52 protein-coding genes, 1 tRNA gene and 1 pseudogene are annotated in these 56576 nt (G+C 76.3%); 23 read left to right on the top strand and 31 right to left on the bottom strand.

Going from position 1 to position 56576, the window contains the following annotated elements; all coding sequences use genetic code 11:
• The first annotated feature begins 138 nt into the window (after positions 1 to 138).
• Positions 139 to 600 carry a DUF5946 family protein gene (locus ACI8AK_RS03830; RefSeq protein WP_456955138.1) on the top strand — a complete coding sequence of 154 codons (462 nt, stop codon included), beginning with the start codon at positions 139 to 141 and terminating at the stop codon, positions 598 to 600.
• A 52-nt stretch (positions 601 to 652) separates the two neighbouring features.
• On the top strand, positions 653 to 1339 hold the full coding sequence (locus tag ACI8AK_RS03825) for a TetR/AcrR family transcriptional regulator (RefSeq protein WP_387988558.1): 687 nt from the start codon (positions 653 to 655) through the stop codon (positions 1337 to 1339).
• A gap of 31 nt (positions 1340 to 1370) precedes the next feature.
• Here ACI8AK_RS03825 and ACI8AK_RS03820 read toward each other — a convergent pair whose 3' ends face one another.
• From ACI8AK_RS03820 to ACI8AK_RS03805, 4 genes are all read right to left on the bottom strand, one after another.
• The gene (locus ACI8AK_RS03820) at positions 1371 to 1967 is read right to left on the bottom strand and encodes a TetR-like C-terminal domain-containing protein (RefSeq protein WP_387988559.1); all 597 of its coding nucleotides are present in this window, start codon (positions 1965 to 1967) and stop codon (positions 1371 to 1373) included.
• 116 nt (positions 1968 to 2083) lie between these two features.
• Positions 2084 to 2416 carry a hypothetical protein gene (locus ACI8AK_RS03815; protein ID WP_456901540.1) on the bottom strand — a complete coding sequence of 111 codons (333 nt, stop codon included), beginning with the start codon at positions 2414 to 2416 and terminating at the stop codon, positions 2084 to 2086.
• An 11-nt stretch (positions 2417 to 2427) separates the two neighbouring features.
• The gene (locus tag ACI8AK_RS03810) at positions 2428 to 3318 is read right to left on the bottom strand and encodes a 1,4-dihydroxy-2-naphthoyl-CoA synthase (protein ID WP_387988561.1); all 891 of its coding nucleotides are present in this window, start codon (positions 3316 to 3318) and stop codon (positions 2428 to 2430) included.
• 34 nt (positions 3319 to 3352) lie between these two features.
• Positions 3353 to 4123: a hypothetical protein gene (locus ACI8AK_RS03805; RefSeq protein ID WP_456955137.1), complete on the bottom strand. Its 771-nt coding sequence runs from the start codon at positions 4121 to 4123 to the stop codon at positions 3353 to 3355.
• Between the two features lie 164 nt (positions 4124 to 4287).
• Here ACI8AK_RS03805 and ACI8AK_RS03800 point away from each other — a divergent pair, with 164 nt between their 5' ends.
• Complete coding sequence (locus ACI8AK_RS03800; RefSeq protein ID WP_456955136.1) at positions 4288 to 5091, top strand: endonuclease/exonuclease/phosphatase family protein; 804 nt, start codon at positions 4288 to 4290, stop codon at positions 5089 to 5091.
• A 2-nt stretch (positions 5092 to 5093) separates the two neighbouring features.
• On the opposite strand, the gene ACI8AK_RS03795 is transcribed toward ACI8AK_RS03800, so the two are convergent.
• A complete protein-coding gene (locus ACI8AK_RS03795; RefSeq protein ID WP_456955135.1) occupies positions 5094 to 5573 on the bottom strand; it encodes an NUDIX domain-containing protein in 480 nt (159 codons plus the stop codon).
• Positions 5574 to 5666: 93 nt separating this feature from the next.
• On the opposite strand from ACI8AK_RS03795, the gene ACI8AK_RS03790 reads away from it, so the two are divergent.
• Positions 5667 to 6125, top strand: a complete 459-nt coding sequence (locus tag ACI8AK_RS03790; protein WP_387990421.1) for a MaoC family dehydratase — start codon at positions 5667 to 5669, stop codon at positions 6123 to 6125.
• A gap of 10 nt (positions 6126 to 6135) precedes the next feature.
• Entirely contained in the window at positions 6136 to 6705 is a 570-nt protein-coding gene (locus ACI8AK_RS03785) for an LOG family protein (protein ID WP_456951073.1), read from the top strand.
• On the opposite strand, the gene ACI8AK_RS03780 is transcribed toward ACI8AK_RS03785, so the two are convergent.
• Together ACI8AK_RS03780 and ACI8AK_RS03775 are read right to left on the bottom strand one after the other, a co-directional pair.
• Positions 6702 to 6869: a mycothiol transferase gene (locus ACI8AK_RS03780; protein WP_456955260.1), complete on the bottom strand. Its 168-nt coding sequence runs from the start codon at positions 6867 to 6869 to the stop codon at positions 6702 to 6704. The two genes, ACI8AK_RS03785 and ACI8AK_RS03780, sit on opposite strands and share 4 nt — an antisense overlap.
• 29 nt (positions 6870 to 6898) lie before the next feature.
• Positions 6899 to 7249: pseudogene (locus tag ACI8AK_RS03775) on the bottom strand (mycothiol transferase); the annotation flags it as partial.
• 80 nt (positions 7250 to 7329) lie between these two features.
• Here ACI8AK_RS03775 and ACI8AK_RS03770 point away from each other — a divergent pair.
• Positions 7330 to 8439 (top strand): NAD(P)/FAD-dependent oxidoreductase, encoded by a 1110-nt coding sequence (locus ACI8AK_RS03770; protein WP_456955134.1) that lies wholly within the window; start codon positions 7330 to 7332, stop codon positions 8437 to 8439.
• A 7-nt stretch (positions 8440 to 8446) separates the two neighbouring features.
• Here ACI8AK_RS03770 and ACI8AK_RS03765 read toward each other — a convergent pair whose 3' ends face one another.
• From ACI8AK_RS03765 to ACI8AK_RS03755, 3 genes are all read right to left on the bottom strand, one after another.
• Complete coding sequence (locus ACI8AK_RS03765) at positions 8447 to 9487, bottom strand: GGDEF domain-containing protein (protein WP_456955133.1); 1041 nt, start codon at positions 9485 to 9487, stop codon at positions 8447 to 8449.
• Between the two features lie 103 nt (positions 9488 to 9590).
• Positions 9591 to 12164 carry an EAL domain-containing protein gene (locus ACI8AK_RS03760; RefSeq protein ID WP_456955132.1) on the bottom strand — a complete coding sequence of 858 codons (2574 nt, stop codon included), beginning with the start codon at positions 12162 to 12164 and terminating at the stop codon, positions 9591 to 9593.
• Positions 12165 to 12256: 92 nt separating this feature from the next.
• Positions 12257 to 12343 (bottom strand) — tRNA-Ser (locus tag ACI8AK_RS03755).
• 214 nt (positions 12344 to 12557) lie between these two features.
• Here ACI8AK_RS03755 and ACI8AK_RS03750 point away from each other — a divergent pair.
• Positions 12558 to 14321, top strand: a complete 1764-nt coding sequence (locus ACI8AK_RS03750; protein ID WP_387990437.1) for a helicase-related protein — start codon at positions 12558 to 12560, stop codon at positions 14319 to 14321.
• A 4-nt stretch (positions 14322 to 14325) separates the two neighbouring features.
• Here ACI8AK_RS03750 and ACI8AK_RS03745 read toward each other — a convergent pair whose 3' ends face one another.
• The 6 genes from ACI8AK_RS03745 to ACI8AK_RS03720 form a co-directional block, all read right to left on the bottom strand.
• A complete protein-coding gene (locus ACI8AK_RS03745) occupies positions 14326 to 15393 on the bottom strand; it encodes an ABC transporter ATP-binding protein (RefSeq protein WP_387990439.1) in 1068 nt (355 codons plus the stop codon).
• Positions 15390 to 16409, bottom strand: coding sequence for an ABC transporter ATP-binding protein (locus ACI8AK_RS03740; RefSeq protein ID WP_387990442.1), 1020 nt, complete (start codon positions 16407 to 16409; stop codon positions 15390 to 15392). The genes ACI8AK_RS03745 and ACI8AK_RS03740 overlap by 4 nt, the downstream gene beginning before the upstream one ends.
• Entirely contained in the window at positions 16406 to 17344 is a 939-nt protein-coding gene (locus tag ACI8AK_RS03735; protein WP_387990445.1) for an ABC transporter permease, read from the bottom strand. Before ACI8AK_RS03735 ends, ACI8AK_RS03740 begins: the two co-directional genes overlap by 4 nt.
• Positions 17341 to 18273, bottom strand: coding sequence for an ABC transporter permease (locus ACI8AK_RS03730; RefSeq protein ID WP_456951107.1), 933 nt, complete (start codon positions 18271 to 18273; stop codon positions 17341 to 17343). The genes ACI8AK_RS03735 and ACI8AK_RS03730 overlap by 4 nt, the downstream gene beginning before the upstream one ends.
• An 8-nt stretch (positions 18274 to 18281) precedes the next feature.
• Positions 18282 to 19811, bottom strand: coding sequence for an ABC transporter substrate-binding protein (locus tag ACI8AK_RS03725; RefSeq protein ID WP_387990447.1), 1530 nt, complete (start codon positions 19809 to 19811; stop codon positions 18282 to 18284).
• A gap of 117 nt (positions 19812 to 19928) precedes the next feature.
• A complete protein-coding gene (locus ACI8AK_RS03720; RefSeq protein ID WP_387990450.1) occupies positions 19929 to 21692 on the bottom strand; it encodes a glycoside hydrolase family 2 protein in 1764 nt (587 codons plus the stop codon).
• Positions 21693 to 21878: 186 nt separating this feature from the next.
• Between ACI8AK_RS03720 and nagA the strand changes: the two genes are divergently transcribed.
• Positions 21879 to 23012: an N-acetylglucosamine-6-phosphate deacetylase gene (gene nagA / locus ACI8AK_RS03715; RefSeq protein WP_456955131.1), complete on the top strand. Its 1134-nt coding sequence runs from the start codon at positions 21879 to 21881 to the stop codon at positions 23010 to 23012.
• Here nagA and ACI8AK_RS03710 read toward each other — a convergent pair.
• Genes ACI8AK_RS03710 through ACI8AK_RS03695 form a run of 4 tightly spaced genes read right to left on the bottom strand, consistent with a single transcriptional unit; the run spans position 23009 to position 26464 of the window.
• Positions 23009 to 23830 carry an ABC transporter ATP-binding protein gene (locus ACI8AK_RS03710; RefSeq protein WP_387990456.1) on the bottom strand — a complete coding sequence of 274 codons (822 nt, stop codon included), beginning with the start codon at positions 23828 to 23830 and terminating at the stop codon, positions 23009 to 23011. The two genes, nagA and ACI8AK_RS03710, sit on opposite strands and share 4 nt — an antisense overlap.
• Positions 23831 to 23868: 38 nt before the next feature.
• Positions 23869 to 24642: an ABC transporter permease gene (locus tag ACI8AK_RS03705; protein ID WP_387990458.1), complete on the bottom strand. Its 774-nt coding sequence runs from the start codon at positions 24640 to 24642 to the stop codon at positions 23869 to 23871.
• On the bottom strand, positions 24639 to 25499 hold the full coding sequence (locus tag ACI8AK_RS03700; RefSeq protein ID WP_387990460.1) for an ABC transporter permease: 861 nt from the start codon (positions 25497 to 25499) through the stop codon (positions 24639 to 24641). Before ACI8AK_RS03700 ends, ACI8AK_RS03705 begins: the two co-directional genes overlap by 4 nt.
• Complete coding sequence (locus ACI8AK_RS03695; RefSeq protein ID WP_387990463.1) at positions 25496 to 26464, bottom strand: ABC transporter substrate-binding protein; 969 nt, start codon at positions 26462 to 26464, stop codon at positions 25496 to 25498. The genes ACI8AK_RS03700 and ACI8AK_RS03695 overlap by 4 nt, the downstream gene beginning before the upstream one ends.
• A gap of 208 nt (positions 26465 to 26672) precedes the next feature.
• Here ACI8AK_RS03695 and ACI8AK_RS03690 point away from each other — a divergent pair, with 208 nt between their 5' ends.
• Positions 26673 to 27854: a hydroxymethylglutaryl-CoA reductase gene (locus ACI8AK_RS03690; RefSeq protein ID WP_387990466.1), complete on the top strand. Its 1182-nt coding sequence runs from the start codon at positions 26673 to 26675 to the stop codon at positions 27852 to 27854.
• A gap of 6 nt (positions 27855 to 27860) precedes the next feature.
• Here ACI8AK_RS03690 and ACI8AK_RS03685 read toward each other — a convergent pair whose 3' ends face one another.
• From ACI8AK_RS03685 to ACI8AK_RS03670, 4 genes are read right to left on the bottom strand one after another with little or no spacing between them, the layout of a single operon-like run.
• On the bottom strand, positions 27861 to 29075 hold the full coding sequence (locus tag ACI8AK_RS03685) for an acyl-CoA dehydrogenase family protein (RefSeq protein WP_456955130.1): 1215 nt from the start codon (positions 29073 to 29075) through the stop codon (positions 27861 to 27863).
• Between the two features lie 16 nt (positions 29076 to 29091).
• Positions 29092 to 29943: a MaoC family dehydratase gene (locus ACI8AK_RS03680; RefSeq protein WP_456955129.1), complete on the bottom strand. Its 852-nt coding sequence runs from the start codon at positions 29941 to 29943 to the stop codon at positions 29092 to 29094.
• Positions 29943 to 31283 (bottom strand): 3-oxoacyl-ACP reductase, encoded by a 1341-nt coding sequence (locus tag ACI8AK_RS03675; protein ID WP_456955128.1) that lies wholly within the window; start codon positions 31281 to 31283, stop codon positions 29943 to 29945. The genes ACI8AK_RS03680 and ACI8AK_RS03675 overlap by 1 nt, the downstream gene beginning before the upstream one ends.
• Before the next feature lie 13 nt (positions 31284 to 31296).
• Positions 31297 to 32586, bottom strand: a complete 1290-nt coding sequence (locus tag ACI8AK_RS03670) for an acetyl-CoA C-acetyltransferase (RefSeq protein ID WP_456955127.1) — start codon at positions 32584 to 32586, stop codon at positions 31297 to 31299.
• Positions 32587 to 32676: 90 nt separating this feature from the next.
• Between ACI8AK_RS03670 and ACI8AK_RS03665 the strand changes: the two genes are divergently transcribed.
• Positions 32677 to 33339, top strand: coding sequence for a TetR family transcriptional regulator (locus tag ACI8AK_RS03665; protein ID WP_456955126.1), 663 nt, complete (start codon positions 32677 to 32679; stop codon positions 33337 to 33339).
• On the top strand, positions 33336 to 35396 hold the full coding sequence (locus ACI8AK_RS03660) for an acyl-CoA dehydrogenase family protein (protein WP_456955125.1): 2061 nt from the start codon (positions 33336 to 33338) through the stop codon (positions 35394 to 35396). The genes ACI8AK_RS03665 and ACI8AK_RS03660 overlap by 4 nt, the downstream gene beginning before the upstream one ends.
• A gap of 12 nt (positions 35397 to 35408) precedes the next feature.
• Here ACI8AK_RS03660 and ACI8AK_RS03655 read toward each other — a convergent pair whose 3' ends face one another.
• Positions 35409 to 36314, bottom strand: a complete 906-nt coding sequence (locus ACI8AK_RS03655; protein WP_456901521.1) for an ABC transporter substrate-binding protein — start codon at positions 36312 to 36314, stop codon at positions 35409 to 35411.
• The gene (locus ACI8AK_RS03650; RefSeq protein ID WP_456955124.1) at positions 36311 to 38308 is read right to left on the bottom strand and encodes a putative bifunctional diguanylate cyclase/phosphodiesterase; all 1998 of its coding nucleotides are present in this window, start codon (positions 38306 to 38308) and stop codon (positions 36311 to 36313) included. Before ACI8AK_RS03650 ends, ACI8AK_RS03655 begins: the two co-directional genes overlap by 4 nt.
• Positions 38309 to 38411: 103 nt before the next feature.
• On the opposite strand from ACI8AK_RS03650, the gene ACI8AK_RS03645 reads away from it, so the two are divergent.
• Positions 38412 to 39143, top strand: a complete 732-nt coding sequence (locus ACI8AK_RS03645; protein WP_387990493.1) for a trimeric intracellular cation channel family protein — start codon at positions 38412 to 38414, stop codon at positions 39141 to 39143.
• Positions 39144 to 39171: 28 nt separating this feature from the next.
• Positions 39172 to 40395 carry a saccharopine dehydrogenase family protein gene (locus ACI8AK_RS03640; RefSeq protein ID WP_456901519.1) on the top strand — a complete coding sequence of 408 codons (1224 nt, stop codon included), beginning with the start codon at positions 39172 to 39174 and terminating at the stop codon, positions 40393 to 40395.
• A 73-nt stretch (positions 40396 to 40468) separates the two neighbouring features.
• Here ACI8AK_RS03640 and ACI8AK_RS03635 read toward each other — a convergent pair whose 3' ends face one another.
• Positions 40469 to 43201 carry a SpoIIE family protein phosphatase gene (locus ACI8AK_RS03635; RefSeq protein WP_387990499.1) on the bottom strand — a complete coding sequence of 911 codons (2733 nt, stop codon included), beginning with the start codon at positions 43199 to 43201 and terminating at the stop codon, positions 40469 to 40471.
• A 146-nt stretch (positions 43202 to 43347) separates the two neighbouring features.
• Here ACI8AK_RS03635 and ACI8AK_RS03630 point away from each other — a divergent pair, with 146 nt between their 5' ends.
• The 3 genes from ACI8AK_RS03630 to ACI8AK_RS03620 all read left to right on the top strand — a co-directional run bounded on the left by ACI8AK_RS03630 (position 43348) and on the right by ACI8AK_RS03620 (position 46565).
• Positions 43348 to 44460 carry an EAL domain-containing protein gene (locus tag ACI8AK_RS03630; RefSeq protein WP_456955123.1) on the top strand — a complete coding sequence of 371 codons (1113 nt, stop codon included), beginning with the start codon at positions 43348 to 43350 and terminating at the stop codon, positions 44458 to 44460.
• Between the two features lie 446 nt (positions 44461 to 44906).
• A complete protein-coding gene (locus ACI8AK_RS03625; RefSeq protein ID WP_387990504.1) occupies positions 44907 to 45191 on the top strand; it encodes an HU family DNA-binding protein in 285 nt (94 codons plus the stop codon).
• A 117-nt stretch (positions 45192 to 45308) separates the two neighbouring features.
• Complete coding sequence (locus ACI8AK_RS03620; protein ID WP_387990507.1) at positions 45309 to 46565, top strand: serine hydrolase domain-containing protein; 1257 nt, start codon at positions 45309 to 45311, stop codon at positions 46563 to 46565.
• Between the two features lie 57 nt (positions 46566 to 46622).
• Here ACI8AK_RS03620 and ACI8AK_RS03615 read toward each other — a convergent pair whose 3' ends face one another.
• Positions 46623 to 47084 (bottom strand): MaoC family dehydratase, encoded by a 462-nt coding sequence (locus ACI8AK_RS03615; RefSeq protein WP_456955122.1) that lies wholly within the window; start codon positions 47082 to 47084, stop codon positions 46623 to 46625.
• An 86-nt stretch (positions 47085 to 47170) separates the two neighbouring features.
• Between ACI8AK_RS03615 and folP the strand changes: the two genes are divergently transcribed.
• The 4 genes from folP (at position 47171) to ACI8AK_RS03595 (ending at position 50862) form a co-directional block, all read left to right on the top strand.
• Positions 47171 to 48031, top strand: a complete 861-nt coding sequence (folP, locus tag ACI8AK_RS03610; RefSeq protein ID WP_387990512.1) for a dihydropteroate synthase — start codon at positions 47171 to 47173, stop codon at positions 48029 to 48031.
• Positions 48032 to 48139: 108 nt separating this feature from the next.
• Positions 48140 to 48718, top strand: coding sequence for a universal stress protein (locus ACI8AK_RS03605; RefSeq protein ID WP_387990515.1), 579 nt, complete (start codon positions 48140 to 48142; stop codon positions 48716 to 48718).
• A 43-nt stretch (positions 48719 to 48761) separates the two neighbouring features.
• On the top strand, positions 48762 to 49184 hold the full coding sequence (locus ACI8AK_RS03600; RefSeq protein ID WP_387990519.1) for a PaaI family thioesterase: 423 nt from the start codon (positions 48762 to 48764) through the stop codon (positions 49182 to 49184).
• Positions 49185 to 49263: 79 nt separating this feature from the next.
• A complete protein-coding gene (locus tag ACI8AK_RS03595; protein ID WP_456901514.1) occupies positions 49264 to 50862 on the top strand; it encodes an AMP-binding protein in 1599 nt (532 codons plus the stop codon).
• A gap of 60 nt (positions 50863 to 50922) precedes the next feature.
• Here ACI8AK_RS03595 and ACI8AK_RS03590 read toward each other — a convergent pair whose 3' ends face one another.
• Together ACI8AK_RS03590 and ACI8AK_RS03585 are read right to left on the bottom strand one after the other, a co-directional pair.
• Complete coding sequence (locus ACI8AK_RS03590; RefSeq protein WP_456955121.1) at positions 50923 to 51684, bottom strand: hypothetical protein; 762 nt, start codon at positions 51682 to 51684, stop codon at positions 50923 to 50925.
• A 68-nt stretch (positions 51685 to 51752) separates the two neighbouring features.
• Positions 51753 to 52727, bottom strand: a complete 975-nt coding sequence (locus ACI8AK_RS03585; RefSeq protein ID WP_387990528.1) for an AraC family transcriptional regulator — start codon at positions 52725 to 52727, stop codon at positions 51753 to 51755.
• A 154-nt stretch (positions 52728 to 52881) separates the two neighbouring features.
• Between ACI8AK_RS03585 and ACI8AK_RS03580 the strand changes: the two genes are divergently transcribed.
• Positions 52882 to 53559 (top strand): NAD(P)-dependent oxidoreductase, encoded by a 678-nt coding sequence (locus ACI8AK_RS03580; protein WP_456955120.1) that lies wholly within the window; start codon positions 52882 to 52884, stop codon positions 53557 to 53559.
• A 38-nt stretch (positions 53560 to 53597) separates the two neighbouring features.
• Complete coding sequence (locus ACI8AK_RS03575; protein ID WP_387990533.1) at positions 53598 to 54590, top strand: NAD(P)H-quinone oxidoreductase; 993 nt, start codon at positions 53598 to 53600, stop codon at positions 54588 to 54590.
• A gap of 9 nt (positions 54591 to 54599) precedes the next feature.
• Here ACI8AK_RS03575 and ACI8AK_RS03570 read toward each other — a convergent pair whose 3' ends face one another.
• Complete coding sequence (locus tag ACI8AK_RS03570; protein ID WP_456901510.1) at positions 54600 to 55829, bottom strand: cysteine desulfurase-like protein; 1230 nt, start codon at positions 55827 to 55829, stop codon at positions 54600 to 54602.
• 98 nt (positions 55830 to 55927) lie between these two features.
• Between ACI8AK_RS03570 and ACI8AK_RS03565 the strand changes: the two genes are divergently transcribed.
• Positions 55928 to 56467, top strand: coding sequence for a bacterial proteasome activator family protein (locus ACI8AK_RS03565; RefSeq protein ID WP_456951950.1), 540 nt, complete (start codon positions 55928 to 55930; stop codon positions 56465 to 56467).
• Positions 56468 to 56576: the final 109 nt, after the last annotated feature.

The raw sequence follows: 56576 nt of genomic DNA, 5'->3' as shown, positions 1-56576 counted from the left end.
CGGCACCCGCCCTCGCGGACGCCGTCGTCTCGGCGCCCAGCCAACCCCACGCCGCGGCGGTGCCCCACGCCGGGGTGGCACCCGGTGCCACGTGCGGTTCCGTGCACCGCGCCCGGCCGGGTGCGGCAGGATCGCCGGGTGCCCGCTCCCAGGCCCGCCGCCCCGCCCTCCCCCGGCACCGCGACCGGCGACCCCCGGCCCACCACCCGCTGCCCCGGCTGCGGCTCGGTCCTCGTGCCGCTGCCCGGCGAGCCCGCCGCGCGACCGGGCGCCTCGGCCGCCTGCACCCGGCTGTTCGAGGAGACCGTGCGCGGGCTCCGGGACGATCCGGCGCCCGACGGCACCGCTCCCCCGGCGCTGGCCCTGGCCGAGGCCGCCTACGCCGCGCAGCACCCCGACCCGGCCGATCCGCCCGCGCTGCGCGCGGCCCTGGCGGCCTTCGGGGTCGGGCCGGCCGACCCGCTCCCGGCCCGCCCGCGGGAGTGGACGACGACGATCGCGGACGTCGCCGCCGACCTCGACGTCATCGACCTGACCGTGCTGGTGGAGACGTGGGCGACGGCCGTGGCCGACGACTGGCGGCACGCCCCGACCGGATGATGTCGTTCCGTTTCGACAAGATCGGCAACGCAGCGTTGCTACCCTTCGTACCGTGAGTGATCAGTCCCGTCGGGCCCAGAAGAAGGCCCTCACCCGCGCGCACGTGCGCGAGACGGCGCAGCGACTGTTCGCCGACCGCGGCTTCGACGCCGTGACCATCGCCGACGTGGCGGCCGCGGCGGACGTCGCGGTGCAGACGGTCTTCAACCACTTCACGACCAAGGAGGAGCTCTACTGGGCCGACCGGACGCCGTGGGTCGACGGGCCCGCGGCCGCCGTGCGGGAGCGTCACGCGGGGGTCCCCGCGCTGACCGCGCTGCGCGCGCACCTGGTCGCCTCGGTGGGGCACTACGTCGAGCGGCTGGCCGATCCGACCGGGCGCTGCACCGTCACCGACCTCGACCGCTCCCCGGCGCTGCAGGCCTCCGAGCGGGAGCTGCACCACACCGCCGAGGCCCGGCTGCGCGAGGCCCTCGTCGAGGCCTGGACCGGCCCCTGCCCCGAGCACCCGGTCCCCGCCGACCCGCGGACGACGGCCGCGGTGGTCGCCGCCACGTGGCTGGCGGTCTCGCGGATCCTGGTCACCCAGCCGCGCTCGCCGATGCCCGCGCCCGAGCAGGCGGCGGAGGTGGCCGCGGCCACGCGCGCGCTGGCGGAGCGGCTGCTCTCCGGCTACGAGGCGGGCCTGGTGAGCTCCGCGACGGCGGACGAGTCCGCCCGCGCCCTGCGCGCCGTCTGACCCGGTCCCGGCCACCCGGCCGTGGCCGGCCTCAGCGGCGGGCGGGCTCCGCGGCCGGGACCACGATCGGGAGCAGTACGTCGTCGACGACCTGCTCCACGTGGTCGGCGACCATCCCGCCGTCACCGGCCGCGGTGAGCCGCTGCCACCAGAAGGCCTCGAGCACCGAGCGCAGCAGCGCCAGCCGCTCGGCCGGCACCTCCTCGCCCCGTGCCGCCCAGCGCTCGCCCAGGACCTCGACGGCCTCGGTCAGCGGGCGCACCAGGGCGGCCTCGAGACCGGCGCGCAGGTCCTCGTCGTGCCGGGCGGCACCGACGAGGCTGGCCACGGCCCGCTCCTCGCGGGACAGCGGCCGGCGCCACGAGGCGACCAGCGCGACGAGGTCGGCGTGCAGGGAGCCCTCGTCCTCGGGGACGCGGACCAGCGTGAAGCGGCTGACCGCGGACCTCGCCAGCGCCGCCATCGACGGCCAGCGCCGGTAGATGCCGGCCTTGCCCGCACGCGCCCGGGCCGCGACCCGGTCGCTGTTGAGCCGGCCCCAGCCCTCGTCGGCGAGGATGTCGACGGCGACGGCGACCAGTTGCTCGGACAGCTCGGCGCTCAGCGGGCGGCCGGGAGTGCCGCTCACGAGCCAACTCGTTCGCACGACATCAGGTTGCGCACGGTCTCATCCTGACCTGTCAGTGGAGTGACCACAACGACCGGGGCCGTATCGTCACCCGACCGGACCGTCGGGACCCCGTCTCAGGCGCCCGCCGCGCCCTCGACGTGGACCCGGAGGGTGGCGCCGTCGTCGCTGACCCAGCCCCGGTCGCGGGCCTGCTCGACCATCCGGTCGAAGCGCTCGCCCCAGTCGGCGACGTCGGCGTCGGGCTCGGCGGCGGCCCGCAGCGCGGCGGTGTCGAGCAGGCCGGTCCCGTCGTCCTGCAGCCGTCCGAGGCCCGCCTCGCGCAGCACCTCGTCGGCCTCCTCGTCGGTCACCTGGCCGAGGGCCAGCTGCAGCTTGCTCAGGTCGTCGGTGTCGACCACCCGCACCTCGGGGCGCTCGTCGGCGCCGCCCACCACCTCGACGATCACGGGTCCTCCGTTCACACGTGCCAGGGGAAGCGGGAGAAGTCGGGGTCGCGCTTCTCCAGGAAGGCGTCGCGGCCCTCGACGGCCTCCTCGGCCGCGTAGGCCAGCCGGGTGGTCTCCCCGGCGAACAGCTGCTGACCGACCAGGCCGTCGTCGATCAGGTTGAACGAGTACTTGAGCATCCGCTGCGCGGTCGGGCTCTTGGCGACGATCCGCCGGCCCCAGTCCAGCGCGGTGCGCTCCAGCTCGGCGTGCGGGACGACGCGGTTGACCATGCCCATGTGGTGCGCGTCCTCGGCGGAGTACTCCTCGCCGAGGAAGAAGACCTCGCGGGCGAACTTCTGGCCCACCTGGCGGGCGAGGTAGGCCGAGCCGAAGCCGCCGTCGAAGCTGCCGACGTCGGCGTCGGTCTGCTTGAACCGCGCGTGCTCGGCGCTGGCGAGGGTGAGGTCGCTGACCACGTGCAGGCTGTGCCCGCCGCCGGCCGCCCAGCCGGGGACGACGCAGACGACGACCTTCGGCATGAACCGGATCAGCCGCTGCGCCTCCAGCACGTGCAGCCGGCCGCTGCTGCGGCCCACCTCGTGCTCGTAGCCGTGGCGCCCGCGCACCCGCTGGTCGCCGCCCGAGCAGAACGCCCAGCCGCCGTCCTTCGGGCTCGGGCCGTTGCCGGTGAGCAGCACGCAGCCGACGTCGGTGGCCAGCCGGGCGTGCTCGAGCGCGGTGATGAGCTCGTCGACGGTCTGCGGGCGGAACGCGTTGCGCACCTCGGGCCGGTCGAAGGCGATCCGGACGACGCCGGCGTCGACGGCGCGGTGGTAGGTGACGTCGGCGAAGTCGAACCCGTCGACCGGCTGCCACGCGGCGCTGTCGAAGATTTCCGAGACGTCGTCGCGGGCGCTCATGACGTGAACCTATCCGGGCGTCCGCGACCCCGCCTCAGCCGCCGAGCAGACCGCCCAGTCCGCCGGTGACGCCGCCGGTGACGCCGCCGACGACCCCGCCCACGGTGCCCGTGGCACCGCCGACCAGGCCACCGACCGCCTCGGTGCCACCGCCGACCACGCCGCCCACCGTGTCGGTCAGACCGCCGACCACGCCCCCCACGGCGTCGCCGACGGGGTCCGCCGGGACCGGGGCCGGCGCCGTCGGGACGGGGGCCGGTGCGGCCGGCGCAGGGGGAGCCGGGGCCGCGGGCGCCGTCGTGCCGCCGGACGGGGCCGGGTCGCCCGACGAGCCGGAGCCGGCAGGGGCGCCGCCCGCGGTGCCGGCCGGGGCCGGGGCGGCGGGCGCCGGAGCGGCGGGGACGGCGGGAGCGGGGGCGGCGGGCGCGGCGGCACCGGTCGTCGCGGCCGTGACCGAGCCGGCGATGCCGGTCAGCCCGGCGGAGGGCCCGGTGCCCGCGGTGGCGCGCTGCGACGAGGCCGTGGTGCCGAAGCCCGGGAAGAGGAAGCCGTCGGGCGTGCCGGGGACGCCGAAGGACGGCGTCAGCCGGGCGTAGGTCGGGGGCTGCGCGACCGCGTCGTCGCCGGAGTAGACGCCCGTGCCGCGGTCGCCGGCCACGGCTCCCGAGACGTCCGCGCCGGCCGTGGCCATCAGCGGGGAGACGACGATCCCGGTGACGGCGAAGGACATGAGCACGCGCCACCAGAAGCGCTGCCCCGCGGTCTCGGGAGCCGGCTCGGCGGCGGCCGCCGGGTCCCCTGCCACGACGTCCTCCGTTGCGCGGTGCCGCGCGCCCATGGGTCGACCCCTCTCCGTCGAGGTGGTGAGACTGCCCTCACACGTCCGGTACAACGAAGTACCAGCCCGGTGGTTGCGCTGGCCAGCCGAGTCCCGCGCACGGGCGACCCGCCGCCGCTAGCGTCGGACCCGTGCCCGACGGCGCCGCCCTGCGCGTGGGCACCCTCAACCTCGCCTCCGGTCGCGGCGCCGACGGCCACGCGCTGGCCCCGGCCGCGCTCGCCGCCGCGGTCGCCGGGTTCGACGTCGACGTGCTCGCCGTCCAGGAGGTCGACGTCGGCCAGCCCCGCTCGGGCGGCACCGACCAGGCCGCGGTGCTCGCCGGCGCGCTGGGCGCGGGCGACTGGCGGCACGCGGCCACGCTCACCGGGACGCCGAGCCCGTTCCGCGGCACGTGGTCCGCTGCCGACCCGCCCGGGCTGCGCGGGCCGGAGCGCGCGCCGGACGGCCCCGCGTACGGCGTCGCGCTGCTGGTCCGCCGCCCGGCGCGGGACTGGGCGGTGCTCGGGCTGGGATCCGGCCGCGCCCGGCTGCCGCTGCGGGCGCCGGACCCGGCCACCGGCCGGCCGCGGCTGTGGTGGGTGCCCGACGAGCCGCGGGTCGCCGTCGCCGCCTGCCTGGACGGGCTGACCGTGGTGGCCACCCACCTGTCGTTCTCGCCGCCGACGGCGGTGCGGCAGCTGCGCCGGCTGCGGCGCTGGGTGGCGTCCCTGCCTGGGCCGGTGGTCGTCGCCGGCGACCTCAACCTGCCCGGCGGGCTGCCGGCGCGGCTGCTCGGCGCGACCGCACTCGTGCGGGAGGCGAGCTTCCCGGCGCACGGGCCGCGCCTGCAGCTGGACCACCTGCTCGCGCTGGGCCGGGTGACCGCCCGGGACGCCGCCGCCCACCGGCTGGGCGTGGGCGACCACCGGGCGCTGACCGTGACGGTCGGCTGAGCTCAGGCGGCGAGCAGCGGCCGCAGCCGGTCCATCGAGGCGGCCAGCCCCGGGTGCAGCGCGACCTGGTGCAGCGCGGCCAGCGGCACCCACGCGACGCCGGTGCTCTCGCCGTCGAGCCGCAGCCGCGACGGGTCGAGGTCGCCGACCGGGCGGGCCAGGACGGTCGTGTAGGTCCAGCCGCCGTGGTCGTCGACCGAGCGGGCACCGAGCACGAGGTCGGCGGCGGCCAGCCCGAGCTCCTCCTCGACCTCCCGCAGCGCGCCCTGCTCGGGCGTCTCGTCCTCGTGCAGCGCCCCGCCCGGCGTCCCCCACGTCCCGCCGTGGTGCGACCACAGGGCGCGGTGCTGCAGCAGCAGCTCGGGGCCGTCGCCGCCGTCGCGGTGCACCAGCAGGCCGGCCGCGCCGGCCCGGCCCCAGTGCCGGTGGCCCAGGGAGCAGGTGGTCCAGCCGTCGGTGGGGGTCAGACGGATGGTCGCCACCCGGACAAGTGAACCGCAGCCGGCGCGGGAGCCGGTGAACCGCACTGGCAGGATCCGGGAGGACGACCGGCGACGACGACGGAGGCACCCCGCATGGCGACCACGACGACGATGGCCGAGGTCCCGGGCCTCATCGGGCAGGAGCTGGGCACCAGCGACTGGTTCGAGGTCACGCAGGACCGGGTGGACACCTTCGCCGACGCGACCGGCGACCACCAGTGGATCCACGTCGACGTCGAGCGGGCGAAGGCCGAGAGCCCCTTCGGCGGGCCGATCGCGCACGGCTACCTCACGCTGTCGCTGCTCGTGCCGCTGTTTGCGCAGGTCTTCGCGGTCACCGACACCGCCATGGGCGTCAACTACGGCCTGAACAAGGTGCGCTTCCCCTCGCCGGTGCCGGTCGGCTCCCGCGTGCGGCTGACCGCGACCCTCAAGGACGTCGAGCAGGTCGCCGGCGGGCTGCAGCTGACCTTCTCCGCCGTCGTCGAGCGCGAGGGCAGCGAGAAGCCGGCCTGCACCGCCGAGCCGGTCTACCGCTACTACGGCGGCTAGCCACCAGCGCATGCGGATCGCCGTCTTCACCGGCAGCCGGCCCGGGCCGGAGTCGCACCGGAGGGCCGCCGCGCACCTGGCCACGGGCCTGGCCGAGGCCGGCGTCGGGGTCGTCTACGGCGGCGGGCACGTCGGGCTGATGGGCGTCGTCGCCGACGCCGCCCTGGCCGCCGGTGGCGAGGTGGTCGGGGTGATCCCGCAGCACCTCGTCGACGACGAGCTGGCCCACCCCGGCCTGCCGCGGCTGGAGGTCGTGGCCTCCATGCACGAGCGCAAGGCGCGGATGGCCGAGCTCTCCGACGCCTTCGTCGCGCTGCCCGGGGCCGCCGGCACGCTCGAGGAGCTCTTCGAAGCCTGGACCTGGGGGATGCTCGGCCTGCACGCCAAGCCGGTGGTGCTGCTCGACGTCGACGGGTTCTGGCAGCCGCTGCTCGCCCAGCTGGGCCGCATGGCCGACGACGGCTACCTCGAGCGGCGCCGGCTCGACGCGCTCGGCGTGGTCACCGACGCGGCCGGGCTGCTAGCCTTCGTCGAGGGCTACCAGCACCCGCCGCGGAAGTGGGCGCCCACCCCGCCCTAGGACCAGGTCGGAGCGGCGGTGCCCTGCGCCTCGGCCTCCAGCTGCCAGGCGCCCTTGCCGTCGATCGACTCACGGATGACGTCGGCGTGGCCGGCGTGCCGGGCCTGCTCCTCGATCTGGTGCAGGAGCAACCAGCGGACGGTGGACACGGTGCCCTCGGGCAGCCAGCGCGCGACGCCGTCGGGGACGCGACCACCCGGTCCAGGTCGCGCTCGGCGCGCACGACCTCCTCGGTCTCGCGCGCCACCTCCGCCTGCCGGTGCAGCAGGACGTCCACGGTCTCGCCGGGGACGACGGTGGACCCGGCCATCCACTCGGCCTGCGGATCGCCCTCCACCGCGTGCGGACGGCGCCCGACCCGCCCGGCCAGGTCGGCCCGCTCGCCCTGGGTCACGTGCTCGAGCAGCGCGGACAGCGACAGCTCGCTGGCGCTCGGGGTCGCGCGCGCCTGCTCCTCGGTGAGCCCGTACAGGGCGTTGCGCAGCGCGGTGCGCTGGTCGGCCAGCAGGCGCAGCAGCAGCTCGCGCTCGTCGGGTGCGGTCACCCGGCCACCCTGCGCCGGGACCGGGCGGCGGGACAGCGCCCGGCTGGCCGCCGGCCGCGGCGCTGCCTAGCGTCGCCCCCGTGGAGCGCTGGGACGTCGTCGTGGTCGGGGGCGGCCCGGCGGGCGCGGCGGCGGCGCTGGCCGCGCGGCGCGACGGCGCCTCGGTGCTCGTCCTCGACCGGGCCGACTTCCCGCGCGACAAGGTCTGCGGCGACGGCATCGCCCCCGAGGCACTCGACGTGCTCGCCGGGCTGGGCGCCGACGTCGCCGCGCTGACCGCCGGCTACGCGCCCGCGCCGCGGCTGTCCCTGCGCTCGCCCGGGGGCGCGGCGGTGGAGCGGGCCATGCACCGGCCGTCGTCGGTGGTGCCGCGCGCGGTGTTCGACGCCCGCGTGCTCGCCGCGGCCCTCGACGCGGGGGCGGTGTTCCGGCGGCACGCCGTCCGCCGGGTCACGCCGGGACCGGACGGCGTCGACGTCGACGGCGTGCTCACCGCCGGGGTGCTGGTCGGGGCCGACGGCGCGGAGTCCGTCGTGCGGCGGGCGCTGGGCCTGCCGCGCAACCCCGACGACCGGATGGCTGTGGCGCTGCGCGGCTACGCGCCCGAGCTGCCCGGCCAGGGCGGCACCCAGGTGCTGGTGACCACCGAGCAGCGCTGGCCTGCCTACGCGTGGTCGTTCCCGCTCGGCGACGGGCGGGCCAACGTCGGCTACGGCGAGCTGGTCTCCGGCGGGGCCACCCGGGCGGCGCTGGTGGAGGGGCTGCACCGGCTGCTGCCCGGGGTCGAGCCCGGGGGGCTGCGGGCGCACCGGCTGCCGCTGTCCACCGGCCGGCCGCGGCAGCCCGACGGGCGGGTGCTGCTGGCCGGCGACGCGGCGTCGCTGGTCAACCCGATGACCGGCGAGGGGATCTTCTACGCGGTGCTGTCCGGGGCGCTGGCCGGGGCGGCCGCGTCGGCGGGGGCGGCCGCGGGCGCGGTGCACCGGAGGGCGCTGCGGCGGCGGCTGGGCGCGCACCACCGGTCGGCGTCGGCGGCGTCGTGGGTCAGCCGGTGGCCCCGGGTGATGGACGCGGCGTTCCGCGCGGCGGCGGGCGACCAGCGGGTGTTCGACGACGTCGTGGCGCTGGGCCTGGCCGACGGCCGGCTCACCGCCCGCACGCTGGCGGCCGCGGCCCGGCACCTGCGCTGAGCCGCCGCTACGCGGGGGCGACCTCGACGCGGCCGCGGCCGGCGCGCTTGGCGCGGTACAGGGCCCGGTCGGCGGCGGCGTAGAACTCGCGCATCCCGACCGCGGCGCCGCGGGCGTGCGCCACCCCGACGCTCACCGACATCGCCAGCAGGCTGCCGTCGGGGAGCGCGAGCGGCGTGGACAGCACCGTCCCGAGCACCGACTCGGCGCGGGCGACGGCGACCTCGGCGGTGCACCCGGGCAGCAGGACGGCGAGCTCGTCGCCGCCCAGCCGGGACAGGACGGCGTCGCCGGCGCGGATCTGCCGCCGGATGATCCCGGCGAGGTGGACCAGCGCGTCGTCGCCGACGGGGTGGCCGTGCTGGTCGTTGATCTGCTTGAACGAGTCGACGTCGAGCAGCAGCAGGGCGGTGCCGTCGGCGCCGGCGGGGCCGGTGAGCGCGACGGCGAGCGCGTCGTCGAAGACCCGGCGGTTGACCAGGCCGGTGAGGGTGTCCACGGTGGCCTGCTGCTCCAGGGCCTCGACCAGCCGCTCCTGCACCGCGCCGGCCCGTTCCAGCATCACGGCGACCACGGCGAGCACGGTGCCGAGGAGGAGGGCGTCGCTGACCGCGTTCTCGACCGGCACCAGGTGCAGCAGCACGGTGGCGTTCGCCGCCACGGCCAGGGCCGTGACCAGCGTGACGGCCGCCCGCCGGAGGTGGGCGGCCGCCCACAGCACCGGGAACGCGAGGAAGGCCTGGGCGCCGGCCGACGGGTCCTCGGTCACGACGTTCAGCCCGGCGACCAGCAGGACCCCGGTCACCGCGAGCAGGGGGAACACGCCACAGCGGTCGAGCCGCTCGGGCGCGAGACGACGGCACGCGACGGCGCTCGCGACGAGGACGGCGACGACGATCCAGCACGCCGCCAGGGTCAGCGGCGAGGCGGCGTTCGCACCGAAACCGTTGACCGCGGCGAGGGCGCCCGCGGAGATGCCCAGCACGAGGACCAGCGAGCGGGCGGCGGCGCGCGGCTGCCGGGCTCTCAGTCCCCGGTGGATGGCCACACCCCCTCTTCGGCAGCAGCGGCCCCCGGGATGAGCCGACCCACCCACAGGGGTGAGAGGAACCCCGGCGGGTCCGCGGGACGCGCCGCGCACCTCCGCGGGGTCAGTCGCGCCGGTGCGCCTCGGCGGCCGCCGTCCGCACCACCGCCCGGAGCCGGTCGGCCAGGCCGGGCGGGCAGCAGTCGGGGTCGACGAGGACGTCGTCGGCGCCGGCCGTGAGCAGCCGCGCCCGGGTGGCCCGGTCGGCGTCGTCGCAGAGGACGAGGACGGCGGTCCCCGGCACGGCGCCCAGCTCCGCCACCCGGTCGACGGCGTCCCGGCCCCGGCCGGTCACGAGCAGGACGGCGTCGGCCTCCGGCGCGGCCGCCCCCGGCACGACGACGGGGAGGCCGTCGCGCAGCAGGACGCCGCGCAGCGCCCGGCTGCGGGCGTCGTCGGGCGCGGCGAGCAGCACGACGGGCTCCCGGCCCCGCCCCGCGGACCGGTCCCCGGCGGCCTGCAGGACGGCGCCGGCGGCGGCGACCGCGCCGGCCAGGTCCTCGGGCGGCACCGGACGGGCGAGGTGGTGGCCCTGCAGGTGGTCCACGCCGAGCTCGACCAGCCGGGCCGCCTGCACGCCGGTCTCCACGCCCTCGGCGGTGACCTCCAGGCCCAGGCAGTGCGCGAGCGTGACCATGGCCGTGAGGATCGGCTGGTCGTCGGCGCCGTCGCCGATCTGCTGCACGAACGAGCGGTCGATCTTGATGCCGTCGACGGGCAGGGCCTGCAGCCGGCCCAGGGAGGAGTAGCCGGTCCCGAAGTCGTCGATGGCCACCCGGATGCCCGCCGCCCGCAGCTCGTCGAGCTGGCCGACCACCCGGGGCCCGGCCTCGAGGAACACCGTCTCGGTCACCTCGAGCAGCAGCTGCCCGGGGCGCACGCCGGTGCCGGCCAGGACGCCGAGGACCGTCGTCGCGAAGTCCGGCTCCCGCAGCTGCACCGGCGAGACGTTGACCGACACCGACCGGCGCCGGTCCGCCGCCAGCCAGCCGGACAGCCGCAGGCACGCGGTGCGCAGCACCCGCTGGCCGAGCGCGCGCACGAGCCCGCTGCGCTCGGCGACGGGCAGGAACTCCGCCGGCAGCGCCAGGCCGCCGGGGCGCGGCCAGCGCACCAGCGCCTCGACCCGGGTGGCCGCGCGGGTGCGGACGTCGACCAGCGGCTGCAGGTGGACGACGAACCCGTCGTCCTCGAGCGCCTGCCGGAGGCCGTTCTCGACGTCGGCGCGGGCGAGGACCGCCGTCGACATGGTCGGGTCGAAGACCGCGTGCCGCCCCTTGCCGGCCTGCTTGGCGGCGTACATCGCGATGTCGGCCTGCTGCAGCAGCGCCTCGGCGGGGACGTGCTCGCCGCCGGCGCTGCGGGCCAGGCCGATGCTGCCGCTGGGCACCAGCTGCCGGTCGCCGAACCGGACCGGGGCGTCGAGGGCGGCGCTGATGCGCCGGGCCACCTGCTCGCCGTGGTCGGCCTCGGCCAGGACGACGGCGAACTCGTCCCCGCCGAGGCGGGCGACCGTGTCCTCGGGTCGGACGCACCGCGTGAGCCGCTCGGCGACCTCGACCAGCAGCCGGTCGCCGGCCTGGTGGCCCAGCACGTCGTTGACGTCCTTGAAGTCGTCGAGGTCGATCAGCAGCACGCTCACGCCGGCGGGCGACCGCGCCTCGAGGGCGTGGGCCAGCCGGTCGGCGAACAGCGCCCGGTTGGCCAGGCCGGTGAGCGGGTCGGTGAAGGCCAGCCGGCGCAGCTGCTCGGCCTGCGCGGCCAGCTCCGCGGCGGCCCGGGCGGCCGCCAGCTCGGCCGCCTTGCGCTCGGTGACGTCGGTGGCGGTGCCGTGGACGCGCACCTCCGCGCCGTGTGCGTCCCGCTCGACCGCGGCGCGGCAGGCCACCCAGCCGGTGGTGCCGTCGGCGCGCAGCACCCGGTGCTCGAGGCCGTACTCCTCCCGGCCGGCGCGGACGTCGGCGAGCAGCCGCACCAGCTCGGCCCGGTCCTCGGGGTGCACCCGCGCCAGGTAGCCCTCGACGGTGGGCACCAGCGCGTCCGGCGGCACGCCGAAGATGCGGTACATCTCGTCGGACCAGGTCACCGTGTCGGTGACGACGTCCCAGTCCCACCGGCCCAGCCGCGCCACCCGCTGCGCCTCCAGCAGCCGCCGCTCGCTCTCCTGCAGGCGCGCCTCGATCGCCACCCGCTCGCTGATGTCCTGCGCCGTGCCGACCAGGAGCACGGCGTCGCCCGCCTCGTCCCGGGTGACCGACCCGCGGGCGCGCACCCAGATGAGCGCGCCGTCGCCGCAGACGACCCGGTGGTCGAAGTCGAACACCCCGCCCGCGCCGAGCGCGGAGAGGATGGCCTGCTCGGCGCGGCTCCGGTCGTCGGGGTGCACCATCTGCATGCAGAGCTCGAAGGTCGGCGTCACCACGGCGGGGTCGAGCCGGTAGACGGCGAACAGCTCGTCGCTGAAGGTCACCGCGCCGGTGCGGACGTCCCACTCCCAGCTGCCCATCGCGGCCAGCCGCTGCGCCTCGGCGAGCCAGCGCCGGCTGCGGGCCAGCGCGAGGACCGGGTCCTCGGGCGCGGGGTCCTCGGGCGCGGGGTCCTCCGGCACGGGGTCCTCCGGCGCCACGCCTCCGCTCATGCCACTCCCCGGACCGGTCCGACTCGGATCTCGTGCGGAGGGGCAGGCTAAGGGACGGAGGGGCGCGCAGCACCCCGGTCGGTGCGCGCGAGCGGAGGGCGTGGGATTCGAACCCACGATGGGTTTGACCCCATAGCGGTTTTCAAGACCGCCGCCATCGGCCACTAGGCGAGCCCTCCCGGCAGGTGGAGGCTAACCCGCCCCGCCGGGCGGACCCACCCGGGACGCCCCGCGCTGTGCGCCCCGCCGCGGCCGCGCCGGGCATGATCCGGGACCGGACGGTGTTGTCCCCCCGACCCGGTCCGCGGCTCCGTCGCGTCGACCCCGCCCCGCACGCCGATCGAAGGACACCCCCTGCCCGAGACCGCTCCCCCGCCGTCCACCCGCCGCCGGGTGCGGCGCCCCGCCGTCGAGCGCCCTCCCGTCCCCACGACGGCGGACCGCGCCGCCGAGCGCGATGCCGCCCGCGCCGAGCGGCGCGCCCAGCAGCTGTGGGTCGAGGACGCCGCGCCGGAACTGCCCGTCCGCACGACCCCGCCGCGGCGGGTCGTGTTCCACCTCGGCCCGACCAACTCGGGCAAGACCCACGAGTCGCTGCAGGCGCTGGCCGCCACCGGCTCCGGCGTCTACGCCGCGCCGCTGCGCCAGCTCGCCCACGAGGCCTACGCCAAGCTCGCCGCGGGCCTGCCCGAGGGCGCCGTCGGCCTGTCCACCGGCGAGGAGGAGGTCCACCCGCAGGCGGCGATCCTCTGCTGCACGGTGGAGAAGGCGCCGATGCGCGGCGAGCTGCTCGTCCTCGACGAGTCGCACTGGATCGCCGACCCCGACCGCGGCCACCACTGGGCCCGGCTGCTGCTCACCGGCGAGTACCGCGAGATGCACCTGATCGCGGCCGCCGAGGCCCACCCGCAGCTGGCGCCGCTGGTGTCCGACGCCGGCGACGTCGAGGTCGTCCACCACCGGCGGCTGTCCCGGCTCGACGTCCTGCGCGCGCCGGTGCGCACCCCGCGCGTCCGCCCGCAGACCCTCGTCGTCGCCTTCTCCCGCAAGACCGTCTACGCCGTCGCCGCCGAGCTCGACCGGCACCGGCCCGGGAAGGTGGGCGTCCTCTACGGCGCGCTGCCCCCGGCCACCCGGCGCGAGGTCATCGAGCGGTTCACCACCGGCGAGCTCGACGTCCTCGTCACCACCGACGTGATCGGCCACGGCATCAACGTCCCCGCGACGACCGTGCTGTTCGCCGAGACGACGAAGTTCGACGGCACCGAGCTGCGGCCGCTGCGCAGCTGGGAGGCCGCGCAGATCGCCGGGCGGGCCGGCCGCTACGGCCTGACCGGGCACGGGACGGTCGGCGTCCTGGCCGGCGTGCCCGGGCTGCGGCCGTCGGCGGCGCTCGTGGCCGTCGGCGCCGAGGTGGCCCGCGGCGAGCGGGTCAGCGACCTGCCGGCCCGCGGGGCGCGGCTGCGCCCGGAGCTCGAGGACCTCGGCGCCTTCGAGGCGGCCGACCTGCCCGAGGCGCTGGTCCGCTGGGAGGCCTGGGCGCACACGGCGACCCGCGACCGGGCGATGACCCCGGACGACGTCGGCGAGCTGGTGCTGCGGGTGCGGGCGCTGCTGCCGCTGCTGCGCGGGCCGCTCGGCGCCGTGGGCGACCTGCGCACCGTCTGGCGCCTGGTGCAGCTGCCGATCGACTACGAGCCGCCGCGGCGCACCCGCTGGCTGGTGCTCGCCCGCGCCGCGCTGCGGCACGCCGCGGGCCTGCCGGTGCGGCCGGAGCTGGTGCTGCCCGACGTCCCGGTCGGCGGGAGCGTCGAGGAGTTCGAGCAGGCCGCCGCGGCCGCGCGCGACGCCCAGGCGCTGCTGCGGCAGTTCCCCGGGGTCGCGGACCTGGACGCCGACGACGCCGCCTGGGTCGAGGAGGAGTGCGCCGAGGCGATCAGCGAGCTCCTGCCCGACGCCATCGCGGTCAGCCGGTCCAGCGCCTGCGCCGAGTGCGGCACCGCCATCGCCCCGTGGTTCTCCACCTGCCGCCCGTGCAGCGCGCCGCGCGGGCGGGGCCGGGACGGCCACCCCCGCGCCGGCGGCCGGGACGGGCGGCGGGCTCCCCGCTCGGGCTCCCGCCAGGGCCGGCGCCCCACCCGCAGCGGCCGCGGCTGACGGGTCAGGTCGCCGGGTCGCCCGCGGTGACCGGCTCGTCGGGCCGCTCGCGCTGCACCGGCTTCCCGACGACGCCGTGCAGGTGGCAGGCGGCGACGTGCCCCGGTGCCGAGCCGACCGGCTGCAGCGCCGGGTCGACGTCCGGGCAGGGCTCGAACACGTCGGGACAGCGGGTGCGGAACCGGCAGCCGCTGGGCACCCGCGCCGGTGAGGGGACGTCGCCGCGCAGCACGATCCGCTGCCGGGACCGCTCCAGCGCCGGGTGCGGCAGCGGCACCGCCGACAGCAGCGCCCGCGTGTAGGGCATCTGCGGCTCGGCGGCGACGGCGGCCGCGGGCCCGACCTCGACCACCCGGCCCAGGTACATCACCGCGATCCGGTCGGACACGTGCCGCACCGCCGACAGGTCGTGCGAGACGAACAGCAGCGTGAGGCCGAGCTGCCGCTGCAGCCGCCGCAGCAGGTTGAGCACCTGCGCCTGCACGCTGACGTCGAGGGAGGCGATCGCCTCGTCGCAGACCAGGAAGTCCGGCTCGCCAGCGAGTGCGCGGGCGATGCCGACCCGCTGCCGCTGGCCGCCGGAGAACTCGTGCGGGTAGCGGGCGGCCACCGCCGGGTCCAGGCCGACCAGCTCGAGCAGCTCGCGCACCCGCGCGGCCCGCGCCTGCCGCCCCGGGTGCAGGCCGTGGACCTCCAGCGGCTCGGCCACCGTCTGCGCCACCGTGCGCCGCGGGTCGAGGGAGGCGAACGGGTCCTGGAACACCATCCCGGCCCGGCGCCGCAGCTCGCGCAGCTCCTTCCTGCCCATCGCGGTGACGTCCGTGCCGTCGAAGGTGACCGTGCCGCCGGTCGGCGGGACCAGCCGCAGCAGCGCGTTGCCCAGCGTGGACTTCCCGCAGCCGGACTCCCCCACCAGGCCCAGCGTCTCGCCGCGGTACACGTCGAGGTCCACGCCGTCGACGGCGCGCAGCACGCCGGTGGTGCGGCGCAGCACCCCGCCCGAGCGGACCGGGAAGTGCACCTCCAGGCCCCGCGCGGAGACCAGGACCTCCCGCTTCGTCGTCGACGTCACGACGCCTCCCCTTCCGCACACCAGGTGGCCGCCCGGTGCGGCAGCCCCGCGCGCCCGGACCCGACGACGGCCAGCGGCGGCTGCTCGGTCTCGCAGCGGGCGTCGCCGCGCACGGGGCAGCGCGGCCAGAACACGCAGCCGGCGGGCAGGTCGGTGGGCGCGGGCGGCGTCCCGGGGATGGTGGCCAGGTCACCGCCGTCGTCGGCGGCGAGGTCGGGCAGCGCGCCGAGCAGGCCGCGGGTGTAGGGGTGCACCGGCCGCTCGAGGACGTCGTCGACCGTGCCGTCCTCCACGCAGCGCCCGCCGTACATGACCAGCACCCGGTCGGCGACGCCGGCGACGACGCCGAGGTCGTGGGTGATCCAGATGACGCCGGTGCCGTGGTCGGCCTGCAGCCGCTCGACCAGGTCCAGGATCTGCGCCTGCACGGTGACGTCGAGCGCCGTCGTCGCCTCGTCGGCGATGAGCAGCGACGGCGAGTTGGCCAGCGCGATCGCGATGACCACCCGCTGCCGCATGCCGCCGGACAGCTCGTGGGGGTAGCGGTCCACCGCGCGGTCCGGGTCGGGCAGGCCCACCTCGCCGAGCAGCTCCACCGCGCGCGCCCGGGCCGCGGCCTTCGACACCGCCCCGTGCGCGCGGATGCCCTCGGTGAGTTGGCGGCCCACGGTGAGCACCGGGTTGAGCGAGGTCATCGGGTCCTGGAAGACCATGCCGACGCCGGGCCCGCGAACCTGCCGCAGCCGGTCGGGGGACATGGTGAGCAGGTCCTCGCCCCGCAGCAGCGCCCGGCCGGTCACCGTGGCCGTCCGCGCCGGCAGCAGGCCCATCAGCGCGAGCACCGAGACACTCTTGCCGCTGCCGGACTCCCCGACGACGGCCACCGTCTCACCCGGCCCGACGGTGTAGCTCAGGCCGTTGACGACGTGCGCCGTCCCGCGCGGGGTGCGCAGGTCCACCCGCAGGTCCTCGACCTCCAGGACCGGTTCCACCGCGGGCTCGGGCAGGGCGCTCACCGTCCGCCCCCGGCCATGAGGGTGCGCTGCCGCGGGTCGAGGACGTCGCGCAGCCCGTCGCCGAGCAGGTTGAAGCACAGCACCGTGACGACGATCGCCAGGCCCGGGAAGACCGTGTACCACCAGGCCTGCTCGATGAAGCCGCGGCCGTCGGCGAGCATCAGCCCCCACGACGGGTTGGGCCGGCGCGGGCCCAGGCCGAGAAAGGACAGCGCCGCCTCGGCCAGCACCGCGAAGGCCAGGCTGATCGAGGTCTGCACGATGATCGGCGGCGCGGCGTTCGGCAGCACGTGCCGGGTGATCAGCCGCCAGTCCGAGGCGCCGACCGAGCGCGAGGCCCGCACGTACACCTCCTCGCGCACACCGAGCACGCTGGCGCGGGTGACCCGGGCGAAGATCGGCACGTAGACGATGCCGATCGCGAGGATCGCGTTGGCCGGCCCGGCGCCGCGGATGGCCACGATCGCGATGGCCAGCAGCACCGCCGGGAAGGCGAACAGCACGTCCATCAGCCGCATCAGCGTGTCGTCGACCCACCGGCCGTAGTAGCCGGCGAGCAGGCCGATGAGCGTGCCGACGACCAGGGCGAACGCGACCGACAGGAACCCGACCCGCAGCGACGTCGCCGCGCCCAGGATCACCCGGCTGAGGATGTCGCGGCCGAACTCGTCGGTGCCGAACGGGTGGTCCCAGCTCGGCGGCTGCAGCTGCAGCGACGGGTCCTGCTCGTTGGGACCGTCGGGGGCGAGCGTCTCGTCGAAGACCGCCATCAGCACGATCAGGAGCAGGACCACGGCCGAGACGGCGGCGGTCGGGTTGCGGGCCAGCAGGCCGAGCGTCTCCCGCCAGCGGGGGCGTGGCGGGGCCGCCGTCGGCAGCGGCTCGGCGGGCGGGGGGGCGGCCGGGGTGGCGCCCGGCGTCGGCAGCTGCGTCATCGGCGGGCGATCCTCGGGTCGATGCGGCTGTAGAGCAGGTCCACCAGCAGGTTGATGACGAGGAAGACCAGGGCGAACAGGAGGACGGCGCCCTGCAGCACGGGGAAGTCCCGGTCGCGCACCGCCTGGTAGGCCAGCTGCCCCAGCCCCGGCCAGGAGAAGACGATCTCCACGACGACGACGCCGGACAGCAGGTAGGCCAGCTGCACGCCGGTGACCGTGACCAGGGGCAGGAGGGCGTTGCGCAGCACGTGCCAGGTCAGCACCTGGCGGGTCCCGACGCCCTTGGCCTGCGCCGTCCGCACGTGGTCGGAGCCCAGCGCCTCGAGCATGCTCGACCGGACGAACCGGGTGATCACCGAGCCCGAGACGACGCCGGTGGCGACCGCCGGCAGCACCAGCCGCTGCGCCCAGCCCAGCGGGTCCTCGGTCAGCGGGACGTAACCGCCCGAGGGCAGCCAGCCCAGCGTCCCGGCGAACACCAGGATCAGCATGATCGACAGCCAGAAGTCCGGCACCGAGATGCCGAACTGGCTGACGACGGTGGCCAGCCGGTCGACGAACGACCGCGGGTGCAGCGCCGAGAGCATCCCGAGCGGCAGCGCGATGACCAGCGCGACCAGCAGGGACGCGAAGGCCAGCGTCAGCGTGGCCGGCAGCCGCTCGGCGATCAGCGAGGTGACCGTCTCGCCGCTGCGGAAGCTGACCCCGAGGTCACCGGTGACCGCCCGCCCGGCCCAGGTGAAGTACTGCTGGACCAGGGGGAGGTCCAGCCCGCTGCGCTCCCGCAGGGCGTCGTAGGTCTCCTGGGAGAACCGCGTGCCGAGGGCCAGGCGGATCGGGTCGCCCCGCACGAGGTGGATGAGGGAGAAGACCAGGACGCTCACGCCGGCCAGGACCACGATCGCCTGGCCGGCCCGCCGGAGCAGGTACCCGGTCAGGGCAGCTCCACGTTCTCGAAGTCGATCGCCGCGTCGGCCCGCACCTGGTAGCCGGTCAGCCCCGGCACCCAGGCCTGCACCTCGTCGGGGTTGTAGAGGTACAGGTAGCTGACGTCGTCGACGATGATCCGCGCGGCCTCGTCGTAGAGGCCCTTGCGGGTGGCCTGGTCCGGCTCCGTGGCGGCGCGGGTGAGCAGGTCGTCGACCTGCGGGTTGCTGTAGCCCTGGTAGTTGCTGCCGCCGGTGGACAGGTGCTGGTTCTCGTAGAAGTCGGCCGGGTCGATGTTGCCGATCCAGCTGAGCATGAAGGCGTCGAAGTCGCCCTGGGACTGCCGGTCCAGCCAGGTGGCGAAGTCCTCCTCCTGGATCTCCACCTGGATGCCGATCGGCTCGAGCTCGCTGGCGATCACCTGGGCGGCGGCCACCGTCTCCGGGTACTCGTCGGTGACCATCAGCCCCATCGTCAGCGGCGTCTGCACGCCGGCCTGGGCCAGCAGCTGCCGGGCGGCCTCCTCGTCCGGGGTGAACGGCGCGTAGTCCAGGTACCAGGGGCTGCCCTCGGGGATGGCCGTCTGGTTGGGCTGCGCGGCGCCGAAGCGGGCGGCCTGGGTGATCTCGTCGCGGTCCAGCGCGGTGGCGATCGCCCGGCGCACGTCCCGGTTGTCGAACGGCGGGACGGCGTAGTTCATCGACAGGTAGAAGTACTCGACGCTGGTGACCGAGCCGAGCTCGACCGCCTCGTCGTCCTCGAGGTCCGCCACGTTCTGCGGCGGGACGTTGTCGGTCCACTGGACCTCGCCGTTGCGCAGCGCGGTCAGCGCGGAGCTGGGCTCGGCGATGTAGCGGAACTCGACGCCGTCGATGGCCGGCGCCCCGCCCCAGTGGTCGTCGAAGGTGGTGAGGGTGGTGGCGTTGGCGTCGGAGCTCTCCAGCCGGAACGGGCCGGTGCCGTTGGCCTCGCTCTGCAGGTCGAACTCCTCGGCGGCGTTCTCCGAGACGATCGCCATGCCCTTGAACGACCCGATGAGCTCGAGCAGGTTCGGCGTCGGCCGGGTCAGGGTGATGACGACGGTCCGCGGGTCGGGCGCCTGCACGTCGGCGACCGTGGCGAAGCGGTAGGCGTTGGACAGCTCCTCGTCGATGATCCGCCGGTAGCTGTAGACGACGTCGGCGGAGTCGAACTCGCTGCCGTCGTGGAAGGTGACGCCGTCCCGGAGGGTGAAGGTCCAGGTCAGCCCGTCGGGGCTGGTCGTCCACGACTCGGCCAGGCTCGGCTGCATCGTGAGGTCCTCGGCGCTGGGGACGACGAGGGTGTCGTAGACGTTCTCCAGCACCTGGAAGCTCGCGTAGGCGTTGGTGACGTGCGGGTCGAACTGGTCGGGCTCGGCGCTCACCGCGGCGACCAGGACGTCGTCGCCTCCCCCGCCGCCGCCTCCTCCTCCGGTGTCGACGCTCTCCCCGCCGCCGCAGGCGGAGAGGACGAGGGCCGCCGCGGCGGCGAGGGGCAGGAGCCGGTTCGTGCGCACGGGGACCTCCGCGGGGCTCGGTGTCGTCGCTCGGTGTCGTCTCCGCCCCGACCCTGGCCCTGTCCCGCCGTCCCCGCAGTTCGAGACGGTGATCGTTACGTTTCCTCGACCCGGCCGTCACCCGGCGCCGGTGGTGGCGCGGCGGATCGCCTCGACGTCGCACTTGGGCACCCGGTCCGCGGTCAGCAGCCCGTTGACCTCCTGGTAGGTGTCGGTGAGCTGCGTCCAGCAGGCGCCGGCCAGCGCGGTGCTCGCGTGCACGGCGGCCCACTGGTCGCGGTAGCGGGCGAGCAGGTCCTCCGGGGAGCGGGCGTCGGCGTACCCCCACGGCTCGGTGCGGTCGGCGTCGGAGCGCCCGGCGTTCAGCGCGATCCCGCCGAACTCGGACAGGACGACGGCGCGCCCGGCGACGCCCGCGCGGTCGAGGTCGGTCAGCCGGCCGTCGGGACGCCGTCCGCCGGCCAGGCGCTCGAGGTCGGCGGCGGTGGCGTAGCGGGCGGCGAGCACCGCCGGGTCCTGCTCGTAGTCGTGGACGCCGAGGATCGCCCCGCCGAGGGCCTCCCAGCCGTCGTTCGCCGAGACCGGGCGGGTGCCGTCGAGCGCGTCGGCGGTGGCTGCCAGGGCGGTGACCAGACCGCGCTGGGCGCGGTCGGCGGCCGCCTCCTGCACGCCCCAGGACTCGTTGAGCGGCACCCACGCGACCACGCTCGGGTGCCCGCGGTGGGCGACCACCACGTCGGCCCACTCGCGCAGCAGCCGGGCGGCCGCCGTCGGGCCGGGGCGGTGGGCCGCGGGCATCTCCGCCCAGACGAGCAGGCCCATCCGGTCGGCGAGGGCGAGGTAGCGGGGGTCCTCGGTCTTCTGGTGCTTGCGGGCGCCGGTGAAGCCCAGCGCGCGGGTGAGCTCCAGGTCCCGGCGCAGCGCGGCGACGTCGGGCGGGGTGGCGCCGGTGTGCGGCCAGTAGCCCTGGTCCAGCACCAGGCGCAGCGGCACCGGCCGGCCGTTGACCAGCAGGCGCCCGTCGTCGACCTCGACCGAGCGCAGCGCGGTGTAGCTCGCGACCTCGTCGAGGACCTCGCCGTCGTCGCGGACCAGCGCGACCTCGGCGTCGACCAGCACCGGGGACGGGCCGGGCTCCCAGGTCAGGTGCCAGCGGTCGTCGGTGCCGCCGTCGCCGACCTGCAGCGTCCGCTCGACCACCGCGCCGTCGACCCGGACCGCGTCGTCGGCCAGCAGCCGCTCGCCGGCCCACAGGCGCAGGTGCAGCCGGGCGCGGGTGACGGGGACCGACAGCTCCACCCGGACGTCGACGCGCAGCGTGCGCGGGTCGCCGCGCCAGACGACGTCGGTGACGTGCTCCCGCGCCACGGACTCCAGCCACGGCGTGCGCCAGATGCCGGTCGTGCGCGGGTAGAAGATCTCGTGCGGCTGGTCGCGCCAGTCCTGCTTGCCGCGCGGCGCCTCGAGGTCGCGGGGGTCGTCGTCGGCCCGGACGAGGAGGTCGGCGCCGTCGCCCAGGGAGTCGGTGACGTCGACCCGGAAGGGCGTGTAGCCGCCCTCGTGCCGCGTGACGTGCACGCCGCCCACCCAGACGTCGCACACGCGGTCGACCGCGCCGAGGTTCAGCACCGTGCGGCGGTCGCCCTGCCGGGCGGGCAGCGGGCGGCGGTACCAGGCGCGGTGCAGCGGGCCGGTCCACCCGATGCCGCTGGCCGGGGTCTCCGGGGCGTAGGGGACGCGGATCGTGCGGTCGAACCGCACGGTGCCGGGCGTGGCGGCGCGGTCCGGGTCCGCCGCGAACTGCCAGTCCCCGTCGAGCGGGCGCCAGGGCCGGCGCAGCAGCGGGCGGGGGTGGGCGGTCGGGTCGTCGGCGACGGGCACGCCCCCACCTCACCGGACCCGGAGCCGCCCTGCACGGCACGCCGCCCGACGTCGACCTGCGGCCGTCCCGGGCCCCGCGAGACGACCGCGGGTCGGCAACGGACGCACACACGGGTCGTCGCCGTTCCCGCCCCGTGTGGAGGAGGATCCCGACGTGTGCCGGCGGGTGGTCCCGGGCCTGCGCGGATGAGCACCCTGCTGGCCGGCGCGCGGCTGCTCGACGCCGGCGGCGTCACCGACGGCGGCTGGGTGCTGCTCGACGGCGACACGATCGCCGCCACCGGCACCGGCCCGCCGCCCGGGCACGCCGGCGAGACCGTCGACCTGGCCGGCGCGGAGCTCACCCCGGGCTTCGTCGACCTGCACGCGCACGGCGGCGGGGGCGCGGCCTTCGACGACGGCCCCGACGCGATCCGCACCGCGCTGGCCGTGCACCGCGCCGCGGGCACCACGCGCTCGGTGCTCAGCCTGGTCGCCGCGCCGCTGGAGGCGCTGGAGGCGTCGCTGGCGGGCATCGCGGAGGTGGCCGCCGCGGACCCGACCGTGCTCGGCGCCCACCTGGAGGGCCCCTTCCTGGCCCCGGCCCGCTGCGGCGCGCACGACCCCCGCCACCTGCGGGCACCCACCCCCGACGCCGTCGACCGGCTGCTCACCGCGGCCCGCGGCACGCTCCGCCAGGTCACCGTCGCGCCCGAGCTGCCCGGCGCGCTGCAGGCGGTCCGCGACCTCACCGCGGCGGGCGTCGTCGTCGCCGTCGGGCACACCGACGCCGACGCCGCGCTCACCGCGGCCGCGTTCGACGCCGGCGCCCGGCTGCTCACCCACGCGCTCAACGCCATGCCGGGCCTGCACCACCGCGCGCCCGGCCCGGTCGGCGCCGCGCTGGCCGACCAGCGGGTCACCCTGGAGCTCGTCCTCGACGGCGTGCACGTGCACCCGGTCGTCGCGCGGCTGCTGATGGACGGCGCGCCGGGGCGGGTCGCGCTGGTCACCGACGCGACGGCCGCCGCCGGCGCCGGGGACGGCGAGCACCGGCTGGGCGGGCAGGCGGTCACCGTGCGCGGCGGCCGCGCGGTGCTGGCCGGCACCGGCACGATCGCCGGGTCGACGCTCACCCAGGACGCCGCGCTGCGCACCGCCCTCGCCGCCGGCGTCGACCCGGTCGCCGCCGTCACCGCGCTCACCGCCGCCCCGGCGCGGGCGCTGGGCCTCGGCGACCGGCTGGGCCGGCTGGCGCCGGGCGCCGCCGCGGACGTCGTCGCCCTCGGCGCGGACCGGTCCGCCACGGCCGTCTGGGCGGCCGGCCGGCGGGTGCTCTAGGGGCGCGGGCCCCGACCCGCGGGGACCTCCTCGGGGACGGCCGGGTCGGTCCGGGGCCGGTGGATCTGCGAGTAGACCTGCGCCCGCAGCTCGGCGAACCGCGGCGACGACCGCGTGTGCAGCTGGTCCCGCTGGTCGGGCAGGTCGATGACGAGGTCCTGCCGGACGACGGTCGGCGACTGCGACAGGATCAGCACCCGCTGGCCGAGGTAGACGGCCTCGTCGATGTCGTGCGTGACGAACAGCGTGGTCACCCGGAACCGGTGCCAGAGGTCCCGGATGAGGTCCTCCAGGTCCGCCCGGGTCTGGGCGTCGACGGCCGCGAAGGGCTCGTCCATGAGCAGGACACGCGGCTCGTAGGCGATCGCCCGCGCGATCGCCACCCGCTGCTGCATGCCGCCCGACAGCTGCCACGGATAGGCGGCGTGGGCCTCCGCCAGGCCGACGGCGGCCAGCGACTCCTCCACCAGCTCCCGGCGGCGGGCGGCGGTGAGCCCCTTCTTCTGCCGGAGCGGGAGCTCGACGTTGTCCCGCACGGTCTTCCAGGGGAACAGCGACCGGCCGTACTCCTGGAAGACGACCGCCATGTCCGGCGGCGGGCCGTCGACCCGCCGCCCCTCGAGCAAGACCTCCCCGGAGGTCGGCTCGAGCAGGCCGGCGATGATCTTGAGCAGCGTCGTCTTGCCGCACCCCGAGGGCCCGACCAGGCACACGAGCTCACCGGTCGCGACGGTGAAGGTCAGGTCGCGCACCGCCTCGACGGTGCGGGTCCGACCGTCGTAGACCTTGCGGATGCCCCGGACGTCGAGGTCGGTCATGAGGTGCCTTCCGAGCGGAGGGGACGGGTGGTGGGAGGTCAGGGAGCGCGGTGCGCGCGGCGCAGGCCGTGGTACCAGGCCAGCACCCGGTTCTCCACGACCCGGAACAGCAGCGCGAGCAGCAGCCCGAGCAGGCCCAGCACGAGCATCCCGGCCCACATCTCGGTGATGGCGAAGGTCCGCTGGGCCTGGACGATCGCGAACCCGAGCCCGTTGGACGCGGCGAACAGCTCGCTGATGACCATGAGGATGATCGCCACGGACAGGCCCTGGCGGAGCCCGGCGAACACCTGCGGGCTCGCTGCCGGCAGCACGACGTGCCGCAGCCGCGCCATCCCGTCGATCCGGTAGGCGCGCGCGGTGTCGGCCACCACGGGGTCGACCGCGCGGACGCCCTCGACGGTGTTGAGCAGGACCGGCCAGGTGCAGCCGAAGGCGATGACGGCCACCTTCATGCCGTCGCCGATGCCCAGGAACAGGATGAACACCGGCACCAGGACGGGCGGGGGGATGGCCCGGAAGAACTCCAGGACCGGCTCGAGCACCCCGCGGACCGTCCGCGACAGGCCGATGACCATCCCGAGGGCCACGGCGACGACCGCCGCCAGGGCGAAGCCGGCGGTCAGCCGCAGCAGGCTGGGCAGCACGTCGGCGGTCAGCCGCGAGCCCAGCCACTCGTCGCCGAGGGTCTCGACGATGCCCGACAGCGGCGGGAAGAAGTAGTCGGTGGAGTCCGCCGACAGGACCCACCAGACCGTGAACAGGACGGCCGGCAGGGCGAGGGTCGTGCCGATCCGGCGGAGGACGGTCACACCGGCACCTCGGCACGCTGCGACGGGTGCCAGGCGAGCGCCCGCCGCTCCACGGCCCGGAAGACCACGTTGACCAGCACCCCCAGGATCCCGGTGACGACCACGAGCGCGTAGGTCTGCGCGACCGCGCCGCTGCTCTGCGCGGTGTTGAGCAACTCGCCCAGCCCGGGCACGCCGATGACGAGCTCGGCGGTGACGGCGAGGATGAGGGCGACCGCGGCGCCCAACCGGAGGCCGGTCATCACGTACGGCAGCGTCGTCGGCCAGGTGACGTGCCGGGCCCGCGCCCAGGCGCCCAGGCCGTAGGCGCGCGCGGTGTCCCGGGCGATCGGGTCGACGTCGGCGACGCCGTAGAGGACCTGGACGAGGACCTGCCAGAAGGCGGCGTAGACGACGAGCAGCAGCTTGCTCTCGATGTCACTGCCGAACACGAGGATCGCCAGCGGGATCAGCGCGACCGACGGGATCGGCCGCAGGAACTCGATCGTCGAGTCGGTGAGCTCGCGCGCCGGCCGCGAGCTGCCGATCAGCAGGCCGACGACGACGCCGGCCACCGCCGCGACGGACAACCCGATCGCCCACCCGCGAAGGGTGTCCCCCACCGCGGTCCAGAACGCGCCGCGGCCGGTGAGCTCGGCCAGCGCCACGGCGATCTCGGAGGCGGGCGGGAAGTACCGGGACGGCACGAGCCCCGTCCGTGGCAGCAGCTCCACCAGGAGGACGAGGCCGGCCAGTCCGGCCAGTCCCAGCGCGGCCTGCGGCACCCGTCGCCGCCGGCCGCGCGGCGTGGGCGCCGCGCGGCCGGCCGCGGGGACCGCCGGGACGTCCTCCCGGGCCGCCGCGGGTGCGCCGCTCACGGCAGGAGCGCGTCCAGGTCCGGAGCGTCGTCGAGGAGGCCGTCCTGGACGCCCAGTTCGGCGAGCCGCTCGACGGACGCGCGGTTGACCTCCGGCCCCCAGGCCGGCAGGACCATCGTGTCGATGACCGCCTGGTCGATCTCGGTGTACTCGGAGAGCACCGCCCGGGCCGCCTCGGGGTTGGCCGAGGCGTACTCCAGCGACCGCTCCATCGCGGCGGTGAAGCGCTCCACGACGTCGGCGTTCTCCGCGGCGAAGGGCCGGCTGGTGAAGTACCCCGCGACGGTCAGGTCGTCCGCGGCGTCGACGAAGTTGGACGCGACGACGACGGCGCCCGCCCGGGTGCCGATGGTCAGGAACGGCTCGGTCCCCCAGATGGCGTCGACGTCGCCCTGCTCGAGGGCCGCCGGCATCTCGCTGAACGGCAGCTCGACGTAGTTGATCGTGGCGGGATCGCCGCCGGCCGCGCGGACGGACACGTTGATCGTCGTCGTCCCGATGTTGCCGAGCGTGTTGACCGCCACCGTCCGGCCGGCCAGGTCGGCGGCGTCGGTGATCCCGCTGTCGGGCCGGGTGAGGACGGCGCTGTAGTCGGCACCCTGCTCGCCGGTCGAGGCGGCGCCGGCGACCACGACCTCCAGCGGCAACCCCTGCGAGGCGGCCGTGAGCAGGGAGGTCATGTTGCTGAAGCCGAACTGGTACTCCTGGTTGAGGACCGCCGGGACGATCGCCGCCCCGCCCTGCGCGGTCTCGAGGGTCAGGTCGATGCCCTCCTCCTCGAAGAAGCCCTGCTGCACACCCAGGTAGATCGGCGCGACGTCGACGATCGGCACGACACCGACCGTGACGGGGGTCGGCCCGCCGTCCGCGGCCCCGCCGCTCGCACTCGCCGACGGCTCGGCCCCCCCGCACGCGGCGAGGAACAGCACGGGAACGGCCAGCAGAGCGGCCACGTGGCGACGCATCGGGTCTCCTTCACCTCAGGGGCCTCCCGGACAGCTCTCACCGGGCTGTTGCGCACCGAGGGGTCTCGGGGTGGAGGTCTGTGCCCGCAAGTTCGCAGGGTGGCGCGCGCCCCGTCAATCACTCTCGTCACGCTCTGTATCTATCGAGTGAAATAGGGTGAGCCGAGTCACACTCAGCGCCCTGTCAGCACTCACACCGAGGTGCCTCATGACCGACACCACCCACCGCACCCGCATCCCCCGTGACCGCGAGCACGACTACACCCGCGAGATGGCCGACAAGCGCCAGGCCTTCGTCGCCGAGCGCACCGGAGCCGGCCTCGACCACATCCGCCGGTACTCCTTCGACCCCGCCGTCCTGCCCGGCAACATCGAGAACTTCACCGGCGTCGCCCAGGTGCCCATCGGGCTGGCCGGCCCGCTGACCCTGCGCGGCGAGCACGCGCAGGGCGACTTCTTCGTCCCGCTGGCCACGACCGAGGGCACGCTGGTGGCCAGCTACAACCGCGGCATGCGGGTGCTCGGCGAGAGCGGCGGCATCCGCACCACCGTCGTCGACGACCACATGCAGCGGGCCCCGGCGTTCATCCTCGACGACGCCCTGCAGGCCCGGGAGTTCGGCCGCTGGGTCGACGAGCACCTCGACGAGATCCGCGCCGCCGCGGAGTCCACCACCCGCTCGGGCCGGCTGACCTACATCGGCCAGCACCAGATCGGGCCGCTGCGGTACCTGCGGGTCAACTACACGACCGGCGACGCCGCCGGGCAGAACATGACCGGCAAGGCGACGCTGGCCGCCTGCGAGTGGATCCGCGCGAACCACCCCGACCACCCGCGCTTCGTGCTCTCCGGCGCGATCGACACCGACAAGAAGCACTCGCAGATCAACATGCTGATGACGCGGGGCAAGCGCGTCGTCGCCGAGGCCACCATCCCGAAGGAGGTGCTGCGTCGGCTGACCGGCGTCGACACCCGGGAGCTGTTCGAGTACCGGCAGATCGGCATGGCCGGGTCGTTCATGTCCGGGGCGGCCTACAACGGCGCGCACGCGGCGAACGGGCTGACGGCGCTGTTCATCGCCACCGGCCAGGACGTGGCCAACGTCAGCGAGTCGCACTCCGGGGTCACCTACACCCAGCTGCTGGAGAACGGCGACTACTACTGGTCGACCACGCTGACGTCGCTGATCGTGGCCACCTACGGCGGCGGGACCGGGCTGCCCACCCAGCGCGAGTGCCTGGAGCTGCTCGGCTGCTACGGCGCCGGCAAGGTGCAGAAGTTCGCCGAGATCTGCGCCGGCGTGGTGCTGGCCGGCGACGTGTCACTGACATCGGCGATCCTCGCCGGCGACTGGGTCACCAGCCACGACGCGCTGGGCCGCAACCGCTGACCCGGCTCAACGGATCTGGACGCCGGAGATCGCCCGTGCGATGACCAGCCGCTGGATCTCCGAGGTGCCCTCGAAGATCGTGTAGATCCTCGCGTCGCGGGCCATGCGCTCGACGGGGTAGTCGCGCGTGTAGCCGTTGCCGCCGAGGATCTGCATGGCCTGCTCGGTCACCCGCACCGCCGTCTCGCCCGCGACCAGCTTGCTCATCGAGCCCTCGGCGGAGGTGAACGGCTGGCCGGTGCGCGCCATCCACGCGGCCCGCCAGACCAGCAGACGGGCGGCGTCGATGGACGTCTTCATGTCGGCGAGCGCGAAGGCGATCGCCTGGTTCTCGACGATCGGCCGGCCGAACTGCACCCGCTGCCCGGCGTAGTCCAGCGCGTACTCGTAGGCCGCCCGCGCCACCCCGACCGCCTGGGCGCCGACGCCGGGCCGGGTGCGCTCGAAGGTGGCCATCGAGGGCTGGGTGCGGCCGCTGCGCACGCCCTCCCGCGCCCGCGCCAGCCGCTCCTCGAGCCGCTCGCGGCCGCCGAGCAGGCAGTCGCCGGGGACCCGGCACCCGTCGAGCACGACCTCGGCGGTGTGCGAGGCGCGGATGCCGTGCTTGAGGAACTTCTGCCCCTGGGTGAGCCCCTTCGTGCCCGGCGGGACGACGAAGCTGGCGTGGCCGCGGGCCCTGAGCTCCGGGTCGACGACGGCCGTGACGACGTGGACGTCGGCGATTCCGCCGTTGGTGGCCCAGGTCTTGGTGCCGGTGAGCACCCACTCGTCGGTCGCCTCGTCGTAGACCGCGCGGGTGCGCATCGCCCCGACGTCGGAGCCGGCGTCGGGCTCCGACGAGCAGAACGCGGCGACCTTCGGCTCGGCCTCGGTGCCGAACATGGCGGGGATCCACCGGCCCACCTGCTCGTCGGTGCCGTTGGCGCGCACGGACGCGGCCGCCAGCGTGGTGCCGACGATCGCCAGCCCGATCCCGGCGTCGCCCCAGAAGAGCTCCTCCATGGTGAGCGGGATGCCGAGGCCGGACTCGTCGAACCACTGGGTGGCGAAGAAGTCGAGCGAGTAGATCCCGGTCTTCGCCGCCTCCTGGAGGACCTCCCACGGGAAGGCCTCGCGCTCGTCGTACTCGGCGGCCGCGGGACGGATGACGTCCGACGCGAACCCGTGCAGCCACCGCTGCAGCTCGACCTGGTCCTCGGTCAGCGCGAACGACACGGCCACGGTGCATCTCCTCCGGTCAGAGCGGGCGGACGGTGCCCACGAGGTGGTCGGACCCGTTCTGCGCGCCGCGCACCGCGAGGTCCCAGCCGCCGTCGGCCGGCGCGGCCGCCAGGGTGACCGTCGAGGGCAGCAGCAGCGGCTTGCGGAACCCGACGTCGACGGTGAGCGCCCCGGGCAGGCGGCCCGACAGCGCGGCCAGCGCCCGCGCCTCCACCCACATCCCGTGCGCGATCGCCCGCGGGAACCCGAAGGCGCGGGCGGTGAGGGCCGAGAGGTGGATCGGGTTCACGTCGCCGGAGACCCGGGCGTAGCGGCGGCCGGCGTCGCCGGGCACCCGCCAGCGGACGGTCCCCGCCGGCAGCTCCCCGACCGCGACGTCGACGTCGGAGGGAGGTGCCCCCTCCGGCGCCCGCGCCCCGCGGGCGAGGTAGGTGGAGCGGCCGCGCCACACCTCGGCGCCGCCGGCCGAGGCCGACGCGCACAGGTCGACGGTCGCGCCGCGCGGGTGGACGGCGAACCGCTCGGCCCACACCTCGAGGTCGAGGGCCTCCCCCTGCCCGACCGGGCGCAGCACGTCGATCCGGTTGCGGACGTGCACCAGGCCGGGCAGCGCCAGCGGGAAGGCGCGGTCGCTCATCAGCGCGACCTGCAGCGGGAAGGCCAGCACGTGCGGGAACGTCACCGGCAGCGCGTCGGCCAGCGGGAACCGGCACACCCGGGCGTAGGCGGCCACCCCGGCCGGGTCCACGGTCACGCCGCGGCGGGCCAGCCGGGTGTCCGGCAGGTCGCCGCCGCGGCCCCGCGCGGTGAGCGCGGCCCGCACGAACAGCGGCGCCATCGACGGCGCCGACCCGAGCACGGTGACCATCAGGCGCCCAGCACGGACTGGCCGCACACGCGCACGACCTGCCCGTTCACGCCGGCGGCCGTGGGCGAGGACAGCCAGGCGATGGTCTCGGCGACGTCGACGGGCAGGCCGCCCTGCTGCAGCGAGTTGATCCGGGCGCCGACCTCGCGGGTGCCGAAGGGCATCCTCGCCGTCATCTCGGTGACGATGAAGCCCGGCGCGACGGCGTTGATCGTGGCGCCGCGCGCGGCGAACTCCGGCGCCCACGCCCGCACCATCCCGATGACGCCGGCCTTGCTCGCCGCGTAGTTCGTCTGCCCGCGGTTGCCGGCGATGCCCGACTGCGAGCTGACCGCGACCACGCGGCCGCCCGGCCGGAGCAGACCGTCGGCGTCCAGCAGCGCGCGGGTGAGGTCCAGCTGCGCCTGCAGGTTGACCGCCATGACGGAGTCCCACCGGGCGGCGTCCATGTTGACCAGCAGCTTGTCACGGGTGATGCCGGCGTTGTGCACGACGACGTCGACCCCGCCGTGGCGCCCGCGCAGGTGGCTGACCAGCCGCCCGGCGGCGTCGGGGGCGGTGACGTCGAGCTGGAACGCCGTCCCGCGGACCTCGTTGGCCACCGCGGCCAGCGACTCACCGGCCGCCGGCACGTCGACGGCGACCACGTGCGCGCCGTCGCGGGCCACGACCTGGGCGATCGCCGCCCCGATGCCACGCGCGGCCCCGGTGACCACGGCGACCTTGCCCTGCAGCGGGCGCACCGGGTCCTCGTCCGCGTGCACGTCGGCCGCCGACACGGTGAGCACCTGGCCGTCGACGTAGGCCGACCGGCCGGAGAGGAAGAACCGCACGGCGCTGCCGGCCGACGACTCGGCGCCCTCCGGCACGACCACCAGGTTGGCCGTCGACCCGGCGCGCAGCTCCTTGGCCACCGACCGGACCAGCCCCTCCAGGGCCTGCCGGGCCGCGGCCTGCGCCGGGGAGTCCGCGGCCGCGGGCGGGTCGGCGAGCACGAGCACCCGGCCGGTGGGCCGCAGCCGCTCCACCGCCGGGGCGAGGAAGGCGTGCGCCCCGGCCAGCTGCCCGGGCCCGGTCAGGCCGGTGGCGTCGAGCAGGACGGCGGCGGGCCGCTCGCCGCCGTCGTCACCGGCCGGGACGGTCACGCCGGCGTCGCGGAGGACGGCGGCGAGCGTCCCGCCCAGCCGGCCCTCCCCCGCCGTCCCGACGACGGCCGGGCCGGGCAGCAGCGGCTGCCCCGGCTCGTACCGGCGCAGCACGGCCGGCCGGGGCAGCCCGAGCTGCTTGACGAGGGAGGACCCGACGCCGGAGTTGGCGAAGGTCGTGTACCAGTCGCTCACGGGTGCAGCTCCTTCAGGACTCGAGGATGGCGACGACGCCCTGGCCGCCGGCCGCGCAGATGGAGATCAGCCCGCGCTTCCCGGGGCCGGCCTCGTGCAGCTGCTTGGCCAGCGAGGCGACGATCCGGCCGCCGGTCGCCGCGAACGGGTGCCCGGCCGCGAGCGAGGAGCCGTTGACGTTGAGCTTCGACCGGTCGATCGACCCGAGCGGGGCGTCGAGGCCGAGGCGCTCCTTGCAGAACGCCGGGTCCTCCCACGCCTTGAGCGTGGCGAGCACGGTGGAGGCGAAGGCCTCGTGGATCTCGTAGAAGTCGAAGTCCTGCAGCGTCAGGCCGTTGCGGGCGAGCACCACCGGCATCGCGTAGGCCGGCGCCATGAGCAGGCCCTCGCCGCCGTGCACGTGGTCGACGGCGGCGGTCTGCGCGTCGACGAGGTGGGCGAGCACCGGCAGGCCGTGCTCGGCGGCCCACTCGTCGGAGGACAGCAGGACGGCGGAGGCGCCGTCGGACAGCGGCGTCGAGTTGCCGGCGGTCATCGTGGCTGCGGGGTCGTCCTTGCCGAAGACCGGCTCGAGCTTCGCCAGCTTCTCCACGGTCGTGTCCGGGCGCAGGTTCTGGTCGCGGGTGAGGCCCAGGTAGGGCGTGACCAGGTCGTCGAGGAAGCCGCGCTCGTAGGCGGCGGCGAGGTTGCGGTGCGAGCGGACGGTGAGCTCGTCCTGCTCCTCCCGGCCGATCTCCCACTCCCGCGCGGTGATCGCCTGGTGCTCGCCCATCGCGAGGCCGGTGCGCGGCTCGGCGTTGCGCGGGATCTCGGGCACGAGCGAGCCGGGGCGGATGCGCGAGAGCGCCTTGAGCCGCTGGCCGATCGTCTTGGCGTTGTTGAGCTCGATGAGCACCCGGCGCAGGTCGTCGCCCACGGCCAGCGGGGCGTCCGACGTCGTGTCCACGCCGCCGGCGATGCCGGACTCGATCTGGCCCAGCGCGATCTTGTTGGCGACCAGCACGGTGGCCTCGAGACCGGTGCTGCAGGCCTGCTGCACGTCGTAGGCCGGGGTCGCGGCCGACAGCGTCGAGCCGAGCACCGACTCGCGGGTGAGGTTGAAGTCGCGCGAGTGCTTGAGGACGGCGCCGGCGACGACCTCGCCCACCTGCTCGTCCTGCAGCCCGAAGCGGGCGACCAGGCCGTCCAGCGTCGCGGTGAGCATGTCCTGGTTGGACGCCTGCGCGTATCGGGAGTTCGAGCGGGCGAACGGGATGCGGTTGCCGCCGAGGACGGCGGCCCGGCGGGGCTGGGTCGGGCTCATCGGTGACCTCCAGGGGTCCCTGGTGCGCCATTCGCGCGCGAACGGCTGACGGAGTGGCCGGTACCGACGGTACACGGTACCGTGGGTTACATGAAAGCCGAGACGGCCTCCCGGCGGCGCGACCGCCGGGACTCGCGGTGGGACGAGCACCGCCGCGCGCGCCGCGAGCAGCTGGTGGACGCCACCGTCGCCGCGGTCGGCAAGCACGGCGCCGGCGTCGGCATGGACGAGATCGCCGCCGAGGCCGGCACCAGCAAGACCGTCGTCTACCGGCACTTCGCCGACCGCAGCGAGCTCTACGTCGCCGTCTGCAACCGGGTCGCGGCGCAGCTGACCGAGAAGCTGCGCGCGGCGATGACCAGCACCGACCACCCGCGCCGGATGGTGGCCGCCGCCGTCGAGACCTACCTGGCGTTCCTGGAGGCCGACCCGGAGCTCTACCGCTTCGTCGTCGCCCACCCGCTGCTGGACAGGCCGGTCGACGCCGACCCCGTCAGCACGCTGTCGGACCTGGTCGGCGACCAGGCCGCCGCGCTGGTGGCCGTCGCCCTCGAGCAGGCCGGCCGGGACCCCGCGGCCGCCGCGCCCTGGGGGCACGGCCTGGTCGGGCTGGTCCGCGCCGCCGCCGACTGGTGGCTGCGTGCCGACCGGCCGATGCCCCGGGCGGACCTGGCCGCCCACCTCACCGACCTCGCCTGGGCCGGGCTCTCGAGCCTCGCCCCCGCTGGACCGACCCCCGAGGAGACGAAGTGACCTCCACCCTCCCCCGCACCGTGGACCCGGCGCGCCTCCAGGAGGTGCTCGACGGACGGTGGGCGCACGTGCGCCGCGACGCCCGCGAGCAGCTCGGCGACCCGAAGTGGGCCCCGGTGTACGGCGAGTCGGTGCAGGAGGCCCGCGAGCGGATCACCCGGCTGGCCGGCGAGCTCGCCGCCACCGGCCGCGTCGGCCTGGGCTTCCCCAAGGAGTACGGGGGCGAGGCCGACGCCGGCGGCTCCGTGACCTCCATCGAGATGCTGGCCTTCGGCGACCTGTCGCTGATGGTCAAGGCCGGCGTCCAGTGGGGCCTGTTCGGCGGCGCCGTCCAGCTGCTCGGCACGCAGCGGCACCACGACGCCTACCTGCCCGACATCATGAGCTTCGCGCTGCCCGGCTGCTTCGCCATGACCGAGACGGGCCACGGCTCCGACGTCCAGCAGCTGCGCACCACCTGCACCTACGACGCCGGGACGCGGACCTTCGACCTGCACACCCCGCACCAGGCCGCGCGCAAGGACTACATCGGCAACGCGGCCGAGGACGGGCGGATGGCCGTCGTCTTCGCCCAGCTGGTGACGCAGGGCGAGCCGCGCGGCGTGCACGCCTGGCTGGTGCCGATCCGCGACGAGGACGGCAACCCGTTGCCCGGCGTCACCATCGGCGACGACGGCCCGAAGGCGGGCCTGCTCGGCGTCGACAACGGCCGGCTGTCCTTCGACCACGTCCGCGTGCCGCGGGAGATGCTGCTCGACCGCTACGGGCAGGTGGCCGAGGACGGCACCTACACCTCCAGCATCGAGAACGAGACCCGCCGCTTCTTCACCATGCTCGGCACGCTGGTCCGCGGCCGGGTGAGCGTGGGCGGCTCGGCCGGCTCGGCGACCAAGCTGGCCCTCGACATCGCCGTCCGCTACGGCGACGTCCGCCGCCAGTTCGCCGCCCCCGGCCGCGACCGGGAGATCGTGCTCAACGACTACCTGGTCCACCAGCGCAAGCTGCTGCCGGCCCTGGCCACCTCCTACGCGCTGGCGTTCGCCCAGGAAGAGCTGGTCAGCACGATGCACGACGTCCAGACGGCGGTGCACGAGCACGGCGAGGCCGTCGACGAGGCCGCCCAGCGGGAGCTCGAGTCGCGTGCGGCCGGGCTCAAGGCGGCCAACACCTGGCACGCCACCCGCACCATCCAGACGTGCCGCGAGGCGTGCGGCGGCGCCGGCTACCTGGCGGAGAACCGGCTGCCCCAGCTCAAGGCCGACACCGACGTGTTCACCACCTTCGAGGGCGACAACACCGTCCTGCTGCAGCTGGTCGCCAAGGGCCTGCTCACCGGCTACCGGGACGCCTTCGGCTCCCTCGACGGCTGGGGCCGGGTCGCGTTCGTCGCCGACATGGTCCGCGAGACCGTCCTCGAGCGGACGGCGGCCCGCGGCCTGATCGCCCGGCTCGTCGACGCCGTCCCCGGCCGGGACGAGGACGTGCCGCTGCGCGACCGCGGCTGGCAGCTGAAGGTGTTCGAGTTCCGCGAGAAGCACACCCTCGAGGGCGCCATCCGCCGGCTCCGCCGGAACGCCGCGAACGAGGGCATGGAGCCCTTCCAGGTGTTCAACAGCGTCCAGGACCACGTGCTGCGGACAGCGTCCACCCACATCGACCGGGTGGTGCTCGAGGCGTTCGTCGCCGGGATCGAGCGGACGACCGACCCGGACGCGAAGGCGCTGCTCGAGGCCCTGTGCGACCTCTACGCGCTGTCGACCATCGAGGCGGACAAGGGCTGGTTCCTCGAGCACGGCCAGCTCACCCCGGCCCGGTCGAAGGCGCTGACCGCCACGGTGAACACCCTGCTGGCCGAGCTGCGGCCGCACATGGTCACCCTCGTCGACGGGTTCGCCATCCCGCGGGAGTGGAAGGCCGCCGCGATCCTCGAGGAGGAGGCGGACCGGCAGGAGGCCATGCACCTCGAGGACAGGGCCGCCGCAGACGCCCGGCTGCGGGCCGCCGTCGTCGCCCCGGACGACAGCGCCACCTCGGTGGAGGTCGCGCCCGCTCAGTAGCGGGAGCCCGGGTCAGCTGCCGGCGGGCAGGGCGCCGTTGACCGTGATCGCGTCCACGGCGCCGTGCCCGACCTCCCAGCGGTCGAGCAGCTCCTGGTAGACGCCGTCGTCGACCAGCCGCTGCAGCGCCTCGGTGAGCACGTCGCGCAACCCGGTCCGGTCCGGGGCGACGGCGATGCCGTACAGCCCGGGCTCGTACTGGGTGTCGGAGACCAGCTGGTAGCTGTTCTGCGTCCGCGGGTCGGTGGTCACGTGGACCGCCGGCGGGTAGTCGGCGACGACGGCGTCGGCGCGGCCGGTGCGCAGCTCGAGCAGGGCGTCGTCGTTGGTGGGCAGCTCGTGCAGGTCGATGCGCTGCGCGCACGAGGCCTGGGCCCGCTCCAGCAGCCCGACCTGCACGGTCCCGGCCTCGACGGCGACGCTGCGGCCGCACAGACCGGCCAGCTCGTGGATGCCGAGCGGGTTGCCGCGCGCGACGACGATCGAGGAGCCGGCGCGGAAGTAGTTGACGAAGTCGGCCTGCTGCTCGCGCTCGGCGGTGTCGGTGACCGCGCTCATGACCAGGTCGAACCGGTCGGCGGCGAGGTCGTCGAGGAGCGTGTCGAACGGCGCGGCCTCGAAGCGCACCTCCACGCCGAGCAGGTCGCCGAGCGCGGCGCCGAGGTCGGGCTCGAAGCCGACGATGGTGCGCCCGTCGGGGCCGAACGACGACGCCGGCGGGTAGGACGGGTCGTTGGCCACCGTCAGGACGCCGGCCGCGCGCACGTCGGCGGGCAGCGCGGCGTGCAGCTCCTCGTCGACGGCGACGGCGGCGGCCGGGCCGGCGGCGGTCTCCGGGGCGGCTGCCCCGCACCCGGCGGCGACCAGGGCGGCGGCGAGGACGGCGGTGCCGGCGACGGCACGGCGGGTGCGGGTCACGCGAGGACCTCCTGGGCGGGCGCGGACGCCGGGCGGGCGCCGCAGGTGAGTTCCGGCCACGGGCGGGGCCGGGAGAACAGCCAGCCCTGGGCGCGGTCGCAGCCGACCGCCCGCAGCCAGGCGGCGACCTCGGGCGTCTCGACGCCCTCGGCGCACACCGACAGCCCCAGGCCGTGGGCGAGCTCGACCAGCGACCGCACGACGGCGGCGTCCTCGGCCGAGACGTCGACCCCGGTGACGAAGGCCCGGTCGACCTTGACCTCGGCCAGCGCCAGCGAGCGCAGGTGCGACAGGCTGGCGTAGCCGACGCCGAAGTCGTCCAGCGCCGCGCCGAACCCGTGCGCGGCGAGCTCGGCCAGGCAGGCCGAGGCGGCGGCGAGGTCGGCGGGCAGCGCGGTCTCGGTGACCTCGAGGACCAGCTTCGCCGGCGGCACCCCGGCCACGGCGGCGAGCCGGGCGACGGTGGCGGCGAACCCGGGCGCCTCGAGGTTGCGCACCGAGACGTTGACCGAGACGGTCCAGTCCTCGCCGGCGGCCGTCCAGGCGGCGCAGTCGGCCAGCGCCTGCCGGAGCACCCACTCGGTGAGCGCGCCCATGACGCCGGACTGCTCCAGCGCCGGCAGGAACTCGCCGGGGCCGATCAGCCCGCGCTGCGGGTGCTGCCAGCGCAGCAGCGCCTCCACGCCGACGGTGGCGCCGGAGGCCAGGTCCACCTGCGGCTGGTAGTGCAGGCGCAGGTCGCCGTCCTCCAGCGCGCGCCGCACGTCGTGCTGCAGCGCCGGCGAGTGCGGCGAGGGCGCGGTGGCGCGGGGGTCGAAGACGACGACGCCGGTCGCGCCGCGCTTCCCCTGGTACATGGCGGCGTCGGCGCAGGTCATGAGCGTCTCGACGTCGGTGGCGTCGGCCGGGTGCATGGCGATGCCGCAGCTGGCCTCCACCGCCAGCGGCACGCCCTCGACCACGGTCTCCACCGACAGCGCGTCGCTGACCCGCTGCACCAGCTCGCGGGCGGCGCCGGCGTCGTCCATGCCGGGCAGCAGCAGGCCGAACTCGTCGCCGCCGAGGCGGGCCACGGTGTCCTCCGCCCGCACGGTCGCCGACAGCCGCCGGCCCACCTCGCGCAGCAACTGGTCGCCGGCGTGGTGGCCGAGGGTGTCGTTGACCTCCTTGAACCGGTCGAGGTCGACGAGGACGACGGCGGCCGGGGCGCCCCGGCCCACCTCGGCGGCCACCCGCCGGGCGAACAGCTCGCGGTTGGCCAGGCCGGTCAGCGGGTCGTGCAGCGCGTCGTGGGCGGCCTGCGCGGCCTGGCGGCGCAGCCGGCGGGTGGTCGACCAGGAGATCCCGGCGAGCACGAGGTAGAGGGCGCCGAGGCCGGCGCCCAGCCGCCAGTGGGTGCGGGTGGTGGCCGCCTCGACCCGGGCGGCGACGGTGTCGTAGGGCAGCAGCAGCTCGAGCACGCCGACCGAGCGGCCGGAGGTGTCGGCGACGATGGGCTGCAGGACGCGGATCATCCGGCCCACGGCGAGGCCGTCGTCGTCGAGGAGGGCGACGTCGGTCCCGCCGGCGGCGGCCGTGGCGAACGCGGCGCCGGCGGCGGGGACGACGTCCTCGCCGGCGGGGTAGTCGGGCAGCGCGGTCTCGGGACCGGTGGCGCCGTCGTCGGCGAAGACGACCGCGCCGGCGAAGTCGCGCAGCCGCAGCCGCAGGATCGAGCCTCGGAAGACGGCGAGGTCGGTGGCCGCCTGCAGCCGCTCGCGCTCGGCCCCGGTCAGCCCGGTGCCGAGGTCCTGCCCGCGCAGCGCCGGGGCGATGGTCATCTCCTCGACCACCGCGGCCTGCGCGTGGCCGTACTCCAGCGCGCGGTCGACGGCGTCCTGCCGGATGCCCGCCGCGAGGACCGCACCCAGCACGACCACCGGCACCAGGCTGGCCGCGGCGTAGGCGGCGAACAGCCGGGTGCCGGCCGCCGTCGCGCTCCGGGACCTGCTCATGGCTGCCTCATCGGACGGACCGGGCCGCCGGTCGAGCGCCGTCTCACCCGTCCGGGGGGCCAGGTCCCGGGCGGCGCGGGGGCGGGCGGGAGGATGGACCCTCGTGAGCACCCTCGCGGCGGCCACGGAGACGCTGCGCGTCCCGGCCGCGGTCGACCTCGCCGCGATCGTCGTCGGCGCGCTGACCGGCGGGCTGCTGGCCGCCCGGGAGGGCTTCGCCGTCTCCGGTGTCCTGCTGCTGGCGGTCAGCGGCGGCCTCGGCGGCGGGCTGATCCGCGACGTGCTGCTCGCCGAGGGGCCGCCGGTGGCGCTGACCAACCGCGCCTACCTGCCCGCCGTGGCCATCACCGCGGCGGTCACCTTCTTCTTCTCCGGCTGGCTGTCCCGGCTCACCGCGCTGCTGGTGGTGCTCGACGCGCTCACCCTCGGCCTGTTCACCGTCATCGGCGCGCAGAAGGCCCAGCTCGCCGGCCTGCCCAGCGCCTCGGTGGTGTTCATCGGGACGCTGACGGCGGTCGGCGGGGCGGTGATCCGCGACGTGCTGCTCGCCCAGCGCGCCGACATCGTGCAGCCCGGGCCCTACAACGCCGTCGCCGCGCTGCTCGGCGCCACGCTGCTCACGCTGCTGGCCGGGCCGCTCGGCGTGGACCCCATCCCGGTGGCGCTGCTGGTGATCGCCTTCGTGGCGGCGCTGCGGGTGCTGTCGGTGTGGCGCGGGTGGGAGGCGCCGGTCGCCGTGGACCTCCCCGGCCGCGCCCGCAGCCGGCTCGCGGCCCGCGACCGGTCCCGGCGGCCGGACGGGCGCCGCCGGGTCCTCCGCCGCCGGATGCGGTGAGCCGGAGCCGCCCGGCAGGATGAGCCGCATGCCCGAGCGGGAGCACGACGTCGTCCTCTTCGGCGCCACCGGCTTCGTGGGCCGCCTGGTCGCCGCCTACCTGGCCCAGGCCGCGCCGCCTGGCCTGCGCGTCGCCCTGGCCGGCCGGTCGAAGGAGAGGCTGACCGCCGCCGCGGCCGACCTGCCGGAGACGGCCCGCCACTGGCCGCTGCTCGAGGCCGACAGCAGCGACCCGGCGTCCCTGGCCCGGATGGCGGAGACCACCCGGGTGCTGGCCACCACGGTCGGTCCCTACCACCGCTACGGCCTGCCGGTGGTGGAGGCCTGCGCGCGGGCGGGCACGCACTACGCCGACCTCACCGGCGAGGTGCTGTTCGTCCGCGAGGCCATCGACCGCTGCGACGCCGTCGCCCGGGAGACCGGCGCCCGCCTCGTGCACGCCGCCGGCTACGACTCGATCCCGTCGGACCTGTCGGTGTTCCTGCTGGCCGAGCGGGCCCGGGCCGACGGCGCGGGCGGGCTCACCGACGTCCGCCTCGTCGCCACCGTCCGCGGCGGGTTCAGCGGCGGCACGGTCGACTCGATGCGCGCGCAGGTCGAGGCGATGGCCACCGACCGGGCGGTGCGGAGGGTGATCGCCGACCCGTACGCCCTCTCCCCCGACCGCGCCGCCGAGCCGGACACGAAGCAGCCGCCGGACGCCATGCCGCCCGCGCTCGCCGCCGGGGGCCGGTGGACCGCCCCGTTCGTGATGGCGCCGTTCAACACCCGCATCGTGCGCCGCAGCAACGCGCTGCAGGACTGGGCCTACGGCCGGGGCCTGCGCTACGGCGAGTCGATGAGCACCGGCCGCGGGATCCCCGGCGCGTTCGCCGCCGCCGGCGTCACCACCGGTCTCGCCGCGGCGCTCGGCGCGATCGCCTTCCCGCCCACCCGGGCCCTGCTCGACCGGGTGCTCCCGGCACCCGGGAGCGGGCCGAGCGAGTCGGTGCGGGAGAGGGGCTTCTTCCGGATGGTCGTCGACGCCGACACCGAGGGCGGCCGCCGCTACCGGGCCACCGTGGCCGGGCAGGGCGACCCCGGCTACAAGGCGACGTCGGTGATGCTCGGCGAGGCGGCGCTGGGGCTGGCCCTCGACGAGGACCGGCTGCCGGACCGGGCCGGGTCGCTGACCCCCGCGACGGCGCTGGACGGCGTGCTGGTCGACCGGCTGCGCGCCGCCGGGCACACCTACGAGGTCACGGCCCTCTAGGGAGGGCCTCCTTCCGGCACATCCCAGCCCGTGGGCGGCACGTGGCCGCGGTGCGGTCCGGAGGACCGCGGTGTCATCCCTCGACGCGGACGGCGAGCAGCGCGACGTCGTCCTCGGCGCCGGGCAGGACCATGCGCCCGAGCAGCCGGTCGCACAGCTCCTCGAGCGGGAGGTGGCCGAACTCGCCCAGCGCGGCGGTGAGGGCGGCGGTCCCGGCGTCGAGGTCGCGGTCCCGCCGCTCGACCAGGCCGTCGGTGTAGAGCAGCACCGTGCTGCCCACGGGCAGCTCGCAGTCGTGGTCGGTGCGCGGGCGGCGCGGGTCGACGCCCAGCAGCAGGTCGGCCGTCCCCTCGTCCAGCACGCGCACGCCGCCGCCGGGCAGGACGACGACCGGCGGTGGGTGCCCGGCGCTGGACCAGCGCAGCCGGACGCCCCCGCCGTCGGTGCGCTCCAGCCGGGCGAGGACCGCGGTGGCCATCGCCCCGAGGGCCAGCCCGGCCGCGGCGCGGTCGAGCCCGGCGAGCACCTCGGCCGGTGAGCCCCCGCCTGCGTAGCCGATGCCGCGCAGCAGCCCGCGCAGCTGGCCCATCGCCGCGGCGGCGTGCCGGTCGTGCCCGACGACGTCGCCGATCGCGAGGACCACCGCGCCGCCGGCCTCGACGAACGCGTCGTACCAGTCGCCGCCGATCTCGGCGCCCTCCGACGCCGGCACGTACCGGACGACGATCTCGCAGCCCTCGGGCCGGGGCGGCGCGGTGAGCATGCTGTGCTGCAGGGCGTCGGCGAGGTCGCGCTGCTGCTCGTAGAGGCGGGCCGCCTGCAGGGCCAGCCCCGCCCGGCGGCCGACCTCGATCGCGGTGTCGACCTCGCCCGGCGTGTGCGGCCCGCGCGCGGCGTCGTTGGCGGTGCCCAGGGCGCCGATGACCCGCCCCCGCGCCACCAGCGGCACGACGAGCGCCGAGCGGGGCGCCAGCCGCAGCAGCGTCTCCTGGTCCGCCGGGTCGGGCAGCGAACGGGCGATCCGGGCGGCGTCCAGCTCCGGGACGACGAGCGGGCGGCCGGTGCGCGTGACCACCCGTGCGGCGTGCTCGTCGCTCATCCCGGTCGCCATCGTGTGCACGTAGGCGGCGACGTCGTCCCGGCGGGCCGGGTCGCGGTGCGCCCAGGCCACCTCGTGCAGCCGGCCCTGCTCCTCGGTGACGACGATCCAGCACCAGTCCCCCAGCGCCGGCACCACCAGGTCGGCGAGCTGCCCGAGCTGCTCGCCGATGTCGAGGCTGCCCGAGAGCACGCGGCCGGCGTCGGCCAGCAGCTGCAGCCGCTGGTTGGCCCGGGACATGGCGCGCACGGCCTCGGCGCGCTCGGCCTGGGACCGCAGCCGGGAGACGCTCAGCGCGATCTGCGCGGTCAGCGCGTCGAGCAGCTCGACGTCGTCGTCGACGAAGACGTGCTCGGTGTCCCAGAGGACGACGAAGCTGCCCAGCAGCCGGCCCTCGACCCGCAGCGGCAGCGCGGCGAGCGCGCGCAGGCCGAGCGCGGCGCCGACCTCGGCCATCTGCGGGAACCGGGCCACCGCCTCGTCGAGGTCGGCGAAGACCAGCCGCTCGCCGTGCCGGGCGGCGTACTGGGTGGGCAGCGTGTCGTCGAGCTCGACCACCATGGCCTCGGGCGACAGCTCCACGTCGGCCTCCGCGGCGGCGCTCGCCACGGTGTCGGCCAGGCCGCGGGCGAGGTGCAGCCGCAGCGCGCCGTCGCCGTCGAACGCGGCCAGCGCGCTGGAGGACGCCCCGAGCACCCGGGCGCCCCGCAGCGCGATCTCGGCCAGCTGCGACAGCGCGGTCGCGTTCGCCAGCTCCGCGGCGACCTCGGCGACGGCGGCGGCCCGCTGCACCGCCGCCATCCGGCGGGTGGCCTGCTCGCGGGCCTCGGTGGCGTCGAGGACGGTGCCGAGGACCCGCACCCGCTCGCCGCGCAAGTCGCGCACCACGCGGCCGCGGGACACCGTCCAGCGCACGCTGCCGTCGGCGTGCAGGGCGCGGGCCTCGACGGCGTACTCGCCGGCGCCGGACAGCGCGGAGGCCATCGCCGCCCGCACCGCGGCGTGGTCGTCGGGGTGGATCCGCTCGGCGAGCATCCGGTCGACGTCGGCGATGTCCAGGGGCCCGTCGAGGCCGTGCACCGCCGCGCACCGCTCGTCCCAGTGCAGCGCCCCGCTGCGCAGGTCGTACTCCCAGATGCCGATCTCGCTGGCCTCGAGGGCGACCTCCAGCCGGGTGCGGGACACGCCGATGGCGGAGCGGGCGGCCGAGAGCTCCAGCTCGGCCACCACCGAGGCGGCCAGGTGCTCCAGCAGCGCGACGTCGTCGGGCTGCCAGGTGCGCGGCTCGGGGTCGTAGACGGCGAGCGCGCCCACGACGAAGCCGGACGCGGACAGCAGCGGCGTGCCCAGGTAGGCCACGACCTCGCCGGAGGTGACGGCCGGCAGCGCGGCCAGCACGCGGTCGGCCCGCGCGTCGGGCACCGCGAGGGCCCGCCCCTCGCGCACGACGCGCTCGGAGAAGGCCCCGGTGAGCAGGGCCCGCCCGCCGACCACGCCGGGCGGCAGGCCGTGCCCGCCGACGACGGTGTCCCGCTCGATGAACAGGGTGACCTTCGCGTGGTCGACGTCGAGCAGCCGCGCGGCCAGCCCGGACAGCCGGTCGTAGGCGGCGGGGTCCGGCACCTCGAGGAACAGGCGGCGGGCGGCGGCGACGCGGTGCGGGTCCTGCAGGACGTCGTCGGGCGCGGACGGCAGGGGGACGGTCACGGCCCTCCTGTCCTCACGCGACCGGGCGGTCGCAGCCGTCCATGGTGCCACGGGCGGCGGCCGGGCGGACCACGCCGTCCGCAGTGGCGCCAGGGTCCCCCGCCCGGGTGAGGGACGCCGCCGGACGGGTCGGGCGGACGGCGTCGGTGGCCGATCCCCTCGCCATGACGGGGATGCTGACGCGGCGGCTGCCGGACTGCCGCCCCCTGCTCGCCGATCCCGACGACCTCACGCTGGTCTTCCAGCCGATCGTGGACCTCGCGCGGGCCCGCGTGGCCGGGTACGAGGCGCTGTCCCGGTTCCCGGGGACCGCCGGCCCGGAGGTGTGGTTCGCCGCGGCCGCGGACGCCGGGATCGCCGCGGAGCTCGAGGCGCTGGCCCTGCACAAGGCCCTGGCCGCCGTCCCGGACCTGCCCGCGGACACCTTCCTCACCGTCAACGTCGGTCCACACCTGCTCGGGACGGCGCCGGTGCAGGAGGCGCTGGCCACCCGCCCGGACCTGCACCGCGTCGTCGTCGAGCTGACCGAGCACGCGCCGGTCGACGACCTGGGCGCGCTGCGGCTCCAGGTCGCCGCGCTGCGGGCGCGGGGTGCGCTGGTCGCCCTCGACGACACCGGCTCGGGCTGGTCGGGCCTGCAGCAGCTGGCCGCCCTGCGGCCGCAGCTGGTCAAGCTCGACCGGTCCCTGGTCGCCGGCGCCGACGCCGACCCGGTGCGGATGGCGCTGGCGGAGATGGTCGGCGAGTTCGCCGGCCGCATCGACGCCTGGCTGCTCGCCGAGGGCATCGAGACCCGGAGCGAGCTGGCCGCCTTCTGCCGGCTCGGCGTACCGCTGGCCCAGGGGTGGCTGCTCGGCCGGCCCACGCCGGGGTTCGCGCCGCTGGACCCGGACGTCGCCGCGCTGGTCCGCGGCTGCGCCGCCCGCGCGCGGACGGCGTCCACCGTCGCGGGCCTGCTGCGGCCGGTGCGCCAGTGCGAGGTCACCGAGGCCTTCCCCGGCGTGCCGCCGGTCGTCCTGGTGGGCCCGCAGGGCGAGCCGCTGGCCCTGCGGCTGACCGACCCGCGCACCGGGCAGGCGCACACCGCCCCCGTGTCGCTGCGTGCCGAGCCCACCGACGACGTCACCGCCACCCTGCAGCGGGCGCTGACCCGCTCGCCGGCCCAGCGCTTCGACCCCGTGGTCTGCACCGACGCGGCCGGCGCCGTGGTGGGCCTGCTGCGCGTCGAGGACCTGGCCTCCGCGGCCGCCGCCCGCTGACCGGACCCCGGACCACCGGGAGGAACCGCCCGGTGGAGACGTCCACCCGCGGGGGACGTCGTCCCCGGCCGCACCGCCTCGTCACCGCCGCCGACGACGCCGGGACCCCGGCCGGGTCGCCGCTCCGGCCCGTCACATCACCGCCCGGGCACGGGTCGCCGACGGCGGGGTCGGTCCCGGGGGACCTGCGGCACGCGGCTCCCGCCGTGCCGCGGGGGGCCACCCCTCCCCGGGACGGGTGGTACCGGCGGGTCCGTAGGGTCGTGATCAGGCCCGTGCACTGGCCAGATGCCCCGTCGGCGTGTCACGGTGCCCCGGGCCGGACCCCCGACGGGGACCGGTCCGTCCCGGGCGCCCGCCCGGGACCGCCGCCGCGGACCCGCGGCCGGCACCCCACCCGGCGGCCCGCCGAGACCGCGCGGGCCCCGACGTCTGAGAGGAACCCCGTGAACAAGGCCGAACTCGTCTCCGCCATCGCGAAGCGCGCCGACGTCCCCAGCTCCACCGTCGACGCCGTGCTGAGCGGCCTGCAGGAGGAGCTCGTGGAGGCGATCACCCGCGGCGAGAAGGTGGCCGTCTCCGGTCTCATCACCGTCGAGCGGACCCAGCGCTCGGCGCGCACCGGCCGCAACCCGCAGACCGGTGAGTCCATCGAGATCCCCGCGGCCAACACCGTCAAGGTGACCGCCGGCTCCAACCTGAAGAAGGCCGCGAGCAACGTGCCGGTCTGACCCGCCGGGCCCCCCGCCGGGGCGGCGCCTGCCCCCTGTGACCCCGCCCACGTCCCGTGGGTCAGGATGCGCAGGCAGGCGCCGCCCGAGGGCGGCGGTGCCGGGACGGAGGAGCACGTGGCGAGCGGACTGACCCTGGACACCGACCCGGCCGAGGTCGGCCTCGACGCCGGCCGGCTGGAGCGCCTGGACAGGCGGCTGGCCCGCTGGGTCGACGACGGGCAGCTGCCCGGCTTCCTCGTCACGGTGTCGCGGCACGGCCGGCTGGCCCACGTCGGGCGGTACGGCTCCCGCGACGTCGAGAACGGCCTCCCGGTCGAGGAGGACACCCGCTGGCGGATCTTCTCGATGACCAAGCCGGTGACCTCGGTGGCGGCGATGATGCTGTACGAGGAGGGGGCCTTCGAGCTCACCGACCCGATCGCGAAGTGGCTGCCGGAGTTCGCCGAGACCCGCGTGTACGTCGCCGGGTCGGCGCAGAAGCCGGTCACCCAGCCGCAGGTCGAGCCGATCCGGGTCCGGCACCTGCTCACGCACACCTCCGGGCTCACCTACGGCTTCCACCACGCCCACCCGGTCGACGCCATGTACCGCGCGATGGGCCACGAGTGGGGCACCCCGCCCGGCGTCGACTCGGCCGAGGCGTGCCGCCAGTGGGCGTCGGTGCCGCTGGTCTTCCAGCCCGGGTCGGAGTGGAACTACGGCGTCTCCACCGACGTCCTCGGCCGGCTCGTGGAGGTCGTCTCCGGCCAGACCCTCGACGTCTTCTTCGCGGAGCGGGTCTTCCGCCCGCTGGGCATGACCGACACCTCCTTCGGCCTGCGCGAGGACGACGACGTCGACTCCCTCGCCCGGCTCTACGCCGCCGTCCCCGGGCAGCCCGGCGGCCCGGCCACCTCCTTCGCGCCGATCGACGCCATGGGCGAGGCGGCGCACCGCAAGCCGACGTTCCTGTCCGGCGGCGGCGGGCTGGTCTCGACGGCGGCTGACTACCTGCGCTTCTGCGAGATGCTGCGCCGCGGCGGCTCCTACGACGGCGGGCGGCTGCTCGGCCCGCGGACGCTGGCGCACATGGTGCGCAACCACCTGCCCGGCAACGCCGACCTGGAGACGTTCGGGCGGCCGCTGTTCGCCGAGACGCCGCTGCGCGGGGTGGGCTTCGGGCTGGGCTTCTCGATGGTGCTGGACCCGGCGCGCTACGGCGGCGTCGCGAGCGTCGGCGACTACAGCTGGGGCGGGGCGGCGTCGACGGCGTTCTACGTCGACCCGGTCGAGGACGTCGTCGTCAGCTTCTACACGCAGCTGCTGCCCTCGAGCACGCTGCCGATCCGGGCCTACCTGCGCGCCCTGGTCAACCAGTCGATCGTCGCCTGAGGCGGTGCGCTCCCGCGGACGCGCCCCGGGCACGTCCGCGGGAGTGCACCGCCCGGCCTACAGGTAGCGGCGGTAGACGACGGTGGCGACCATCGCGGGCTTGGTCTGGCCCTCGACCTCGACGGTGACGTCCATGTTCATCGCGACCCCGCCGTCGAAGGGCGTCGCGGACGCGAGCGTCGCGCCGGCGCGGACGCGGCTGCCCACCGGCACCGGCGAGGGGAAGCGCACCTTCTCGGTGCCGTAGTTGACGCCCATCCGGAAGCCGGTGATCTCGACGATCTGCGGCAGCAGTGACGGGACCAGCGACAGCGTCAGGTAGCCGTGCGCCACCGGCCCGCCGAAGGGGCTCTCCTTCTTCGCGCGCTCGACGTCGACGTGGATCCACTGGTGGTCGCCGGTCGCGTCGGCGAACTGCTGCACCTGCTCCTGGGTGACCTCGACCCAGTCGCTGTGGCCCAGGTGCCGCCCCACGAGCCCCTGCACGCCCTCGACCCCGTCCACGGTGGTCTGCGCCATCGCCTGTCCTCCTGTGTCCCTCGGTCCGGACCGCCGGTGGTCTGGTTGGCTGACTCCACCACATCGGCCGGGACGGAGGCGACGGGGTGCTGCGACTGGGCCGGCGGGACGTGCCCGACGGCGGGCTGGTGGTCATGGCGATCGTCAACCGCACGCCGGACTCCTTCTACGACCGCGGGGCGACCTACGAGCTCGCCGCCGCGGTGGAGCGGGTGGACCGGGTGGTGGCCGAGGGCGCGGACGTGGTCGACGTCGGCGGGGTGAAGGCCGCCCCGGGCGCGGAGGTCTCCCCCGCCGAGGAGATCCGCCGCACCGTGGACCTGGTCGCCGCCATCCGCGCCGCCCACCCGGACCTGCCGATCTCGATCGACACCTGGCGGGCCGAGGTGGCCCGGGAGGTGCTCGCCGCGGGGGCGGACGTCGTCAACGACGCGTGGGGCGGGGTCGACCCCGAGCTCGCGCAGGTCGCGGCCGAGGCGGGCGCGGGCATCGTCTGCACGCACGCCGGCGGGCTGCCGCCGCGGACCCGGCCGCACCGGGTCCGGTACGACGACGTGGTGGCCGACGTCGTGGCGCGGACGACGGCGCTGGCCGAGGCCGCGGTCGCCGCCGGCGTGGACCGCGAGCGGGTGCTGGTCGACCCCGGCCACGACTTCGGCAAGAACACCCGGCACTCGCTGGAGGCCACCCGCCGGCTCGGCGAGCTCGTGGCCACCGGCTGGCCGGTGCTGGTGGCGCTGTCGAACAAGGACTTCGTCGGGGAGACCCTCGACGTCCCGCTGGAGCAGCGGCTGACCGGCACGCTCGCCGCGACGGCGGTCAGCGCGTGGCTGGGCGCCCGCGTGTTCCGCGCCCACGACGTCGCCGCGACCCGCCAGACGCTGGACATGGTCGCCGCCATCCGCGGCGACCGTCCGCCGGCGCGGACCACCCGCGGCCTGGCCTGAGCCGACCGGGCGCGGCGGAGGGCCCTTCCGCCGGGCGGCCGGACGGATCATGCTCGGGTCGCCCGCCGGGGCGCCGGGTCCCGCGGGGACGGTGCCGGGGAGGCCGTCATGACCGAGCAGGTCGCAGGCGTCGAGGAGTCCCGGGCCCACGGGCCGCGGGTGGTGGTGGGCGTCGACGGGTCGGCGGGGGCGCGGGCCGCGCTGCGGTTCGCCCTCGACGACGCCGTCCGCCGGGGCGTTCCCGTCGAGGCGGTCACCGTGTACCGCCCGCCCGAGGCGTGGATGGACTTCGACGTCGTCGGCGACGTCCACTACGAGCGGGCCGAGGCCGCGGCGGTGGAGCGGGCCGAGGCGTTCGTCGAGGAGGTGCTGCGCGAGGTGCCGGAGCCGCACCCGGTGATCCACGTGACGGCCGTGCTCGGCTCGGCGGCCGAGGGCCTGGTCCGGGAGTCGGTGGGCGCGGACCTGCTGGTGGTCGGCAGCCGGGGGCACGGCGGGTTCTCCAGCGTGCTGCTCGGCTCGACGGGCCTGCAGTGCGTCCTGCACGCGCCGTGCCCGGTCACCGTCGTCCACTCGGCCGAGGCGCACCGCGAGCGGCTGCACCTGCGCCGCCGCCCCGACGGCGAGCGGGTCCGCACCCACCGCCGCCGCTTCCGCCGGGCGAGGACCGACTCCGCCGCCCCCTGACGCGGCCGGGTCCCCCCGCTCGCGCGGCGCTACGGTCGCGGCCGTGGCCGCTCCCGGGTTCCTCACCGCCGACGAGTTGAACGCGCTGCTGCCGGGCACCCTGCCCGGGCTGATCGGGCTGACCGTCACCGCGCACGAGCCGGGCCGGCTCGAGGCCGCCCTCGACGTCCGCCCCGAGCTGCTCGCGCCCAACGGCTACCTGCACGCGGCCACCGTCGTCGCCCTGGCCGACACCGCCTGCGGCCTGGCCACCCGCGCCCTGCTGCCCGACGGGTCGGCCGGTTTCACGACCATCGAGCTGAAGAGCAACTTCCTCGGCACCCTCCGCGAGGGCCGGCTGCGCACGGTGGCGACGAACGTGCACGCCGGCCGGACCACGCAGGTCTGGGACGCCGTCGTCGCCTCCGACGCCGGGAGGACCCTCGCCCTGTTCCGGTGCACCCAGTCGGTGCTCTGGCCGAGGTGACCGGCGAGTAACCCGCGTGTCGCGCGACACACCCGGGGTGTGAGACTGGCGCCACTACGCACCCCTGAGGAGGAGCACCGTGGCTTTGGCCAGTCGTTACCCCGACGTCGAGATCCCCGACCAGTCGGTACCCGAGTTCGTCCTCGCCGGCGGGGCGTCGCGGCCGGACGCACCTGCTCTGGTCGACGGGCTGACCGGTGACTCGATCACCCACGGCCAGCTGGCGACCTACGTCGACCGGGTCGCGGCCGCCCTCGCCGCCCGCGGCCTGCGCAAGGGCGACGTCGTCGCGGTGCTGTGCCCGAACACCATGTGGTACCCGGTCGTCTTCCACGGCATCGCCCGCGCCGGCCTGGTGATGAGCCCGATCAACTCGCTCTACACCGCCCACGAGGTCGCCTACCAGCTCAAGGACTCCGGCGCGAAGGTGCTCGTCACCGTCTCGCCGTTCCTCGACCGCGCGCTCGAGGCCACCGAGCAGACGCCGGTCGACGAGGTCATCGTCATGGACGGCGCCGAGGGCCACGCCTCACTGCTGGACCTCATCACCAGCGACGCCCCGTCGGTCGAGGTCGACATCGACCCCGCGAACGACCTGGTCACGCTGCCCTACTCCAGCGGCACCACGGGCCTGCCCAAGGGCGTCATGCTCACCCACCGCAACCTGGTGGCCAACGTCAGCCAGTCCCGCCCGCTGGTGGAGCTGGTCGAGGGCGACGAGCGGATCATCGCCGTCCTGCCGTTCTTCCACATCTACGGCCTGACCGTGCTCATGAACCAGGGCCTGCAGTGGGGCGGCACCGTGGTCACCCTGCCGCGGTTCGACCTCGAGCAGTTCCTGCGCACGATCCAGGACCAGAAGATCACCCGCGCGTTCGTGGCGCCGCCCATCGTGCTGGCGCTGGCCAAGCACCCGATGGTCGACCAGTTCGACCTGTCCTCGCTGCGCAGCATCACCTCCGGCGCCGCGCCGCTGGACGAGGCGCTGGCCCAGGCCGCCCAGGACCGGCTGCGCAAGGGCGCCGCCGACGGCGTCGTCGTCGCGCAGGGCTACGGCATGACCGAGCTGTCGCCGGTCTCGCACACCACCCCGGACGCCACCCGGCTGCCCGAGGGCGTCACCGAGGTGCCCAAGGGCTCGGTCGGCCTGGCGCTGCCCAACACCGAGTGCCGCCTGGTCGACCCGGAGACCGGCACGGACGCCGCCCCCGGTGAGCGCGGGGAGCTGTGGGTCCGCGGCCCGCAGGTCATGAAGGGCTACCTCAACAACCCGACGGCGACCGCCCAGACCCTCGACGACGAGGGCTGGCTGCACACCGGCGACGTCGCGGTCGTCGACGAGAACGGCTGCTACACCGTCGTCGACCGGGTCAAGGAGCTGATCAAGTACAAGGGCTACCAGGTGGCCCCGGCCGAGCTCGAGGCCGTGCTGCTGAGCAACCCGGCCATCGCCGACGCCGCCGTCATCGGCGTCAAGGACGAGGAGAGCGGCGAGGAGCTGCCCAAGGCGTTCGTCGTCAAGGCGCCCGGCGCGGAGATCTCCGAGCAGGACGTCATGGACTTCGCCGGCAGCCGGCTCGCCCCGCACAAGAAGATCCGCGCGGTGGAGTTCATCGACCAGGTGCCCAAGTCCGCGGCCGGCAAGATCCTGCGCAAGGACCTCAAGGCCCGCGCCTAGCGGTCGTCCACAGCGGGCCGGCTCCCCTCCCGGGGAGCCGGCCCGCTGCCGTCCCCGACGTCACCAGGGCGTGCCGAGGACGGCGTCGCGGGTGCGCCCATGGCGTGCGCCGGCGAACCGCAGGACCAGCCGGGCCGGGCGGGAGGCCGTCTCCAGCACCGTGACGCGCTCGGCGGGGTGGCAGGCGTCCAGCAGCCACGGCAGCGTGAACAGCGCCTGACCGGCGGGCAGGCCCCGGCGAGCGGCCCGCTCGGCGCGGCCGCGCTCGGCGGCCGACACGTGCTCGTCGACCAGCGGCAGCACGACGGCCTCCTCGGCGTCCAGCCGGGCGGCGACCAGGTCGGCGAGGTCGGTCAGCGCGAGGGCCAGGGCGGGAGCGCCGGCGCTCACGTCGCGGGCGAACAGCGGCAGCGCCAGGACGGCCCGCGTGAGCGCCTCGTCGAGGGCGGCGTCACCACCGGGGCGGCGCACGTCCGGGCCCCCGCCGGGCAGCACGACGCGCGACACCGCGGCCTCCAGCCGCCGGCGCAGCACCGCGTGCGCCCGGACCTCGGCCAGCACGCCGCTCGTCCAGCGGACCAGCTCGCGCTGCCGCTCGGGGCAGCAGGACTCGTCGAAGGCGATGCCGGTCAGGGCCTCGGCGACCACCCGGGTGCCCGAGCGCAGCGCCCGGTGCAGCAGCGCGTGGTCGCCCAGGGAGCGGACCGAGCCGCGGCGGGCGGGCGGGCGGCGGACGGGGGCGGGGGACGTCGTCGTGGAGGTGCTCGTCGGAGGGGTCCTCGTCGGAGGGGTGCTCGTCGGAGGGGTGCTCGTCGTGGTCACGGTGGGGACGGTGCCGCCGGGCCCCTGCAACGGGCTTGTGGCCAGCTTGGACGGCGCCGGGACCGACCTCAGGAGCGTCGCGCGGCCGCCCCGGCCGCGGTCGGCGGGACGCCGACGATCCGCTTGTACGCGCGCGAGAACGCGGCCTCCGACTCGTAGCCCAGGCTCCCGGCCAGCTCGCCCACCCGCGCCCCCTGCCCCAGCGCGACCGTGGCCAGGTGCATCCGCCAGCGGGCCAGGTGGTGCATCGCCGGCTCGCCGGCCAGCTCGGTGAACCGGGCGGCGAACGACGAGCGCGACATGCGGGCCTCCCGCGCCAGCCGGGTCAGGGTCCAGGCCGAGCCGGGCTCGCGGTGCAGCGACGCCACGGCCCGCCCCACCTGGGGGTCGCGGAGGGCCCGGAGCCACCCCGGGCCCGTGGCCGCGGTGTCCAGCCACGCCCGGACGGCCTGGACGACCACGACGTCGGCCAGCCGGGTGATCACGGCCTCGGCGCCGGGCCGGTCCACCGCGGCCTCGTCGGCGAGCACCCGGAGCAGCAGCGGCAGCCAGCCGGTCCGGGCCGGGTCCGACCCGTCGACCACCAGGACCGGCGGGAGCAGGCCGAGCAGGTGGGCGGCGCCCGGCCGGTCGGGCTCGACCACCCCGCACACCATCGCCGCCGGTGGGCCGCCGCCGTCGAGCCGCAGGACGGAGCAGTGGTCGCCCAGGTACCGCTGCGGCAGCAGGTCGGCGCGCCCGGCGACCGGCGCCCCGGGGCCGCTGCGCAGCAGGTGCCCGCGCCCGTGCGGGACCAGGGCCAGGTCCCCGACGCCGAGCTCGCGCCGCTCGCCGTCGACCTCGAGCAGGCAGCTGCCCCGCGTGACGACGTGGAAGCTCATGCACCCGGCGAGGGCGGGCATCTCCAGGCCCCACGGCGCGGTCGCCTCCGCCCGGCAGTAGAAGGTGCCGCGGATGCGGAGGTCGGCCAGCACGCCGCCGAGGGGGTCGACCGGCGCCCAGGGCCGGGCGTGGTCCCCGTCGGTCACGGCGTCCGCGTGCACGGTCCCAGCCTGCTGGCGTCCGCACCGGGCGTCCAGGTCCGCCGGACGAACGGGCACCGTCCGCGGACGCGCGGTCATGGGCTCCGGCCGCCCCGGCCGCCAGTGTCGACGGCGACCGGCGACGGGCGCCGGCGGGACCGGGAGGAGCAGGGACGTGCGCGTTCTGGTGGTGGGTGCGACGGGTGGATCCGGACGGGCGGCCGTGGAGGCGCTGGCCGGGCAGGGACGGGAGGTGACCGCGTTCGCCCGGCGGGCGTCGGCGGCGTACGCGGGGCGTCGCGGCGTCCGGGCCGTGGACGGCGACGCCACGGCGCCCGGGGACGTGGCGCGGACGGTCCGCGGGCAGGACGCCGTGGTGGTGGCCCTCGGCATCAGCGAGCACCCGCTGCGGGTGCGCCTGCTGGGCAGCCGCGGCACCCCGCTCGACGTCCGCTCGCGGGGGACGGCCGCGGTGGTCGCCGCGATGCGGGAGCACGGCGTCCCGCGGCTGGTCGTCCAGTCCTCCTACGGCGTCGGGGAGACGCGGGGGCGGCTGCCGCTGTCGGCCCGGCTGGTGTTCGCCCTCCTGCTGCGGCCGCAGATCGCCGACCACGAGCGGCAGGAGCGGGTCGTCCGGGACAGCGGCCTGGACTGGACGATCGTGCAGCCGGTGTACCTCACCGACGGCGACGAGCCGGCCGCGACCTCGCCGGCCGGGGACACCGGGGGGATGCACGTCTCGCGGCGGGCGCTGGGCGGGGTGCTCGCCGACCTGGTGGCCGAGCCCGGGCGCGGGCGCTGCCTCACCGTCTCCGGCGCCACGGCGTCGGTGGCGCCCGCACCGAGCTCCTGAGAGCGGGCTCGCGGGAGGGTCCTCCTAGGGTCGGGGGCATGCGTGCGGTGATCGCGAGTGGACCGGGCGGCCCCGAGGTCCTCGGCTGGGGTGAGGTGCCCGACCCGGTGGCCGGTCCCGGCGAGGTCGTCGTCGACGTCGCGGCCACCGCCGTCAACCGGGCCGACCTGCTGCAGCGGGCCGGCCACTACCCGCCGCCGAGGGGCGCCAGCGAGGTCCTCGGCCTGGAGTGCAGCGGGATCGTCAGCGAGGTCGGCGAGGGCGTGACCGGCTGGTCGGTGGGCGACGAGGTGTGCGCGCTGCTGGCCGGCGGCGGGTACGCCGAGCGGGTCGCCGTCCCGGCGGTGCAGCTGCTCCCCCGCCCCGCCGGCGTGGAGCTGGCCACCGCGGCCGCGCTGCCCGAGGTCACCTGCACCGTCTGGTCCAACGTCTTCCAGCTCGCCGGCCTGCGCCGGGGCGAGAGCTTCCTGGTGCACGGCGGGTCCAGCGGGATCGGCACGATGGCGATCCAGCTCGCCGTCCGGGCCGGCGCGCGGGTGTTCACCACCGCCGGCAGCGCGGCCAAGCTCGAGTTCTGCCGCGAGCTCGGCGCCGAGGTGACGATCGACTACGGGTCCGAGGACTTCGTCCAGCGGGTGCGCGAGGAGACCGACGGCGCGGGCGTCGACGTCGTGCTGGACAACATGGGCGCGAAGTACCTGGCCCGCAACGTCGACGCCCTCGCCGTCGGCGGGCGGCTGGTGGTCATCGGCATGCAGGGCGGCACGCGGGCGGAGCTGGACATCGCGAAGCTGCTGGCCAAGCGGGCGTCGGTGGCGGCCACCGCGCTGCGCTCGCGCCCGCCGACCGGCCCCGGCGGCAAGGCCGACATCGTCGCCGCGGTGCGGGCGCAGGTGTGGCCCGACGTCGAGCGCGGGGTGGTCCGGCCGATCGTCGACCGGCGGCTGCCGATGTCGCGGGCGGCGGAGGCGCACCGCGTCGTCGAGGCCAGCGAGCACATCGGCAAGGTGCTGCTGCTCCCCGACGCGTAGGGACGGCGCCTAGAGCAGCGCACCCCGCAGCGCCGCCACCGAGTCGACCACGTAGCCGACCTCCTCGGCGGTGTTGTAGTGCGCCAGCCCGAGCCGGACGGCGCCGCCGAGCTCGTTGACGCCGAGCGCGTCGAACAGCTCGCGGGCGTAGAAGTCGCCGTCCCAGGCGCAGATGCCGCGCCGGGACAGCTCGGCGGCCACCTGCCGCGGGCGCATGCCGGGCACGGTGAACGACAGCGTCGGCGTCGTGTGCTCGGGGAAGCCCACCACCTGGACGTGCCGCATGGCCCGCAGCGCCTGGTCCAGCCAGTCGAACAGGCTGGTCTCGTACGCGGCGACGGCGGCCATGGAGGCGCGCAGCCGGTCGCGGCGGCTGCCGGTGGCGTCGTCGCACAGGCCGGCGAGGTGGTCGACGGCGGCGGTGACCCCGGCGTAGAGCTCGAACGGCGGCGTGCCGGTCTCGAACCGGTCGGGGACGCGGTCGGGCGTGGGCAGCAGCCGGTCGGGGGCGAGCTCGGCGAGCAGGGCCGGGTCGGCCACCACCGCGCCCACGTGCGGACCGCACCAGGTGTAGGCCGACACGGCCAGGAAGTCCGCGCCCAGGGCGGCCTTGTCGAGGTACACGTGCGGCGCGGCCTGGACGGCGTCGACGAAGACCAGCGCCCCGACGGCGTGCGCGCGGGCGGCGATCGCGGCGACGTCGGGGCGCGTGCCGATGGCGTTGCTGGCCGCCGTCACCGCCACCAGGCGGGTGCGCGGGGTGATGAGGTCGTCGTACTGCCAGGCGGGCAGCTCGCCGGTCTCGATGTCCACCTCGGCCCAGCGGACGACGGCGCCGACCTGCTCGGCCATCTGCAGCCAGGGCCGGATGTTCGCGTCGTGGTCGAGGCGGCTGACCACCACCTCGTCGCCGTAGCGCCAGGTGCGGGACAGCGCGCGGGCGACCGCGTAGACCAGCGAGGTGGTGTTCGGGCCCAGGACGACGCCGGTGGACACCCCGCCCACCAGGTCGGCGACGGCGGACCGCGCCGCGGCCACCAGGCCCTCGGTGCGCGCCGAGGACGGGAAGACCCCGCCGCGGTTGGCCACCGGCACCCGCATCGCCGAGGAGACGGCGTGCACGACGCTCTCGGGCATCAGCGTGCCGCCGGGGGCGTCGGTGTGCACGAAGCCGTCGGAGAGGCCGGGGAACAGGCCGCGGACGCGCGCGACGTCCAGCCGTGGTTCCCCCGGGTGCATGCGGGCGACCCTAGTTGGGCGCCGCACCCGGACCGCCGCCGCACCCGGCCCCCGCCGCCCGGCGTTCAGCCGGTGACGGCGAGGGGCAGGATGGAGGCATGACGGCACCGGGGAACGGCATGGAGCGTCCGCAGCAGGTCGTCGTCGTGGGTCCCGACGGGCGTCCGGTCGGCGCGATGCCCGTGCCCACCGGCGGCCCGGACGGCGACGGCGACGGCCCGCCCACCGTCGGCGAGATGGTCGAGCAGCCCGCCAAGGTCATGCGGATCGGCACGATGATCAAGCAGCTGCTCGAGGAGGTCCGCGCCGCGCCCCTCGACGACGCCAGCCGGGCCCGGCTGCGGGACATCCACACCTCGTCGGTCCAGGAGCTCGAGCAGGGCCTGGCGCCCGAGCTGTCCGAGGAGCTGCGCCGGATCACCCAGCCCTTCGGTGAGGGCGAGACCCCGTCGGACGCCGAGCTGCGGATCGCCCAGGCCCAGCTCGTCGGCTGGCTGGAGGGCGTCTTCCAGGGCATCCAGACGGCGCTGTTCGCCCAGCAGATGGCCGCCCGGGCCCAGCTGGAGGAGATCCGGCGCGGGCGGGCGCTGCCCGGCGGCACGCCCGAGCACCGCCCCGGCGGCGGCCAGTACCTCTAGACGCGACAGCGGCCCCGGGGGGGGGGGGGGGGGGGGGGGGGGGGGGGGGGGGGGGGGGGGGGGGGGGGGGGGGGTGGGGGTGGGGGTGTTCGTGGCCGCACCCCAGACC

The sequence above is a fragment of the Geodermatophilus sp. SYSU D00867 genome, assembly GCF_054050315.1.
The sequence above is the reverse complement of the archived record's forward strand: the minus strand, read 5'-3'. Positions and strand labels throughout refer to the sequence as shown.

Bases quoted from the DNA above. Each gene is read 5' to 3' on its own strand.
- ACI8AK_RS03810 (WP_387988561.1), bottom strand. From the start codon at position 3,318: ATGAGCGCCCGCGACGACGTCTCGGAAATCTTCGACAGCGCCGCGTGG.
- ACI8AK_RS03790 (WP_387990421.1), top strand. From the start codon at position 5,667: ATGGCGACCACGACGACGATGGCCGAGGTCCCGGGCCTCATCGGGCAG.
- ACI8AK_RS03785 (WP_456951073.1), top strand. From the start codon at position 6,136: ATGCGGATCGCCGTCTTCACCGGCAGCCGGCCCGGGCCGGAGTCGCAC.
- ACI8AK_RS03760 (WP_456955132.1), bottom strand. From the start codon at position 12,164: ATGAGCGGAGGCGTGGCGCCGGAGGACCCCGTGCCGGAGGACCCCGCG.
- ACI8AK_RS03735 (WP_387990445.1), bottom strand. From the start codon at position 17,344: ATGACGCAGCTGCCGACGCCGGGCGCCACCCCGGCCGCCCCCCCGCCC.
- nagA (WP_456955131.1), top strand. From the start codon at position 21,879: ATGAGCACCCTGCTGGCCGGCGCGCGGCTGCTCGACGCCGGCGGCGTC.
- ACI8AK_RS03710 (WP_387990456.1), bottom strand. From the start codon at position 23,830: ATGACCGACCTCGACGTCCGGGGCATCCGCAAGGTCTACGACGGTCGG.
- ACI8AK_RS03695 (WP_387990463.1), bottom strand. From the start codon at position 26,464: ATGCGTCGCCACGTGGCCGCTCTGCTGGCCGTTCCCGTGCTGTTCCTC.
- ACI8AK_RS03690 (WP_387990466.1), top strand. From the start codon at position 26,673: ATGACCGACACCACCCACCGCACCCGCATCCCCCGTGACCGCGAGCAC.
- ACI8AK_RS03680 (WP_456955129.1), bottom strand. From the start codon at position 29,943: ATGGTCACCGTGCTCGGGTCGGCGCCGTCGATGGCGCCGCTGTTCGTG.
- ACI8AK_RS03670 (WP_456955127.1), bottom strand. From the start codon at position 32,586: ATGAGCCCGACCCAGCCCCGCCGGGCCGCCGTCCTCGGCGGCAACCGC.
- ACI8AK_RS03665 (WP_456955126.1), top strand. From the start codon at position 32,677: ATGAAAGCCGAGACGGCCTCCCGGCGGCGCGACCGCCGGGACTCGCGG.
- ACI8AK_RS03650 (WP_456955124.1), bottom strand. From the start codon at position 38,308: ATGAGCAGGTCCCGGAGCGCGACGGCGGCCGGCACCCGGCTGTTCGCC.
- ACI8AK_RS03640 (WP_456901519.1), top strand. From the start codon at position 39,172: ATGCCCGAGCGGGAGCACGACGTCGTCCTCTTCGGCGCCACCGGCTTC.
- ACI8AK_RS03615 (WP_456955122.1), bottom strand. From the start codon at position 47,084: ATGGCGCAGACCACCGTGGACGGGGTCGAGGGCGTGCAGGGGCTCGTG.
- ACI8AK_RS03605 (WP_387990515.1), top strand. From the start codon at position 48,140: ATGACCGAGCAGGTCGCAGGCGTCGAGGAGTCCCGGGCCCACGGGCCG.
- ACI8AK_RS03575 (WP_387990533.1), top strand. From the start codon at position 53,598: ATGCGTGCGGTGATCGCGAGTGGACCGGGCGGCCCCGAGGTCCTCGGC.
- ACI8AK_RS03570 (WP_456901510.1), bottom strand. From the start codon at position 55,829: ATGCACCCGGGGGAACCACGGCTGGACGTCGCGCGCGTCCGCGGCCTG.
- ACI8AK_RS03565 (WP_456951950.1), top strand. From the start codon at position 55,928: ATGACGGCACCGGGGAACGGCATGGAGCGTCCGCAGCAGGTCGTCGTC.